Below are 57,671 nucleotides of genomic sequence, written 5' to 3' on the forward strand. Positions count from 1 at the left end.
GCTCTGAAACACAGCCCGCAGTCGAAGTGACCTCTACGACGGAACAGTCGGTCGACGTTCCGCGAACTGGACGGCACGCGGCGCCGACCCCGGTCGTGCAGCCCTCAGTGGTAGCCCAGCCCTCAGCATCGCCTCAGCTTCAAACACCGCCTCACCCACTGACTGCTGCTCCTTCGGGAAAGGCCGACCGGGACGATGACGGGCTGGCTTCGGTTCCGCCGGTTGACCAAGGGCCGGCGCCTGAGCCATCGATCGACCCTGACCAGCGCCCGGCTCAGCGCTCCGACACTGTGGTAGATCTGCGCGATGCAGTGGTCGGCCTGCGTGACGACGACATTCCGCCCGCTCCGGTAGATCGCTTCACCACCGGGGGAGGAGTGTTCGCCGTGGAGAGATACGATCGTGGCGATGCACCTTTGAGGATTCCGGGCCGGCCGATCGCGACGCCTGACATTGAAGAGATCGTCGCGGCGTACGCGAGCCGGGCGGCTCTTGGCGAGAATGGCACTTTGATCGACATGGACCGGGCCGAGCGACACGGAAGCGCTCCGGCCAATGATCACCAGCACGTCGGCGCCGACAACGGTGCCAGCCGGACCGGGGCACGAGCCCTGAGTTCCCCCACATCATCTCCAGAGGTTCGGATGTCATCGAGCAACGAGCCCAGCAATGCGGACACTGAGGCCGGATACTCGGTTTCTGTCACCCGTCCCTGGCTGGGAGTGGAGCTGGGAACTGAACCGACTCCGGGATTCCGGCAGCCGGTCCAGCGTCCTGCGGAAGCCCGAGAGACTGGCGCAATGACCGCACCGCCGGCGACAGGAAGTCAGCCGCTGGTCGAATCGATCTCGCTGATCGACGACACCCCGCTCGCGCTGGAGGTCGCTGAAGACACACGCCGCCGCATCGCGCTGGCCGGGCGTCGTTTCCCGCGTCCGAAGGAGACACGGGTGCTGACCGTGTCGAATCAGAAGGGCGGCGTCGGTAAGACGACGACGACGGTCAACCTGGCGGCGGCTCTCGCCCAGGCCGGCCTGCGGGTGCTGGTGCTCGACAACGACCCGCAGGGCAACGCGTCCACAGCGCTGGGCATCGACCATCACGCCGAGGTGCCGAGCATCTACGACGTGCTGGTCGAGGGCCTGCCGCTGAAAGATGTCGTGCAAAAGTGCCCGGACGTCGAGAACCTCTGGTGCGCACCGGCGACCATCGACCTGGCCGGTGCCGAGATCGAGCTGGTCTCGCTGGTGGCTCGTGAATCGCGGCTTCAGCGGGCGGTGGCCACCTACCTTGAGGAGCAGGAGGCCGGCCCGGGGCGTCTCGACTACATCCTCATCGACTGCCCACCGAGCCTGGGGCTGCTGACGGTCAACGCGTTCGTCGCGGCGCAGGAGGTGCTGATCCCGATCCAGTGCGAGTACTACGCGCTGGAGGGCTTGTCCCAGCTGCTGAAGAACGTGGACCTGATCAAGGGGCACCTCAACCCCCGGCTTCACGTCTCCACGATTCTTCTGACCATGTACGACGGGCGTACCCGCCTGTCGTCGCAGGTTGCCGACGAGGTTCGGGCACACTTCACCACCGAGGTGCTGAAGACAACGGTTCCGCGGTCGGTCCGGATCTCCGAGGCCCCGAGCCACGGGCAGACGGTCATGACCTACGACCCAGCCTCGAGCGGCGCGCTCTCCTACCTGGAGGCCGCCCGTGAACTGGCAGAGCAGGTCCTTGACGACAATGAGCGCGAGCAGCGACAGGCCCACGCAAACCGCACGTGAAACGAACAGCACGACAAGAGACCAAGACCGACCAGTCGTGACAACGGCCTTGGTTGCGACTGGGGCGTTCGGACGAGAACGGCCAGTAGCCACCCGACTCGACGGGCGGAAGGGTTCAGCCTTGAGGCATATTCGTCGAGTCGGGATGTACGAGCTGCGCCACATGGGTGAATCTCACCCGATGGGCGCACAGGCAAGGCCGTTGACGGGGACTCGACAGCCAACCGGCGCAAGCACGTGACAGAGCGGAAAGACCCATGCGTAATGACGAGGAGCAGGCGTGAGCGATAAGCGTAGAGGCTTGGGGCGAGGCCTCGGAGCGCTGATCCCGCCGCCTCCGGCCGCCCGTCCTGCTGGCGACAGCCCGGTGGACAGTGCTTTCTTCAGTGAGCGTCAGGACGGCGAGAGCCCGGCTGACTCGGCGAAGGTGAAGACCCCGGCCCCGGTCAAGGAGCCGGCGGCCAAGGCCACGCCGGAGACGACGGACACCAAGGTCGACCTGGAGACGAAGAAGCCGGCCGAGCCCGAAGCGCCGAAGGGCCCCGAGCTGGTCCAGGTGCCGGGTGCCTACTTCACCGAACTTCCGGTCGGCACCATCGGGCCGAACCCCCGCCAGCCGCGGACGGTGTTCGACGAAGAGGCGATGGACGAACTGGTGCACTCGATCAAAGAGATCGGTGTTCTCCAGCCCATCGTCGTGCGAGCGGTGCCCGGCACCGACGCCGACGGCAAAGAGATCTCGTACCAGCTCATCATGGGCGAGCGCCGGTGGCGGGCGAGTCAGAAGGCCGGGCTCGAAACGGTTCCGGCCATCGTCCGCGACACCAACGACGACGACCTGCTGCGCGACGCCCTGCTCGAGAACCTGCACCGCAGTGAACTGAACCCGCTGGAAGAGGCCGCGGCCTACCAGCAGTTGCTCGACGACTTCGGTTGCACGCACGAGGTTCTGGCCACGCGGATCGGCCGGTCCCGGCCGCAGATCAGCAACACGATCCGGCTTCTTCGTCTGCCGTCCAAGGTGCAGAAGCGAGTCGCGGCCGGCGTGCTCTCGGCCGGGCACGCTCGTGCGCTGCTGGGTCTCGAAGACTCCGAAGCCATGGACAAACTCGCGACGCGCATCGTTGAAGAAGGGCTCTCCGTCCGATCCACGGAAGAGGTCGTCAAGCTCACCGATCCGAGCGAGACCAAGTCCAAGCCGCGCAACAAGCCGAAGGCCGGAGGCAAGAACGTCGAACTCGACGATCTGGCGAGCCGCCTGGCCGACCTGCTCGACACTCGTGTCAACATCGCGCTCGGGCTGACCAAGGGCAAGCTGAGCGTCGATTTCGCCAGCGTCGAAGACCTCAACCGGATCCTCGACATCCTCACTCCGGAGCTGCGTAAGGCGTTCCAGAACGGGCAGTAGAACCGAACACAGATTGAGGACGCCTACCAGCACGCGTGCTGGTAGGCGTCCTCAATCTGTGTTCGGGAAGAACCGTCAGACGAGAGCCCGTTCGACCAACTGCCGGTAGACCGACGCCGGTGACAGCCCGGCGGCCTCGATCGACATCGGCAGCAACGACGTCTCGGTCATGCCCGGCGCCACGTTGACCTCGAGGAACCACGGTTGCCCGGTCTTGTCCACGATGAGATCGGTACGGGAAACGTGGCGCAGCCCGAACGCCTCGTGCGCAGACAGCGCGGCAGCTTTCACCGCGGCTTCGGCCTCGTCGGAAAGCCTGGCCGGGCAGAAGAACTCGGTGGCCCCGGCGACGTAACGCGCGTCGAAGTCGTAGAACCCGGAGTCCGGCACGATCTCGACCGGCGGCAGGGCGACCGGACCGTCGCCCGTGTCCAGCACCGTCACGGCGACCTCGACCCCGGAGATCTGCTGCTCGACCAGCGCCACATCGCCGTACGCGAAGCAGTCGACCATCGCCCGCGGCAGCGACTCCTCCCGGCGTACGGCACTCGCGCCCAGCGCCGATCCACCCCGCGCCGGCTTCACCACCAGCGGCAGACCGAGCCGTTCCACGATCGAGGTCAGCACCCGGTTCGCTCCGAGCTCGCGGAAGATGCCGTGGGGCAATGCGACGAATCGTGGTGCGGTCAGCCCGGCTTCCGCGGCGACACTCTTGGCCACGGACTTGTCCCAGGAGAGCCGGCACGCGGCCGGATCCGACCCGATGTAGGGCACCCCGACGAGTTCGAGAACGTCTCGTACCGCGCCGTCCTCACCATTGACCCCGTGCAGCAGCGGCCACACCACATCGATCTGACCCGACCGCAGAGTGTCGAGCAGCCGGTCGTCGACATCAGTGACGGTGACCTCACATCCAGCCTCACGCAGGACCTCGGCGACCCGGCGGCCCGACCGAAGGGATACCTCGCGCTCGTGCGAGAGGCCACCCGCCAGGATCAGAACCCGCGGTGACAACATGACTTCCGTACCTCCAGCAGACATTTGTTTGTGACGTGAACTAGGAGAGGTCAGGTCCCGGCGACTCGAAAGACGAGCCGATCCGGTTCGACCGCGGTGCGGGGCCGAAAGTGGCCTGTACTTCCAGCTCTTCATCAATTACCCCGGCCAGCCGGCGGACGCCTTCGCGAATCCGTTCCGGGGTCGGATAGCAGTACGACAGCCGCATGTAGTCGCGGCCCTGGCCGTCGGTGTAGAAACCGGTTCCGGGCGCATAGGCCACGCGGGCCGTGACCGCGCGGGGCAGCATGGCTTTCGTGTCCAGACCGTCGGGCACCTGGACCCAGACGTAGAAACCGCCCTGCGGGTTGGTCCAGTTCGAGGTGGGCAGCATGTCGTGCAGGGCCTGCAGCATGGCGTCGCGGCGTTCTCGGTAGAGCTCGCGGAACAGGCCGATCTGATGCTTCCAGTCGTGCTCGGCCAGGTAGGTGGACACTGCCATCTGGCTGAACGAGCTGGGACACAGGATCGCGGATTCGCTGGCCAGCACCAGTTTCTCGCGGACGGCGTGCGGGGCGACGGCCCAGCCCACGCGGAAGCCCGGGGCGAAGGTCTTGGAGAAGGAACCCAGATAGATCACGCCGTCGTCGTCGAGGGAACGCATCGCCGGCAGGGGGTCACCGTCAAAACCGAGCAGACCGTAGGGGTCGTCTTCCATCACGAGAACGCCGAAGCGGCGGGTGATTTCCAGGATCTGAGGACGCCGGTGGGCGGCCATGGTGACGCCCGCCGGGTTGTGATAGTTGGGAACCGTGTAGAGCAGTTTCACTCGCCGGCCGGCACGTCGCAGAGCGATCAAGGTCTCTGAAAGGGCTTCCGGGATCAGGCCTTCCTCGTCCATCGGGACATGAACGACGTCAGCCTGGTACGACCGGAAGACTCCCAGCGCACCCACGTAACTGGGAGCCTCGGCGAGAACGACGTCCCCAGGATCGACAAAAATGCGGGTCACCAGGTCGAGGGCCTGCTGGGAACCGGTGGTCACGACGATGTCGTCGGGATGAGCGGTGACCTGGTTGGGCGCCATCACGTCGAGGATGCGCCGGCGTAGCTCCGGATCGCCCTGGCCGGAGCCGTACTGCAGGGCCACCGAGCCCTTCCGGTCGACCAGCCCGGCCACCGACCGGCTGACCACATCCATGGGAAGGGCCGACAGGTTGGGCATACCCCCGGCGAGCGATACCACCTCGGGTCGGCTGGCCACGGCGAAGAGGGCCCGGATCTCGGATGCCGTCATCCCGTGGGTGCGTGCTGCGTACGAGCCCAGCCAACGATCCAACCGTGAACCCTTGTCGCTCCTGAACCCATCACCGGTCTGCATGGTGCTGATCCCACCTTCACCGCTCGCGAGGCCTGAATGGAGCAGACCATCAGTAAGACAGGGCCTTGTCCACGGCATTACGTTCAGTAACTGGAAAGTAGCTACATGACGTATTCACGTGTCCGGCGCGACAGGCTTACGATCTATTTCGTTCGCCACCCTCGTCAGTATTCTTCTGTCTGCCGAGGATCTGATCGACTCAAAATCGCACCGACCGCCGCAGGAGCTGCTGGATGAGCCGCAGGCTCGCACCGCTCACGCTGGACAACCTCTCGGATCTTCCGAGTACGTGCCGGCGTTGTGTCACCTGGGAACTCGACCCACTGGCAGCGAAACAGGCCATGAAGGCCGGGGACACCGGGTTCGAGAAAGAAGCCTGGATCTCCGGGACGTTGCTGGAATGGGGGTCGTGCGGCCGGATCGCCTACGTCGACGAGCAGCCCGCCGGCTTCGTCACCTACGCGCCGCCCACCCTGGTGCCGCGCGCCCTGGAGTTCCCGACGTCACCCGTCAGCGGCGATGCCGTGTTGCTAATGACTTCCCGGGTGCTGCCGCAGTTCGCCGGGGCCGGCCTGGCCCGGATGCTGCTGCAGGCCACGGCGAAAGACCTGAGCAGGCGCGGAGTGCGCGCGCTGGAGGCTTTCGGGCTGACCGCCGGTGGCGGAATGGCCGCGGATCCCGCCGATGACGACAAGGAGAAGGCGTCCTGTCTCGTGCCGGCCGACCTGCTCACCGCCGTCGGGTTCAAGACCGTGCGTCAGCACCATCGTTTTCCGCGGCTGCGGCTCGAACTCAAGACCGCCACGTCGTGGCGTGAAGATGTCGAACTCGCCCTTGAGCAGATCCTGGGCACCGTGCGTCTCCCCGCGCTCACCGGCACCGGCGTCGCCCCGTAGCTCACATCGTCCTCCAAGCAACCAATGAGGGACGCAGGTCAGCCCCACGCGAAAGGCCCCCACCGAATCGGTGGGGGCCTTTCGCATCGCTCAAGAGATCAGCGTTGGCGCGCGAAAGCCTGCACGTCGCTGAGCGATAGCGTGCCGGTCTCGGCGTCGTTCTCGGCCAGGTAGAGCCTCTGCACGGCGAACAGCATCGACTCGGCGATCAGGGACCGGAAGTCCGCGTCGCCCAGGCGCTCGGCGTCGCCGGGATTGGTGAGGTACCCCAGGGCCAGGATGACCGCGGGCATCCGGGTCAGCCGCACCGGATCATACGAGCACGGGTGACTGCGGTCGTCCAGCATCCCGGTGCGGGCCACGATCTCGCGCTGCAACAGCACTGCCAGACGCTGCCCGACCTCGGAGTGCTGCCCGACCCGGCCACCACCCCAGTAGAACGTGGCCACGCCCGAGGCCACCGGATTCGCGAGCCTCTCGGTGACCAGGGAGATCACCAGATCGGCGCCCTCCGACTCGGCCAGGGCGACGCGGTCTTCGGTGCTGATGTCCTCGTCGGGCTGACGGGTCAGCCGGACTCGGGCACCGACGGCGGAGAGCCGGTCGGCCAGCCGCAGAGCGACGTCGTAAGCCACGGCCGCCTCGTTGACCCCACCGGCGCCCGGCGTGCGGTCGGAGCCGGGGTCGAGCACCACGGTCTTGCCGGTCAGGCTGACTCCGGCCATGGCCACAGAACCCCGTGAGCGCAGCGCCCAGGCGTCCCCGCCCGAGACGGACCGCCCGAGAGCGCCGATGGCCGTGAATGTGGGACGGCCGCAGATGCCGTCGGCGGGCAGGCCGAGACCACGCTGCAATTCGCGCAGCGACGCCTCGGTGGCCGGCCCGAAGATGCCGTCGACCGGACCGGCGTGCAGACCCAGCACGACCATCCGCTCCTGGAGCGCCGACACGTCGTCGCCACGCATCCAGTGGCCGGCGGTGAGCAGCAGGGTGCGGTCGCCCAGACGCCAGCGGGCGCCGTCCAGGGCGAAGGCCGTCTGCGGCCCGACCAGACCGTCGGCGACCAGGCCCCGGTCTTGCTGGAAACCGCGCACGGCCCCGTCGAGCTGGTGGTCGAAGAGGGACTGCTCAGCAGAAGGCGCACCCGGCAGCAGGACACCCGCCCGGATCAGCAGGGCCCGCAGAACCGGCACGAGATCGTCGGTGTCACCCAGGCGGAGCGGGCGCCCGGCCGCAGCGAGCAGGCTGGTGGGCACATCCACGGCGGCCGGCGCTCCGTTCTGATGGCGGGGGGAAGAACTCACCATCGTCGGTGTGATCAGTTCAGGAAGTCGGCCAGCTCACGGAGCAGGATCGGCTTCGGCTTCGCACCGATGAGCGACTTCACCAGCTCCCCGTTCTGGTAAACGTTCAGCGTCGGGATCGAGGTGATGCCAGCGGAGGCCGCGACCTTCGGGTTCTCGTCGGTGTTGATCTTCACCACGGTGATCTCCGGGTGCTGTGCGGCGATCTCGGCCAGAACCGGCGCCACCTGCAGGCACGGGCCGCACCACGGGGCCCAGAAGTCGACCAGCACCGGCTTGTCGGACTTCAGCACCTCGGCGTCGAACGTCTCGTCCGTGACGGCCTTGGGCGCGCTGGTCGTGTCAGCCATGGTTTCTCCTCGAAAGTGGCAAGCGGTGAAGCGATTTCAATTCAGCGAGACCAGGCCCGAAACGGGTCTGGATGATGATGCCGGACCCGGTGGGCCGCGGCGGGGAGGTCGGGCCCGCGAGTTCCCGGCGGGCCCGGAACCACCTCAGTGAGTGACAGCGCTCCAGTTGGCGACCGTCTCGGTGCGCTCCTTGGCCGCGCTCGCCACCGCACCCTCGTCGAGACCGTTGGTGACGTCTTCCACCGCGGCCAGGAAGCGCTCGGCGTCGATCGCGGCCGTGGTGCCGGACGCAGCGGCGGTGATGGCCTGCTGGTACTCGTGGTCGACCACGTCGCCACAGGCGAACACGCCGGGCACGCTGGTGCGGGAGGAGCGGCCCTCGGTCTTGATGTAGCCGGCGTCGTCGAGCTCCAGCACACCCTTGATCAGCTCGGTGCGCGGGTCGTGACCGATCGCCACGAACAGGCCGGTGATGTCCAGATCGCGCTCTTCACCGGTGACGGTGTCGCGCAGCCGGATGCCGGAGACCTTCGCGTCGCCGTGAATGTCCACGACCTCGCTGTTCCAGGCCCAGCGAATCTTCGGGTTGGCCTGCGCGCGGTCTTGCATGATCTTCGAGGCGCGCAGCGAGTCGCGGCGGTGCACCACCGTGACCGAGCGGGCGAAGCGGGTGAGGAAGGTGGCCTCTTCCAGCGCGGAGTCGCCACCGCCGATCACGGCGATGTCCTGCTCGCGGAAGAAGAAACCGTCACAGGTCGCGCACCAGCTCACGCCGTGCCCGGAGAGAACCTTCTCCTTGGGCAGGCCGAGCTCGCGGTAGGCCGAACCGGTGGCCAGGATCACGGACCGGGCGCGGTAGGTCGTGCCGTCGTGCAGCTTGACCTCTTTGATGTCACCCGTGGCGTGCAGCTCCGTGACATCGTCCGGGATCAGCTCGGCCCCGAACTTCTCGGCCTGGCTGCGGATCTTGTCCATCAGCTCCGGGCCCTGGATGCCGTCGGGGAAGCCGGGGAAGTTCTCCACCTCGGTGGTGTTCATCAGAGCGCCACCGGAAGTCACCGAACCCTCGAAGACCAGGGGGTTCAGGTTGGCGCGCGCCGCGTACAGAGCCGCGGTGTAGCCCGCCGGGCCCGAACCGATGATGATGACGTTCCTGACGTCGCTCACGTCTTCTCCAAGTCCACGGAATTGCCTGCTCGCTGTAGAACCGTTCGGGTGCTCGTCGTGTTCCCGACGCCACCGCCTGCGCAGGCTCAGTAGATGCCCCCGTTCAGAGGCGCCTCACGACTGCACCTCGACCACATCGATGGTGCCGTCGTCACCAGGTTGACAGGTTCGGGCGACGATCCACACGTCGTATCCACCACTTGCACCAGGCAGGACGATCAGCGCGGCCTCGCGACCGTTGTAGGTGGCGAGGTCGACCGCGACCGGATGCGCGTCTTGCTGGTCGATCGCCTGAAGACACTTCTCCAGTGCCTTGGGGTCTTTCAGCAGCTCACCGTTGTCGGTCCCGGTCTCCGTCCCGGACGCACCCGGCATCTCGCCGGTCTCGGGCTCGCCCTGGCTCTGGGCGGACATCGTGGTGTCGCCGCTCTCGCCCGCAGTCGCGGAAGGAGCCGTCACCGGGGTCGTCACCAGGCCGTCGATCTGCTTCTTCAGCCCGGCCCGCTGGTACTGGGTGCCGGTTTCCTGCACCGTGGCCAGAAGGGGACCGCTCGCCGCCGTGCTCGCGCCGCTGGACTCGCTCTCCGAGCCCCGGCCCTTGAGCATCCAGGTGGCGCCACCGCCGGCCAGGGCCAGCACGATCACCACCGCGGCGACCAGGCCCGCCGGGATCCGGGGCCAGCGTGAGGGCTCTTCGGCCTTCTGCTCCTCCAGTGCCTGGCGGCGCACGCGCACGGCCTGGGTGGAGTTCTCCATCCGGGTGAGCTTGCCGGGCGCCCGGTCGCGCACCGGGCGCATCGTGCGGGTCATCGAACCGGTGTCGGGCCCCGGCGCCGCCCGGGTGCCGCGGCGCTTGCGTACCGGCTGGGTCAGCTCCGGATCGGGGCCGTTGTCACGGACCGCCGGCTGAAGGATGGTCGCGTCACCCGCCGGGAACACCGGGGCCTCGTTGCTCGTGGGCAGGTTGAGCGGCCGCACGGTGAAGGACGAGGTGTTCGGGGCGGGCTGTGAACGGTCCCGTCGCGCCGGTTGCGGGCCGGTGTGGTGCGGGGGCTGCTGTGGTGAGGGTTGCTGTGGCTGGGGGGTCGCCGGGCGCTGTCGCTGCGGGCCGGTGGAGTGTTGCTGCTGTTGCGGGCCGGTATTGCCGCTGTTGCCGCTGTGGGCATCACGGCGTACCGGGCCGGTGGCGCCCCGACGGGGGTGCTGCGGTTGTGCCTGTGGCAGCGGCTGCGACACCTGGCCACCCCGGGCCAGGGTGAGCGCCTGCTCCAGCCGGGCCATCACCTGCGGGGGCATCGTCTCGGGCGGCGCCTGACGGATCAGGCCCCGGATGCCCTCGGCGCTGGAGAGCACCGCGGAGCACCGGGCGCAGCCCATCACGTGCCCCTCGACCTGCCGGGCCACATCGATGGGGAGTACGTCGGCGGCGAGGTCGGCGAGGAGGTCATCTTCCGGGTGTGCGGGCATGCTCACCACCCCTCTCCTGCTCGGCTGCGTCCTCGTGGTGGTTCGTCAGCTCTGACGCGGCCGGTGCCTCTCGGGTTCCCGGGATTTCCCGGACGGCCACCCTGGTCATCGTCATAGGGGTCGTTGCGGTACGGGCTCGGGCGGGCGTCACCGATGAAACCGGGTGTCGCGGTGCTGGTCTGCCCGGGCCGGCGATCATGTTTCTGAGCAGGGGAAACAGGCTGGGACCCGGGGGTCTCGCCGCGCAGCAGCTGGGCCAGGGCGACACGGCCGCGCGAGCACCGCGACTTCACCGTGCCTTCCGCCACACCCAGCATCTGAGCCACCTCGGCGACCGGGACGTCGTCGAGGTCGACCAGCACCAGGGCAACGCGCTGCGCCTCGGGGAGCTTGTTCAGGGCGGACCGGACGTCGAGCCGGGCCACCGTGGCGCCGTGCTCGTCGATCCCCGTGATCACGTCGCGCTCGCCCAGGGGCACGCTCGGCCGGGCGGCGCGCCGGCGCATGCGGTCGAGCGCGGCGTTCACCACGATCCGGTGCAGCCACGTACTGACCGCTGCGTCACCCCGATAGTGGTCGGCATAGCGCAGTGCCGAGACCATCGCGTCCTGCACGGCGTCGGCGGCTTCCTCAGGATCCCCGGTGGTGCGCAGAGCGACCGCCCAGAGGCGGTCGGCGTGCCGGCGGACGATCGTGGAGAAGGCGTCCGGATCGCCGGTGAGGTGGGCTGCGATCAGACGGCGGTCGTCCACCTCGCCGTCGTCACTCACGTCAGTCGCACCTCGGAGACATTCAGCCGGTACTCACCCTCGATCGAGGGCAGTTCGGTGAACCACACAATGACGTACTTCGCCTCATCGACATCGTCATCGGGGTCGACCGTGATCTTGCCGTCGCCCAACTTCCCGGAGCCGATCAGCTTCGAGCCGTCGTAGTCCGGCCCGTCGGCAGAGCGCAGCTGCACCCGGCCACCCGTTCCGGCGACATCGATCTCAGCGGAGCTTACCGCCGCCGCACGCCTCAACTCGATCGCCAGCCCCAGGCCTTTCTTCAGGCCCCCAAATTTGGCATTTCCGTACCAGTTGGACTCCCATTCGGTGCCCTTCTTGCCGTCCACCGCCCGGGGTGCATCGGCGGAGTTCTCGTCGCCATCGCCCTGAGGGTCGATTGCCGTGGCGGTACGGATTTTCACCGGTTCGACGATCTTCTCGACGGGTTCGGCCGTCACCGAGGCCTTTGCCTCGGCACTGGCTCCCGGGCTCGGGGGCGGCTCGACCGTGTTCGCCGGCTGCGTGGTGATGAGGGGGCCCGTCTCCCGGACGGCGACCGAGTCGTCGTCGGAATCGAGCACCACCCCGCGCAGTTGCCAGGCGGCCACCAGGAGCAGCACCAGGAACACCCCGACGATGCCGAACAGCACCTTGCGGGACTGCCCCTTGGACGGCGCCTCCGGTGGGATCACGATCGGGAACGGCCCGCTCGACTCCAGGGGTGAGGGCGGCTCGTTCGAGTGCGGGTTGTGCGACCAGCCCTGTTCCCAGGGCAGGCGGGAGGCGGCGGCCGCCGACGCACGCCCGTCGGCGGGGCCGCGGTGACGTCCTGGACCGGCCGACGGCTGCGAACCCATTGCGGAATGCTCGCCCCAGGTGTCGCCGGGCGCCACTTCACTGTCGGGTGTGTCACTGCCCGGCCGGCCGGCGCCGGGCCGACCGGCGGTACTCGCCGAGGCGAAGAACGACGGTGAAGCCCCTGGTCCGGGGTCCGGGGTGATCGGTCGGGCCATCAGGTTGGGGCTGCCGGAGCCCGGTACATCGGCAAGGGGACGCGAGGTCGGACGGCCCGCCCGGAGTCCGGCGGCGGTGCGGGCTGCCGCGGCGGTCGGGATCGGGCCGCTGTCGAGCAGATTCGGCCTCGGCTGGTCGGGGCTGCCCGCCGATCTGGGGGGCTGGGCGAACTGGGCGGCCCGTACGGTCGGGGGCTGCGGCGGCCTTGGGGGCTGCTGAGTTTGCTGTGGCTGCTGTGGCTGTCGAGGTTGGCGGACCGGTTCCGGGGCAGACGCGTTCTGCTGCGCCCGCCGGGCCTCGCGCAGAGGGGCCGGGGTGAGGTCGGTGTTCGCGGCCGGCTCGATGCCGAAGAGGGCATCGGTGCGGTCGCCGCCCTTCGGTCGCGGCGGCAGCGGCATCGAACCGGTCATCGCGACACTGGGCGTCGGGAAGATCGACGCGGTACGCCGCACGGGCGGGCTCATCGGCCTGGCCGGTTCCGCGCCCTGCGGGCGGTTCTGGGGGCGCTGCGGAGCCTGCGGGCGGGGCTGGTTCTGTGGAGATCGAGGACGTTGTGGAGACCCCGGTCCCTGGGGCACCTGGGGAGCGGCGGTGACTTTTCGGGGTGCCGGACGCGCACCGTCGGTGCGGTTGCCACCAACCGGCTGAACGGGCTGAACCGGCTGAATCGGCTGGGAGTTCCGGGCGGTCTCCGGCGCGGCTTCTTCCCCGGCCGGGGGGTTGCCGAACATCGCGTCGGTGCGGTCACCACCCTGGGCCCGCGGCGGCAACGGCATCGAGCCGGTGATCGCCACGCTCGGGGTCGGGAACAGCGACGCGGTGCGTCGTTCGGGCCGGGCTGCGGGCGCGGCGTTCTCCGGGGGTGCGGCGGACGGACGCTCCGGGGGCGACCCGCTCGGCCAGGCCTGCGGGCGCGAGCCCCGGTTGACAGGCGGTTGCCCGGAGGGGTTGCCGGCCGACCGGACCTGGGAGAACAGCTCGGGGGGAACCGCGCTCGGCGGAAGCGTCGCGTCCGGATCCACTTCCCGGTCGCGCCGTCGCGGGTCGAACAGGCTCTCGCCACCGGCCGGGGCCCAGGCCGACGCATCCCGGGCGGAGGCACCTGAACCGACCGGTCCGGAAGCGCCCTGGCCGGCGGAAGATCCGATGGGGGAGACCGGGCCACCCGGCCGGAAGCCCGAGGCGGGGGTCTGACCCCGGGGCGGACGCCCGCGCATGACCAGCGCCGGGTTCGGCGTGGCCGGGGCGACGGGCCGGCGCGGGCGGGAGGCCGACCGCAGCGGCGCTTCGTCGGCACTCGGCCACGGGGAGAGCGCACCGACGACCTCGGCCGGGGTGTGCGGACCGCTGTCCAGCGGCCCGAGCGTGAGCAGGCACAGCCGGTTCAGGTCGCCGGGGATGTCGGGGATCAGTTCGGAGGGCGCGATCGGTCCACCGTCGTTCGCCCGCGGGGCCGGGGCGAAACCGGTGTCGTCGAGTGGCCAGCGCCCGGTGAGCCCGGCGTAGAGCAGGCCGATGAGGCTCAGCGCGTCCATCCGGCTGGCCGTGGCCGCGACCTTGGGGTCGATCCCGGCGGAGGCGGCCTCGACGGCCACTCCGGAGATCTTGATGGTGTTGTCGTAGGTGATGATCACCGAGCGCGGGGTCAGCCGCAGATGGTGCAGTCCGCGGGCAGCGGCGCCGCGCAGGCCCTGGGCCACCTCACCGACGATGCGGCGCACCACCGGTGGGTCGAGCGGAGCCCGCTCGATCAGGGTGGCCAGGCTGTCGCCGTCGACGTCGGCGCTGACCATGAACGTGATGTCCTCGTGCGTGCCCACGTCGAGCACCCGCACGAGGCGCGGATCATCGATCAGGGCGGCGCGGCGCGCGGCATCGGCCACGTCGGCCGAATAGGGGTGTCCGGGTCTCATGACCCGAACCGTCACCGGCCGGTCGAGCGTGAGGTCCGCCGCCCGCCAGACCGACGAGTCGGTGTTGGCGTGATAGCGGTCTTCAAGTCGGTAGCGGCCGGCCAGAACGGTGCCGCGGGTGGCGTTGGACAAGCCCGTGCACTCCTTCCAGCCCGATGGCAGCGCAGTCCGTCTTGTCGGCAGTCGGCACGGATGCCGGCCACTGACGGGATCGTCGGTACGGATCCGTATTCCATCGTAGTTCTCCCGGTCGCCCGGAACGAGATGTCATGCACATCACGCACCCAAGAGCGCCGTACGCCCCATTGAAGTGACATGCGGGAACCTGTGAGCACACAGAGTGAGGACGACGCGCTGCCTCGCCTGCTCGCGTGGTTCTCAGTGGGTCGAGTGCCGGGCGACTGTCTCCGGAGACGACGGCAACCGGCGCAACAGAGGCCCGAAAACGTCCTCAATCTCCTGGACCCCGAGCTGACGCAGGCCGGCCACGTAGACGAACAGCAGCATGAGCCCTCCGACGATGGAGGCGATGATGCACGCCACCCAGCCGTCGCCGAGGAAGATGTGGGTGGACCGCGCCATCAGCCAGGCCACACCACCACCGATGCCGCCCACCGCGAACAGTTCGATGTGGGAGCGCACCACCGCACGCCCGTCCAGGTCACCGAAGCGCATCCGCAGGATCCAGTAGGACAGCAGGGCGCTGACGAAGTTGGACGCGGCCATCGAGAGGCCGACGCCGATGACGATGTACTGCGGGGTCTCACGCAGCAGGTAGAGCGAGATGAGGTTGCCCACCGCCCAGGTGCCGCTCGTGCCGATCTGGATGAAGAACGGCGTCTTGGCGTCCTCGAAGGCGAAGAACACGCGCTGGAACAGGTACTGCGCGCTGAACGGCACCAGGCCCAGCGCCATCGCCATCACCACGTAGGCGATGCCGTTGGTCGTGGAACGGTGCGCGCTCGGGAACATCGAGGCGGCGATGTCGGGCCCGAGGGCGAGGATCGCCGCGGTCGAGACCACGGTGGCCAGACCGGTGAGGCGCAGACCGAGTGAGAGGTCGGCCCGGACATCCCTGAGCCGGTTCTCCGCCGCGGCGTTCGACATCCGCGTGAACAGCGCGGTGACCAGCGAGACCGCGACCAGTGAGTGCGGCAGCATGAACAGCAGCAGGGCGTTGTCGTAGATCGCCTTACCGGTGTCGATCGCCGCTTCTGGATGGTCTTTCATCAAGTTGCTGGCGGTGGTGGTGACCCTCGAGATGACCACGAAGGCCAGCTGCTGCACGACCACCGCGGCGAAGGTCCAGCCGGCCACCCGGCTCGCCGAGGCCAGGCCCACTCCGCGCAGACCGAACTTCGGCCGGTAGCGGATACCGGCGCGGCTCAGCAGGGGGATGAGTACCAGGGCCTGGGCCGCCACGCCCAGGGTCTGGCTGCCGGCCAGCAGCATGACCTTGCTGTCGGTCCATTCAGTGCCTGACTGGGTACCGCCGCCGTAGACCGCGATGAAGGCGGCCAGACCGGCGATGGAGACCACGTTGTTGAGCACCGGTGACCACATGAACGCGCCGAACTTGCCGCGGGCGTTCAGCACCTGGCCGAGCAGGGTGTAGACGCCGTAGAAGAACACCTGGGGCAGACACCACAGCGAGAACGCCGCGGTGAGGGTGATGAGGTCGGGGCTCCAGTCGTCGGACGCGTAGACCTTGACCAGTAGCGGCGAGCCCAGGAGCACCAGCACGGTGACCGCGGCCAGCAGGCCGAGCGCCGCCGTCAGCAGGCGGTTGATGTAGTCCTCGCCGCCGTCTTTCTGCTTAGCGGCCCGGGCGATCTGCGGAACCAGGACCGCATTCAGCACACCGCCGGCGAGGAGGATGTAGAGCGCGTTGGGCATGATGTTGGCGACCGAGAAGGCGTCCGCCGCACCTGCGTCACCACCCGGCGTCACCGCCGCGACCAGCACCGAGGCCCGCACGAAACCGAGCAGTCGGGAGACCATCGTCCCCGCCGCCATCAGCGCGCTGCTGCCCAGCAGCGAGGAGGCGCGCGAGGCGGACTGCGCCCGGTTGTTCTCCTCCTGCTCCGGCTCCTCGAACTCCGGTTCGGCCTGACCACGGTCGCCGTAGTCCCAGTCGTCGTAACCGTGCTCGTCGTAGTCATGGCCGCGGTCGTCGTACCCGCGGTCGTCGCGCGGCCGCGGCGCCACCGGCGGCAGCGGCCGGCGCGGGGCCCGGGCGATCGGCGCCCGGATCGGCTCGATCGGCCGGGTGACGTCCGAGGGCATGGCAGTGCCCTCGACGAGACCCAGCAGGTTCAGTGAACCGGTCAGCTCGGCCGGGTCGAGACCGGACAGGTCGTAGGGGCTGTCGGGGGTCGGGGGCGGCGGCTGCGCCGCCCGCCGGCCTCGTCGGCTGTTGCCGGCCTCCGGGGTCTCCGGGTCGAGCGGGTGGAAGTACTGCTGCTGCTCCCCGCTCCCGGAGTCCCAGTCGTCGTAACCCTGCTCGTAGCCCTGCTGATACCCCTGGCCGGAGTCGCCGTGGCCGGCCTGCTCGTCGCGCGACTGGTCGTAGGGCTCGTCGTACTGCCCATACCCGCCACCCTGACCCGACTGACCACCCTGTCCGTACTCGTCCTGCGCGTACCGGGCTTGCTCGGGCCGGTACGGTCGCACCTGCACCGTCGGGTCTTCGGGGGCCACCGGCAGCGGCACGGCGTGCTGGTTCTGCGGGTCCTGGTTGCGGGGGCGCCGGAATTCCTGCGGCACCGGCCGCGTGGGATCGGCCGGCGCCACCGGCTGATCACCCTGATCGCCGCGGGGCGGTGCCGGGCGCGGCCGACGCCGGCGCGGCTCGGCCGGCGGCTGGTTCCACCAGGCATCGGCGGGTTGCTGCGGGGCCGGTGGCGGTTGCTGCTGCGCCTGCCGCTGGGCCTGACGCTGAGCCGACCGCGATCGGCGGGTGGGACCTTCGTGCTGGGACACGTACTCGGACTCTCTCTGGGCCGCGTACGGGTCTCCCTCGTACTGGTCTTGCGGGTACTGCTCCTGCGGGTACTGACCGTCAGCCCGCCGAGGCCGCATCGGGTGGTCCGGGTCGTCGGGGGGCACAGGTGTGCCGTCGTCCGACGACCACCCGCTCACCTGTTCTCCTTCGGCATCGTCGGACTTCGACGCTCCGCCCCTTTCGTTGCGGCCATCGTCGGTACCGAGCTGGACTTCTGTTCATGCATACCCCGCGGGGTGCCCGGAGTCCCGGAGGCTGATCCGGTGCCGGACGCGCGGAGTTTGTCTTCCCCAGTACCTGAGCCTTGTGGAGATCGTTCTGTTGCGCCAGCCGAGCGCTGGATCGGTGCGCTGTCCGTCACATCGGCCGGGGCGGAAGGGGTGTCAGGGGCATTCGCGGCCGGGAACTCGTCGGTGGCGACGCGCGGCGCGGCTTCCTTCGTCGCCTTGCGGGCGGCGCGGGTGGCCTCGTCATCGATGTCCGGAATCGTGCTGAGCGGTACCTTCGGCCGGGTCTTGTTGCGCCGGAAGCTGCGCAGCAGACCGACGAGCAGCAGCAGACCCAGCAGGACCGCCATGCCGATCATGCCCCAGCTCTCCCATTTCGGGCGCACCTTGACCTCGAAGGTCTGCGGGCTGCCGAGCACCCGCTGTTTCGTGCCCTCACCGGTCAGCAGCTTGGTCTGGACCAGCACGTTGCCGGTCGCGATGGCCGTGGCCTCGACCCGGAACGACTGCCGGTGCCCCGCCAGGATGGTGACGGGGTCGGGCTGCCGATCGATCTTCAGCTGGCCGGAGCCGGCACTGAAACTCACCGAGACGCGCAGGTCGAAGTCGGTCTTGTTGTCCACGGTGACGGGGATCAGGGCGGAGCGGGCCGTGAAGACCTTGCTCTCCGTGCCGATGAGCAACTGCACCTTGCCGGTGAGATCGCCCACGTCGTCCATCACCGCCCGCCGGGCCTGCGCCTGACCATCGAGGTCGGACCGCCAGGCGTAGGACAGCAGCGAGGTGATGCGCTGCTCCAGGCGCTGCACGACATCCTGGTTGTTGATCAGCGCCGGGGCGATATTGCCCAGCTCACGGTCCATGGCCAGGGCGTTGCTCAGGTTGCCCTTGGGTAGCTCGCTGCGGAGCGCCTTCCGCCCGTACCGATGGCTCTCACGGTCCACGGCGCTGGACTGGCCCAGCTTCTTCAGGCTGCTGAGCGACACCCACGAGGCCTCGCGCAGGGCACTGGTCAGCCGCTGCACGTCGCCCGGCCGGGGATCCCAGTTGCGCGGTGCCACGGCCAGAACCTGCCGGGACTGTGAGTCCGAGGTGGTCACGGCCGATTCGGTGCTGATGGCGGCCAGGACGGCGAGCATCGTCTGCGTGGTCTCGGCGCCCGGGTCGCGGCCGGAGTCGGTGAACAGGCCGGAAAGTTCGTCGTCGTAGAGCAGCCCGGTGAGCGTGTTGTCCTTGCTGCGCACCGTGCTCTTGCCGTTCGGGGTGTAGCTGATCTCCGGGTCGGCCGGTTGCTGGCCCTCGGAGAGGATCACCGACTGGTGCCCGGTGTCGACGAGGCCGTCGATCGCCTGCCGCGAGATCTGCCCGTCGGCCGGCCAGGCGATGCGCGAGTACAGCGACGAGCCCAGCGCTTCCTTCTCGATCGATTCGCCGAGCTTGTCCGACTGGCGCAGCAGACCGGAGCTCTTACCGCCCTTGAGGAGGGAGTTCAGATCGGTGTCGGCGTACGGCAGGCCGAGTACCGTGCGCTTCTTACGACCCGAGGTGATGCGGCTGAGCCAGGCCGTTCCGGCCGTTTTCGCGGTCTCGTTGCTGATGCCGAGTTCGGTCGCCGCCTCGTTGTCGGGGGGCTGACTGGGAGAGGCCGAGGACGAGCTGGTCGGCTCGTCGCCGTCGGCCTCCTCGTCGTCCTTGGTGGCGGCATCACTGATCCCGCCCTCCTTCAGGGACTGCGCGGCGGCCAGCAGCGCGGGGTCAACCGCCCAGCCGATCGCCGGGTCGTCGGTGGCCGTGAGGATGCGGGAGAGCCGGGAGTCGGGCAGCAGCTCCGCTGCGGCCTCCTCGGTCGCCAGGCCCGCCGTGGTGGAGGGGACGACCGAGGTCAGCGGCGCGAGCAGGGTCAGCCCGAGCTTCGAGTCGCTCCCCTGCGGGGCCCAGACCAGGGTCGACCGGATCGCGTCGAGTTGCCGGCCGGCCGCCGAGGAGGCGACCAGCGAGAACGGGCGCGGGCCGAAGGAACTGCTCCAGCTGGAGAGCCCCAGTCCACCGGCCGGGACGGTCAGCGTGAACGGCACCGACTGCTTCGCCCGGATGCTGCCCAGATCCTGGCTCTTGAGCAGGGTGCCCGTGGTGGCCACGTCCCCCTTCTCGACCCAGTCGACGACCGCGTCCCGCCCGTCCAGCGCGGTGTAGCTGAACCGCAGCGACACCGTGACGTTCTTCAGGGCCCGGGCGCTGAAGTTCCGCGCGACCCCGGTGACCACCAGATCGTCCTGGGCCGTCACCGAGGTCGGCGAGACGCGCGACAGGGTGAGTTGCAGGTTCCGGGAGGCGGCGGCGGTACCCAGAGTTTTTGAGGACGCCGATGGGCCCCCGGTGGTGGTGGTCACCTGCTCGGGGGTGGTGTTCGAGGGCTGGGCCTGTCTGCTCGAGGCAGCCAGGGCAGGCGCAGTGGACGGGCCCAGCACCCCCAGGGTGATGGCCATGGTCAACATTCCGGTGGTGAGCCCCCGGCGCACGTTCGCCAGGTACCTCACGCGGAATCCAGGAGTCGCACACTCGCCTCGCGCGCTATCCGGCGTTCGTTGGGGAACGCCAGTTTCTGGTCAAGTTCAGGAAGAGGCACCCAGGCCACGTCGATCGCCTCGTGGTCCGGATCGCCCTCGGTACTGAGCTGGCCGCCGGTGGCCAGCAACAAGTAATGATGCACGTGCTTGTGTACTCGTTTGCCCTCGACCGAGAACCAATAGTCGATCGTTCCCAGACCGTGAAGTATCCGGCCGCGGATGCCGGTCTCCTCCTCGATCTCCCGGACGGCCGCCTGTTCGGGCGTCTCGTCCAGCTCCAGATGCCCCTTGGGCAGGCACCACTCGACCCGTCCGGCCCGGTTCAGCCGGGCGATCACGGCCCCTCGCGGAGCCTCGCCCGAGCGGTCGACGACCAGGCCACCGGCCGAGGTCTCCTCCACGGTCGGCAGCGACCTGCGCGGCCCGTTCGGGGGCCGTGAGGGTCGGGGCATGCCGTCACTGTACTTACCCCGGCGCACCCATCTGGCACGCTTGGGGCTCGTGCCACAGACCCCCTCCGACGACCTGACCGATGCCCGCCGGGCCGCGGCAGCGCGTCTGGTCCCGCTGCAGCCCCTGCTCACCGAGCTCGGATCCGTCTTTTCCGCCGCAGGCCACCGGCTCGCGCTGGTCGGCGGTCCGGTGCGCGACGCCCTGCTCGGCAGGCAGAGTCCGGATCTCGACTTCACCACCGACGCGCGCCCGGAAGAGACCATCCGGCTGCTGCGCGGGTGGGGTGACTCGCACTGGGACATCGGCAAGGCCTTCGGCACCATCGGCGCTCGCAAGGGTGACCACGTGGTGGAGGTCACCACCTACCGCGCCGACGTGTACCGCGAGGACTCCCGCAAACCCCAGGTGGCCTACGGCGACACGCTCGAGGCTGATCTGCTGCGTCGTGACTTCACCGTCAACGCCATGGCCCTGGAACTGCCGGAGCTGACGTTCGTCGATCCCTACGGCGGTCTGGCCGACCTGACGGCCGGGGTACTGCGCACGCCCGGTGCCCCCGAGGTCTCGTTCGGTGACGACCCGCTGCGGATGATGCGCGGGGCCCGGTTCGCCGCCCAGCTCGGGTTCCGCGTGGCCCCGGAGGCCCTGACGGCGATGACGGCGATGGCCGACCGCATCTCCATCGTGTCGGCCGAGCGGGTCCGGGTGGAGCTGGAGAAGCTGCTGCTGGCTCCCGACCCGCGTCCCGGCCTGGAGTTGCTGGTCTCCACCGGTCTGGCCGCACGGGTACTGCCCGAGCTGCCGGCCCTGAAGCTGGAGATCGACGAGCACCACCGGCACAAAGACGTCTACGAGCACTCGCTGATCGTGCTGGAGCAGGCGATCGCGCTGGAGGACGGCCCGGACGGCCCGGTTCCGGGTCCTGACCTGGTGCTGCGCCTGGCCGCGATCCTGCACGACATCGGCAAGCCGGCCACCCGCCGGTTCGAGGAGGGTGGCGGCGTCTCCTTCCACCACCACGAGATGGAGGGCGCCAAGCTCACCACCCGGCGGATGAAGGCGCTGCGGTTCGACAAGGACACGATCCAGCAGGTCTCCCGCCTGGTGCAGCTGCACCTGCGCTTCCACGGCTACGGCGACGGCGCCTGGACCGATTCGGCCGTGCGCCGCTACGTCACCGACGCCGGCCCGCTGCTGGACCGCCTGCACAAGCTCACCCGTTCCGACTGCACCACGCGCAACCGGCGGAAGGCGGCCCGGCTCGCCTCTGCCTACGACGACCTGGAGCTGCGCATCGCCGAACTGCGGGAACGGGAAGAACTCGACGCCGTTCGACCTGACCTGGACGGCAACCAGATCATGGAGATCCTCGGCATCCCGGCCGGGCGCGACGTGGGCCGGGCCTGGAAGTTCCTGAAAGACCTGCGCCTGGACCGGGGACAGATCGGTTACGACGAGGCGCGGGAGGCACTGATCGCCTGGTGGGCGGGGGAACAGGCGTCGGCCACCCCGACTTCTGGTGACCAGGTGGGTGTGACGCGTGACGGCGATGACCCGTCCGGGGCAACACCCGCCGGTCCGGGCGGGGAAACCACCGCATCGGCCTAATCGTTAGCTATGAAGTGCCCGGACACCCGGCGCGAGCGCCGCTCGTCGGGGAACATGGAGACGAGGCAATCCGGGGATTGTCCGGAATATGGACGCCTGAGGGGGTGGGCTTGATCGCAGAGACCGTGCGCTGATCACTCTTGGTCACCGTCGGGATTTGTGGCGAGAGCGGCTTTCCTTCGCAACAATTGGGCTGTGTCGCGGCGCGTCAAAGGGCTACGGCTACGCCTGATGGGGTAAGCCTGGTCGTTTTTCTTTGGCATCGCCGTTGGTCTCCGGGCCCGCTGGACTCTAGAGTGGCGGAGCCTCGGACACTTGAGGTGAGATCAGGCGCAACCCGTTGTACAAGGCAATCTGCAACGCGGAGCGACCGAGTCGTTACTAGTACTAGTAAGGGGAGGAGTCATCGTGCAAAGCGGGATCGCCTATGCCGCAGGGCAACTCCTTGCCGTGGTCGCGCCGAGAACTGTGCTCGTCGTGGACGCGCCGACGGACTGGTCTCTGGCCGGCCCGTTGTGGGAGCTGGCCCTCGACGACGCACCCGTCGACGAGATCCTCGACGTGCTGGTCCGGCGCGGTATTCGCACCGCGCCCAGCTTCGCGATCGTCCGGGTCGAGGTGGACGCCGTTCGCGCCCTCGTCCGGGGCAGCGTGCCGGTGTGCTTCGAACGGGCCGGTGAGCCGGTCCGGCTGGACGCCACCGGTGCCACCACCTGGCTGGAGGGCCTGATCTCAGGCGCCCGCCGGGTTCTCGTCGGCGATGTGGAGACCAACTCCGAACTGCCGTTCACCGTCTCCACCGGGGTCGTGCTGGTTTCCGGCCTGGCCCTGAACTGCACGCCGACCACGTCCGACAGCGACGCTGACGCGCCGGCTGCCATCTCCGAAGCGCCGGCCGCCGCACTTCCGGCCGCCGCCGCGCTCGAGGCGCCGGCCGACTCGCCGTCGTCCGAAGACTCCTCCTCGCTGAGCCTGGCCGGTGCCTCCGACCGGGTCGTCGACCTGACCGAGGGCGAACCGCGCACCCCCGCGTACTCCGGTGCCCCCGGGATCGATGCCCGTGAGGGCTGGCAGCCGCTGCCGACCCGTACCGGTGGTTTCCAGCGCGAGGTCAACGGCCACGTGCCGTCGGTGCTCGACTCCCCGTCCGCGGGCTCTTCCTCCACCGGCTCCCTGCAGTCGTCCTCCGGTTCGACCCCCACGCCCGCGTCGTTCTTCGACTCGCGCAGCGGCAGCGACGACCCGGGCGAACTGCTCGACGTCGACGACCTTGCCGGCGGCTCGTCCGACGAGAACGAGAACCAGGGCGAGAGTGCCCGTTCGTTCGACTTCGACGACCTGCTCACCGACGATGCGCCTGACAGCTCCTCGTCGGCCGACCGGTCGAGCCCCGACTCCGGTAGCCACGACGTCTCCGGCCTGAACGGTCACGGCCCGGGCGTCCCGCCCAAACCGCGTCCGGGTGGTGCTCCCGCCGGCTGGCCGCCGGTCGCCGACGAGCCCGATCCGTTCTCCCAGTTCCGGTCCGAGCCGGAAGCACCCGCCTCGTCACCGTGGGGTGCCCCGGAGCCGACGCCCAGTGCGTTCACCCCGGAACCGGCCCCCGGTGCGTTCTCCTCGGAGCCCGCGCCGAGCGCCTTCTCCTCGGAGCCGGCCCCGAGCGCGTTCTCCCCGGAGCCCACGTCGCAGCCGGAGCAGCCCCCGCTGGGTGAGCTGCCGCTGAGGGTACGTGGCCGGTCACTGCGACCCGAGCACCAGATGCCGCCGTCGGCCCCGAACTCCCCGGTCAACGGTTCCCGCATGCTCGGCAACCCGGCCGACCGTTCGCCCCTGGGCACCGGGTCGATCTTCGAGGCCCCGGTCGCTCCTGCGGCCCCGGCCGAGGAGAACGACTCCGAGGTCTCCCGGGTCGACCTGCCCCCGGCCTTCTTCCGCGGTTCCCGGAACCGTCCGGAGGATGAGCTCGAGGACGAGGCCCCGCAGGCCGAGTCCAGCTGGCAGAGCAGTCCGGAGAGCGACTCCTGGACCCCGCCGAGCCGTGGGTTCAACGGTTCCGGCTTCAACGGCCAGCCCCCGGCCTTCGGTGGCCCGCCGGCGATGCCCGACACCTTCCGTCCGGACACCGAGGCCGACGACCAGCAGGACTTCGAAGAAGAAGAGGTCGCGGTCACCGACGAGCCGACCTCCGACGAAGACCAGCAGGACTCGGCGGAAGACGTCGAGGGCCGCGAGCCCCCGCGTCTGCTGGGTGTCTGGTGCGACGCCGGGCACGTCACCTCGCCCGACCGTTCCGAGTGCCGGGTCTGTGGCCTGACGGTTCCGCCGCAGGCGCCGATCCTGGTCGCCCGTCCGCCCCTGGGCGTGCTGGTGTTCGACAACGGTGACCGCATCGAGGTCGACCGCCCGGTCGTGCTCGGTCGTGACCCCAAGCCGCGCACCGACTCGGCCGACCCCGAGGCGCCGTACCTGCACGCCGTGGCCAGCTCCACCGGCCAGGTGTCCCGCACACACGCCGAGATCCGGCCCTCCGGCTGGGATGTCCTGCTCACCGACCTGGGCGCGATGAACGGCACGGCGCTGACCCTGCCGGGTGAGTCGCCGCAGGCCATCGACCCGGGTGTGCCCACCGTGATCAGCCCGGGCTGCCGGGTCGACCTCGGTGGCGAGACCGGCTTCGTGTTCGAGGTCGAGGGCTAGTCAGTCCAGGTTCCGCTGACGAGCGGGGGTCCGGTTCACTGGGCCCCCGCTCGTGCTTTGTGCCTGGGCCCGCTGACGGTGCTCGCGGAAGGTGTAGCCCACGCCGGCGAGGGTGAACAGCAGGGCGACGTCCATGAAAACCATCTGCGAATAACCGTTCTGGGGCAGCAGCACGATGGACAGGCCGGCCGCGGAAACCAGCGCGACGTTGAAAACTACGTCGTACAAGCCGAAGACACGTCCGCGGAAAGCATCGTCGACGTCTCCCTGCAGGATCGAGTCCACACAGATCTTGATGCTCTGGCCAGTGACGCCGAACACGAAAGAGCCGAAGTAGAGCAGCCAGATCGCCGCGTCGGCCACGAAGAACGCCTGCACCACGGCCGAGATGGCGAGGCAGGCGCCGATCCAGCGCCAGGCCCCGATCCGGGCGGCCACCATCGGGGTGACGAAGGCGGCGGTGGCCACGCCGAGGCCGAGCGCAGCCACGACCTGGGCCAGCAGCCGAACCCCTGCATCCGGATTGTTCGGGTCGCTGAAGTAGTTGCGGCACAACAACATCACCGTGATCGTCATGATCCCGTAGCCGATCCGGTGTACCCCGATCACGCCCAGGGCGTTGGCCACCGTGCGGCGACTGCGGATGTGTTGCCCACCGGCCCGCAGGTCACGCAGCACGTCGCCGGCCAGGCTGCCGATCGAGCGCAGGTTCAGGGGTGCGCTCTGATCCGGACCGAGCAGGGTGCGGGGCATGCGCAGGGCGAGGAGCGATGCGGTGGCGTAGCCGAGGGCGGCGATCGTGACCACGGTGGCGTCGGTGGAGTCGCCCGCACCCAGCAGCGTCCGCACGCCGTACCCGAGGGCCCCGCCGGTCATCGTGGCCACGGTGCCGCAGGTGGGGGAGACCGCGTTGGCCATCACCAGCTCGTGCCGGGGCACCACGTGCGGCAGGGACGCGCCCAGGCCGGCCAGGAAGAACCGGTTCATCGACAGACAGGCCAGGGCGCTCGCGTAGACCGGTGGGCCGACCCCGATGGTGAAGATCATCGTGGCCACCGCGAGCACCATCACCGACCGGATCGCGTTGGCCAGCAGCAGCACCTGCCGCCGTTGCCAGACGTCGAGCAGGACACCGGCGAACGGGCCGATGAGGGTGTACGGCACGACCGTCACCACGGCTGCGATCGCCACGGCGGTGGGAGTGGTGGCGCGGCCGGCGGAGAAGAAGACCAGGCTGGCCAGGCCGACCTGGAAGGCTCCGTCGCTGGCCTGAGACACCAGCCGTACGGAGAACAGCTTGCGGAAGTTCGCGCCCCGCAGCACGACCATCAGGTCGGCGAGGAATGACGTTCGGTCTCCCGGCACGCGACCAACAGTAGGCGCGTCATCGCTTCAGGCAATGGATGAGCTGTGGAAATCGTCCATTTCCCGGAAGCCGTCAGACCGTCGATGGCATCCCTTTCGACAGACGGCCGACCGCACGCAGAACCTCGGGGATCCGGTTCGGGCCGGCGAGGTTCCGCACCGACCCGGCCGCCTCGTCCACTGCTGTGCCGACAGCGGTGACGAGCCACGGGCGCTGCGACGAACCCGTCCGCCAGCAGCAGGTCGGGCAGCTCGTCCTATCGGGAAAGGCCCGCGAACCCGACCTAGCCCCGCTGGTGAGGTGCCCCTTCGGGCATTTTGCCGGACCTGGGCGTCCTCAGTTTTACGTTGTCACTGGAGGGGATTCCGATGGACGTTGTGTGGTTGTTTCTGATGAGTGCGCCACTGACGGTGCTTCTCGCGATCTGTGGCGGCCTGCTGCGCGCGTTCCGCGGGCAGCTACCGGGGTGGTACTTCCCGGTCGGGCTGGTGGTGTGTCTGGTGATCCTGATCTGGGCGGAGATCTGGGTCCGGGAGAACACGGACGGGGGTCTGGACGCGATTCCGGCCCTGATCGTCGAGGTCAACGTCGTGCTTGCGGCGGCTGCCCTGATCCTGGCCTGGGTGGTGTGGAAGGTCCGGGCGGTGCGCAAAACCCAGGAGCCGGACAGCGCGAACGCTGCCCGGCTCCGGTAGGACGGTGGTGCTGTGAGGATCAGGCCTCGCCGCGGATGAACTTCTCCACGTCTTCCTTGGCCTGGTTGTCCTCGACCTGGACCGGCGGGGACTTCATGAAGTAAGCCGAGGCGGAGACGACGGGGCCACCCACGCCGCGGTCCTTGGCGATCTTCGCGGCGCGCAGGGCGTCGATGATCACACCGGCCGAGTTCGGGGAGTCCCAGACCTCGAGCTTGTACTCCAGGTTCAGGGGCACGTTGCCGAACGCACGGCCCTCGAGGCGCACGTACGCCCACTTGCGGTCGTCCAGCCACTGCACGTAGTCGCTCGGGCCGATGTGCACGTTGCGGGCGCCGAGGTCGTGCTCGATGTTGCTGGTGACGGCCTGCGTCTTGGAGATCTTCTTGGACTCGAGACGGTCGCGCTCGAGCATGTTCTTGAAGTCCATGTTGCCGCCGACGTTCAGCTGGTACGTGCGGTCGAGTACGACACCACGGTCTTCGAACAGCTTCGCCATCACGCGGTGGGTGATGGTGGCGCCGACCTGGCTCTTGATGTCGTCACCGACGATCGGCACACCGGCGTCGATGAACTTCTGCGCCCACTCGGGGTCGGAGGCGATGAACACCGGCAGGGCGTTGACGAACGCGACGTTCGCGTCGATCGAGGCCTGCGCGTAGAACTTGTCGGCCTCTTCCGAACCCACCGGCAGGTAGCTGACCAGGACGTCGACCTTGCGCTCCTTGAGCACCTCGACGATGTCGACCGGGGTCTCGTCGGACTCCTCGATGGTCTCGCGGTAGTACTTGCCCAGACCGTCGAGCGTGTGGCCACGCTGCACGGTGACGCCGGTCGGCGCCACGTCGGCGATCTTGATGGTGTTGTTCTCGCTCGAGTTGATCGCATCCGCGAGGTCGAAACCGACCTTCTTGGCGTCCACGTCGAACGCGGCGACGAACTCGATGTCGCTGACGTGGTAGTCGCCGAACTGGACGTGCATCAGGCCGGGGACGGTGCCCTGCGGGTCAGCATCGGCGTAGAAGTTGACGCCCTGCACGAGTGAGGACGCGCAGTTACCTACACCGACGATGGCAACGCGGATGGAGCCCATGCGTTTCTCCTTCTGGGTTCTAACGGGATTCGTGATCGGGACCGGGCGCCGGGGCGGGGAGTGGCGGACGGTCACCGTCGTGTGGGGGGTGGGTCATGTTGCTCGCCCGCTCGGTGTCGATGAGCTCCGAGAGCCATCGCACCTCGCGGTCCACGGACTCCAGGCCGTGCCGCTGCAGTTCGAGCGTGTACTGCTCGGCGCGTTCCCGGCTGCGGTGCATCGACTGCCGGTAGCCCTCGCGCCGCTCTTCCAGACGGCTTCGCCTGCCCTCCAGGATCTGCAGCCGGGTGCCGGCGTCGGTCCTGGCGAAGAAGGCGAAGTGGACGTCGAAGCGCTCGTCTTCCCAGGCTGCGGGGCCGGGGTGGCTGACGAGCGACTGGAAGCGCTCTTTGCCCTCTGCGGTGAGCTCGTAGACGATCTTGGCCCGCCGGCCGGCCAGAGGGGAGGCCGGGGTGGCAGTGCCGGCTTCGTTGCCGGCTCCTGCTTCGTGGATCCACCCGGCGGCCAGAAGCGACTTCAGGCACGGGTACAACGTGCCGTAGGACAGCGCCCGGAACGGGCCGAGGAGGGCGTTGAGCCGCTTGCGCAGCTCGTAGCCGTGGAGCCCGGACTCCTGGAGCAGGCCGAGGACGGCCAGCTCCAGAACGTCGCTACGACGACCCATGCCCGGCACCTCCTCTTCCTGTCTCTGGTCGATCTCATCGGGCTTCGAGGGGACCCGGATATACGGACTGCAGTTGCTGCGTTACATCGAAGCAATGTATCGGAGCGATATATCCAAGGTTCGACTTGAAGATACGACGCCGTGAACGCGAGGACAAGGCCGGGTAGCTCACAGTTGGCGCGTTACTCGTCTCAATCCCGTCTCTTTGGTAACTCGGCGTTAAACCTGGCCCAGCGCGACGTCACTCATAGCCGGACCCCTTACGCTCACTACCGGCGGATTTGGGAACATGTGGGGAGTCGCCGCACACTGGACCGAGCCGTCAAACGGACGAATGCCTCAGGGCGCACGGAAACAGGAGGGCATCGGCCATCGTGGAACGTCCTTCTGGTCCATCCCGTCGTCGCCCAGGTGGGCCCGACGGAGACCCGAACGCTCGCGACGGCCTGGGTGGCCGCCGCCTGGACGCGCAGCAGCCGGGCCAGCCCGGCGTCGGTGGCGGGCAGCGTCCCGCCGCACAGCCCGGTCTGGGGGGACGCCGGCTGAACGCCCAGCAGGGGCAGTCTCGACCCGGACTCGGCGGGCACCGCAACAGCGGTGGTCAGGGTCCGGCTACTTCCGGTGACCAGGGTCGCCAGCAGCCGCCGCCGTCACGCGCGGAACTGCGGCGCGCGCAGCAGGCTCAGGCCCAGCAACAAGCCCCTCAGTCTCCGCAGGCTCCTCAGCAGCCGTCGAGGCCCGCGCAGCCTTCCCGCGAACGTCCCCGCCAGAACCGGCCCGACCCGGGATACGCGCAGGATTCGGGATATGCGCAGGATTCGGGATATGCCGAGAACCGCAGTGCTCCGGTCGCTCCTGGTTCTTACCAGCGTGACCCCTACCAGCGTGACGAGCCGATGCGGCCGACCGCTGATCCGCGCGAACGTCCGCGGAGTTCGCGGTCGGCCGAACGGCCCACGGCCCGCCCGGCTACTCCCGGTTCCGACCCGTATTCCGCTCCCTCCTCCTTCGACCACCAGGATGCTCACACCGTCGCCTACGGCGCGTCGCCGTACGACGAGCTGGGTGGTCCGGCACAGTCGCCCGACGGAATGTCACGAGGCCGACGGACGCAGAACCGTCTGCGGGACAGTCGCGCCGGTCAGCTGTTGGCCAACACTGGTGCGCTGAGCCTTTTCGGCAGCCAGGAGGATGAGCAGCTGGACAGGACCGGTGCGCCCTCGCGTGGCTCCCGCACGTCCCGTTCACGTGCCGGTGGGGGTGGCGCCGGTCTGCCCCCGCAGGGTTACCACCGCTATCTCAACTACCCGCGCTGGGGTAAGCGAGGCGTCAAGCGCTGGCTGCCGTCCTGGAAGCTGGTCACCGGTACCTTCGCGTTCTTCACGCTGCTGCTGGTCGGCGTCGTGTTCTATTTCTACAACTCGGTCTCCATCCCGCCCGAAGACCCGAGCACCCTGGCACAGACCACCACGGTCTACTACGCCAACGGCAAGGACGAGATCGGCCGGCTCTCGGCGACGAACCGCCAGAGTGTGAGCATCAAAAAGGTTCCCGACTCGCTGATCCACGCCGTGCTCGCTGCGGAAGATCACTCGTTCTACGAGAACAGCGGCGTCAATTACACCTCGATCTTGCGTGCCGCCATCGCCACCGTGACCGGCGGGAACCAGCAGGGTGGTTCCACGATCAGCCAGCAGTACGTGAAGAACGTGTACAACGAGCGCGAAGTGTCGTACAAGCGGAAGATGAACGAGGCCGTGCTGGCGGTCAAGATCAACCGCAAACTCGACAAAGACGTCATCCTCGAGCGCTACCTCAACACCATTTACTGGGGTCGTGGCGCCTGGGGTGTGCAGGCCGCCTCGAAGACCTACTTCAACAAAGACGTCTCCAAGCTCGACGAGTCCGAGAGCGCCTTCCTCGCCGGCATCATCAACGCCCCGCGTCTCGCCGACCCGACGGACGGCGACCCGCTGCACAAGGAACGCGCCAACCGCCGCTGGGGTGTCGTGCTCGACGCGATGGTCACCCAGAACTGGCTCGACGCCACCAAGCGCGCGGAGCTGAAGTTCCCGAAGGTCGTCAAGCAGAAGACGACCACCTCTGGCACCGGTCAGGCCGCCTACCTCATGGAAATGGTGAGGAACGAGGCCCAGGACGCCGGTATTGACGAGCAGGACCTCAGCACCGGCGGATACCAGATCACCACCACGTTCAACAAGCGCCTGGTCAATGCCGGCGACAAGGCCGTGAAGAGGTGGACCAAGGACGCGCCCAAGGGCCTACGCGTCGGCATGGCCTCGATCAACCCGAAAACCGGTGGCGTGCTTGCCATCTACGGCGGCACGGGGATCGACAAGCAGCTGAACCAGGCCACCAAGGACCGCGCCCAGGCCGCCTCCACCTTCAAGCCGTTCACTTTGATCTCGGCGCTGGAAGACGGCGTCAGCCTGGAATCGACGTACAACGGCAACAGCCCCCGCGTCATTCGGGTCGGCACCAAGGAGATCAAGAACGACAGCGGCGTCAGCTACGGCTGGATCAACCTGATCAAGGCGACGGCCAGCTCGGTCAACACCGTCTACGTCGACCTGAACAACCAGATCGGCCCGGAGAAGACCAAGAACGCGGCGATCGCCGCCGGCATCCCGAAAGACACGCCTGACCTCGGCTCCAACCTGGTCAACGTGCTCGGTACCGCCAGCGTGCACCCCATCGACCTGGCCAACGCCTACGCCACCTTCGCGGCACAGGGTGTGCACCGGCAGTGGCACACGATCAGCAAGATCACCAGGACCCAGTACCCCGATTACAAGTACGTAGTGCCCTCGGACGTCGTCAAGGGCGACAAGGTCTTCGAAGAGGACAAGGTCGCCGACCTGACCTACGCGATGGAGCAGGTCGTCCAGCAGGGTTCGGGCGTCTACGCCAAGGCCCTCAACCGTCCTGTAGCCGGCAAGACAGGTACATCGACCGGTAGCAAGTCGGCCTGGTTCGCCGGGTTCACCCCCCAGGTGGCTACGGTCGTCGGTCTGCACCAGGTCAAGAAAGACGGAAAGAGCCTGGGCGAGCTCCAGGGCTTCGGCGGGTTCTCCACCATCTACGGTGGTTCCATCCCGGTACGGATCTGGACCGACTACATGACCGCCGCGCTCGCCGGTAAAGAGGTCGTCGACTTCGCGAAGCCGCCGCACGGTGGTGAAATTGTCAGCTCCTCGCCGACGCCGACGGTCACCGTGCCCCCGACCCCGACCGAGACCCCGACGGAAACACCGACCGAGCAGCCGACCGAGCAGCCCACCCGGCCGTCTCAGCCGACGTTCACTCAGGGTCCGACGGCCCAGCCGACAGAGACAACCACCCCGCCCGTCACCTCGACCACGGACACGCTTCCGACGTTCCCGGGCCAGGGCGACGACGATGACGACGACGGGAACAACGGGTTCGGATGAGCGGCAGACGGGTCCGGCAGCCCAGTGTGAGACCGGGCTCGCCCCGCTGGTCACAGACACCGGCAGACATCGATGACGGTGAGGGCGTCTACGCGCCCTCCCGTCTCGACCCCCTGGTGCGCTCGGCCAGTCCCGTCATCGGCGGGCCGGCCGGGCGCCGCCTCGCCTCGGCCGGTGGGTTCTGGCGCGCCGGCACCGTACTCGTGGTGCTCTCGGCCGTGGTGTTCGGGCTCGGCATCGTGCAGAAACAGCACTGCCGCGCCAACGGCTGGAGCTCACCCGACCAGTTCTGGCACGCCTGCTACAGCGACATCCCGGTCGTCTACGCCAGCTCCGGCCTCGGCGGCGCCGACCGTCTCGGCCTGAGCGCATCCCTCGGACCCGCCGGTGGTCTCGGCCAGTCACCGCTCGCCGGGCTGATGATGTGGGTCACCTCCGGCCTCATCGACGGCGACGCCGCGGGCGCCAACCGCAGCTTCTTCGACCTCACCGCGCTCCTGCTCGCCGCCTTCCTGGCGGTCGCGGTGGCAGCCACCGCCTTCACCCTGGGCCGCCGCGGCTGGGACGCATCCCACCTAGCCCTCAGCCCGGTCATCGTCACCGCCGGCCTGATCTCTTACCAGCTCCTGGCCGTCGCCCTGGTCGCGATCGCCCTCTTCGCCCTGTCCCGCAGCCGGGCCCTGGCCGGAGGAATCCTGCTCGGCCTGGGCATCGCCGCGGCCCCCCAGGTCGCGGTCATCGGCCTGGTCGTCGCCGTACTCGCACTCTGGCGATCGCACTCCTACGACCCCGAGTCCGAACTCGACTCCGACGAGGCGGTCATCGAGGCCGGCCGCGACCCCCGCGCACTGGCGGGCGTGTCCTTCGCCGGCAGCGCCGTGATCACCTGGCTCGTGGTGCGGGTACTGCTGCTGCCCGGTGCCACCGGCGAACTCGGAACGGCCTGGGACTCCTGGCGCCACGGTTCGCCCGGGTACGGCTCGCTCTGGCTGGTGCCGCAACTGCTGGGCGCGTCCGAGCCGGACCCGGCCTCGTCGTGGGGCGGCCGTGCCGCGCAGCTGTTCTTCGGCTGGCTCTTCAGCGCCGATGCGCTCAGTGGCACCGCGACCTCGGCACTCGTCGCGATCGCGATGATCGCCGCGGCCGCGCTGCTGCTGCGCCTCACCGTGGCCCGGGTGGCACCGCTGGCCCCGATCCGAACGGCGCGAACCGAGGACGACGACCAGACCGCCACCGGCCCGCGCTCGTCCACCCCCTCGTCCACCATGGCCGACTGGGTGGTCCGGCGCGTCGCGCCGACCTCGCTCGCGGCCCTCGCGTTCTTGCTGGTGATCTCGAAATCCCTGCCGGCCCAGGCATCCCTGCTTCTGTTGCCGTTGATCGCCCTGACCGGCCTGCGCTGGCGCGACCACCTGATCTGGGCCGGCACCGAGGCCGTCTACTTCGTCGGGATCTGGCTCTACATCGCCGCCGAGACCACGTCCAACCGCGGGTTGCCGGCGCAGTTCTACCTGATCATGCTGCTGGCCCGGCTGGCCGGCATCACCTGGGTGGGCATCCAGGGCATCCTCGTCTACCGCGGATCGCAGGCCGTGGACGAGACATTCCGCGACCAGGCGGTGCCCACCGGCAGCATCGGTATCGAGGAGATTTCATCTCCAGGCCTTGACGAAGGTACGCTTCGAGGCGATCGAGAAGCTGGGACTCCCCACTCCCTGGGGTGAAGCAGTTTCCGACGACGCGCAAGACCCCTCCTGTCACGGAGAGACCGTGACCGCTTAGACCGAAGGAGGTGGGTGTTCGCATGCGTCAGTACGAACTGATGATCATTCTCGACCCTGAGCTGGAAGAGCGGACCGTCGCGCCCTCGCTCGACAAGTTCCTCGGCGTCATCCGTAAGGGTGGCGGCACCGTCGAGAAGGTCGACATCTGGGGCCGTCGCCGGCTCGCGTACGAGATTCAGAAGAAGGCCGAAGGCATCTACGCGCTGGTCGACATGACCACGACGCCTGCCGACGCCAAGGAGCTCGACCGCCAGCTCAACCTCAACGAGTCGGTGCTGCGGACGAAGCTGATCCGCCCCGGCGCTCGCTGATCTCCTCACCGCTGTCCGGCCGTAGCGCCGTCGGCATCCCCACCAGTAACCAGCAGGACCGGAGAGAAACCGTATGGCCGGCGACACGACGCTCACGCTGATCGGCAACCTCACCAACGACCCCGAACTGCGTTTCACCCCGTCCGGGGCGGCGGTGGCCAACTTCACCGTGGCCTCGACCCCCCGCGCGTTCGACCGTCAGTCGAACGAGTGGAAAGACGGCGAGACGCTGTTCATGCGCTGCTCGGTGTGGCGAGAGGCGGCGGAGAACGTCGCTGAATCGCTGACCCGGGGTTCTCGCGTGATCGTCACCGGGCGGCTGAAGAGCCGCACGTACGACACCCGCGAGGGCGAGAAGCGCACGGTCGTCGAGCTCGAGGTCGAAGAACTCGGCCCGTCGCTGCGATACGCCACTGCCAAGGTCGCCAAGACTCAGCGCAGTGGTGGCGGTGGTGGTGGCGGCTTCGGCGGTAACGGTGGTGGTGGCGGCTACTCCGGTGGCAACAGCGGCGGTGGCGGTGGTGGCTACTCCGGTGGTGGCGGCGGAAACTCCTCCGCTCCGGCCGACGACCCGTGGGCCACGGGTCCGGCGTCCGGTGGCGGCGGCGGTTTCGGCGGCAGCCAGGAAGAGCCCCCCTTCTGATCATTCCGCCGGCCGGGCTCAGGCCCGACCGGCGCACCCACTCGTGCAGTAAGGAGTAACCACGATGGCAAAGCCTCCCGTGCGCAAGCCGAAGAAGAAGCAGAACCCCCTGAAGGCCGCCAAGATCACGGTGGTCGACTACAAGGACACCGCTCTGCTGCGGAAGTTCATCTCCGACCGGGGCAAGATCCGTGCCCGTCGGGTCACCGGTGTCACGGTGCAGCAGCAGCGTGAGATCGCCAAGGCCGTCAAGAACGCGCGGGAGATGGCCCTGCTGCCGTACTCCAGCTCGGCTCGCTGAGTAGAGGAGAAGCGACGATGAAGCTCATCCTCACGCAGGAAGTCTCCGGCCTGGGTACCCCGGGCGACGTGGTCGAGGTCAAGGACGGCTACGGCCGTAACTTCCTCGTACCCCGTGGCCTGGCCACGTCCTGGAGCAAGGGTGGCGAGAAGCAGGTTTCCGCCATCCGTAAGGCCCGCAAGACCCGTGAGATCGCCACTCTCGAAGAGGCGAACTCGGTCAAGGCCAAGCTCGAGTCGAAGCCGGTCCGCCTCGCGGTCCGCGCCGGTGCCTCGGGTCGTCTGTTCGGTGCGATCACCCCGTCCGACGTCGCCGCGGCGATCGTCGAGGCGCAGGGTCCGCAGGTCGACCGCCGCAAGGTGGAGATCCCGTCGGCCATCAAGACCACGGGTGAGCACATCGCCCGGGTCCGGCTGCACCCCGACGTTCAGGCCAAGGTGACGCTGAAGGTTGTCGCCGAGGGCTGAGCAGTACCTCGTTCACGAAACCCGGTTCCCGCTCTGCGGGAGCCGGGTTTCGCGCATTGGCACTTTGGTCGTCCGCCGTCACCGGCGAGAATGTTTCCTATGAGTAACGCAGTACGACCCTCGTTCGGGCGCCGCATGTACATGGCTCTGTTCCAGATCATGGGCCCCGCCGACGTGAAGCCGGTGGGCAGCCCCGCGGCGCACAACCCGCACGACCCGACCATCCCGGCCGGCTACCACCTGGAGACCTTCACCCAGCCCGACGGGGTGAAGAAGCGGATCATGGTGCCGGACTCCGAGTAAGTCGGAGTTATCGATAAGCGCCGGTGACCAGCCACTGGTCACCTCGCTCGCGCCGCCGCAGCACCACCGCGCGCACCACCATCCAGCCGCCGGCGAAGGCCACCCAGAGCCACACCAGGCCGGCCTTGCCGTCCGGGCCCCAGAGTCCGATCGCGATCGCCGCCGGTGCGTACAGAGCGGTCTGGAGCACGGCCGCGTAGGCCAGGAATCGTCCGTCCCCGGCCCCGATCAGCACGCCGTCGAGCACGAACACGTATCCGGCGACCGGCTGGGTGAGGGCCGCCACGATCAGGGCCCCGGTGAGGGCACGGCGGACCTCGGGATCGTCGCTGAACAGCGGTCCGAGCACCCCGGCGCAGAGCAGCAGCACGCCCGCGAACACCACTCCCGCGCCGATGCCCCAGCGCACCATCCGCTGGGTCGCCTCCCGCACGCCGGCCACGTCGCCCCGGCCCAGTGCGGTCCCGGTCAGCGCCTGACCGGCGATGGCCAGCGCGTCCAGGCCCAGCGCGAGCAGGTTCCAGACATTCAGCGCCACCTGGTGAGCGGCCAGTGAGGGAGCCCCGAAACCGGCGGCCACAGCGGTGGTCAGGAGCAGCAGCAGGCGCATGGCCATGGTGCGGATGAGCAGAGGGACGCCGGTGCGGCCGGCCAGCCTCACACCGGCCAGGTGGGGCTTCAGGGAGACACCCGCGCGGCGGGCGTCGCCCACCACGTAACCGGTCGCGGCGATGGCCATGCCGCACTGGCTGATGGTCGTGCCGATCGCGGAGCCGGCGATGCCCCAGCCCACCCCGTGCACCAGCAGCAGGTTGAGCACGGCGTTCAGCAGGGCGCCGCTGACCGCTATCCACAGGGTCACCCGGGTGTTCTGCAGGCCCCGCAGCACGCCGACCAGGGCCAGCACGATGAGCATGGCCGGTACCCCGGGCAGGGCCCAGCGCAGGTAGGTGATGGCGGCCTCGCGCACGCCGGGCTCGGCTCCGGCCGCCCCGACCAGGTCCACCGCGTAGGGCGCCACGGCGTAGCCCAGGAGCGCCACACAGACGCCGATCCCCGCCGCCAGCCAGGCCGCATCCATCCCGATGGCAATGGCCCTGGTGCGGTCACCCGCGCCCATCAGCCGGGCGACGCTGCTGGTGGTGCCGTAGGCGAGGAAGACGAAGATGTAGACGGCCGTGGTCAGGATGCCGCCGGCGATGCCCAGACCCGCCAGCTCCGTGGTGCCCAGGCGGCCGACGATGGCCGAGTCGACGAGCAGGAACAGCGGTTCGGCGATCAGTGCGCCCAGCGCGGGCAGCGCCAGGGCCAGGATCTGCCGGTCGGTGTTGCTCCGGCCGGGGTTACTACTCAGCCGGATCACCTCGTTGTCTCGCTCTTGTCTCGTCGTGGACGACTCTCACGTCACAGTGTGCCCGACCCGGTGCCGCTGTTCCGGAATGTACCGATTTTCGTTCGGTTTCGGCTGCGAGGGGCAGTTGTGAGGTTTTTGGTGACGGTGAGGTGACGATGCACTGAATAGGCCAGAGCTTTTTGGCATCCACAGCCCGTGGACAGATCCTTGGCCGGTCAGAGGCCTGTGAGACCTATCTCGCCCACCGGTTTTCCCCACTGTTATCCACAACCTGTGCACAAACCCCGGGCTTTGTTAACCACTTATCCACAGGCAGAGCCGAGTTGTGCACCGATCCGGGCACCCCCTGTGGAGAGTGGCGTTGAACGCCTGCCCGGCGACCCGTATTTTTCAGGGGCCTGCTCACCCGTCGAGTCGGTCGCAGAGCAACAGCTGGGAAGAGGTTCGATGTCACTCGCCGATCTGTCCGTGTCGCCGTCCGATTCGGGCGGTGGGTCGGACCTGGGTCGCACGCCACCGCAAGACGTGGCGGCCGAGCAGAGCGTGCTCGGCGGCATGATGCTGTCGAAAGACGCGATCGCCGACGTCGTCGAGGAGCTGCAGGGCACCGACTTCTACCGCCCGGCCAACGAGCTGGTGTACGACGCGATCCTCGACCTCTACGGCCGCGGTGAGCCCGCCGACGCCGTCACGGTCGCGGCCGAGCTGACCAAGCGCGGCGAGCTGGCCAAGATCGGCGGCCCGGCCTACATCCACACCCTGATCTCGTCGGTGCCCACGGCCGCGAACGCCGGGTACTACGCCCGCATCGTGCGTGAGCGGGCCGTGCTGCGCCGCCTGGTCGACGCCGGCACCCGCATCGTCCAGCTCGGCTACAACGGTGCCGACGGCCGCGGAGGCGGTGACGTCGAGGAGATCGTGAACTCGGCGCAGGCCGAGATCTACAAGGTCAGCGAGCAGCGCACCAGCGAGGACTACCACGCCCTCTCCGAGGTGATCGAGGGCGCGATCGACGAGATCGAGGCCTCCAGCCACCGCGGCGACGGCCTGACCGGCGTCCCCACCGGCTTCGTCGACCTCGATGCTCTCACCAACGGCCTGCACCCGGGCCAGATGATCATCATCGCCGCCCGCCCGGCCATGGGTAAGGCCCTGGCCCTCGACACCCCTCTGCCCACGCCCGACGGCTGGACCACGATGGGCTCGGTCCGGGTCGGCGACGTGCTGATGGGTGCCGACGGCCGCCCCACCCGGGTCGTCAACGCCACCGACATCATGGTCGGCCGGCCCTGTTACGAGGTCGAGTTCTCCGACGGCACCGTGATCGTGGCCGACGCTGAGCACCAGTGGCTCACCGACACCCGGGCCTCCCGCCGCGCCGCCCAGCCACAGGCCGAGGTCCGCACCACCGAGCAGATCGCGGCCACTCTGCGCTGCGCCACGGCAGATGCTCGCCTGAACCACAGCGTCCGCAATGCACAGGCGCTGGCCCTGCCCGAAAAAGACCTCCTGGTGCCGCCGTACACGCTGGGCGCCTGGCTCGGCGACGGTACGAGTGCCACGTCCCAGATCACCTCGGCCGACCCGGGCATCGTGATCCGGCTGGAAGACGACGGTCTGGAGGTCGTCCCCAGCAACAGCGCTGAGCTGCGTTACTCGCTGAAGCTCCCGATCCCGGCGGTTCCCGACCGTGAGTGCGTGGTCTGCGGCGTCACGTTCACGCCCAAGGCAGCGGTCGTGCGCACCTGCGGCCAGTCGTGCGGCGGTCGGGCGAAAGCAGTCACCGCCCCGGTGCCGCCGGCTGCGTGCCTGGACTGCGGTCGCGAGATCACCGGCTTCGGGCGCTGCCAGTCCTGCCACGACATCTACGGCACGGTCACGGGCCGTCTGCGCACCATCGGCGTGCTGGGGAACAAGCACATTCCGCGCAGCTACCTGCGGGCGTCCGAGGCCCAGCGGCGTGATCTGCTGGCCGGGCTGCTCGACACCGACGGCACCGTGCACTCCACGGGCGCCATCCAGTTCGCGGTGACCAACGAACGCCTCGCGCTCGATGTGCAGGAGCTCGTGCTCAGCCTCGGCTACCGCTGCACGATCATGCGGAAGGCGGTGAAGGGCCGCAGCGAGGCGAGTTCCGTCGCCTACACGCTGAACTTCACCACCGACGACCGGGTGTTCAACCTCGAGCGCAAGCACCTGCTGCACAAAGACCGGCTGAACCGCCGCTTCCAGCGCCGTGACTCGCGATTCATCACGGCGGTGCGGCCGATCCGGAGCGTTCCGGTGCGCTGCGTCGAGGTGGACAACGACAGCCACCTGTACCTGGCCGGGCGCACCATGATCCCGACCCACAACTCCACCTTCGGCCTGGACATCCTCCGCTCGGCCGCCATCCATCACCGCATGACCTCGGTCATGTTCAGCCTCGAAATGGGGCGCAACGAGATCACCATGCGCCTGCTCTCCGCCGAGGCGCGCATCCCGCTGCAGAACATGCGTAAGGGCACCATGCGGGAGGAAGACTGGACCCGCCTGGCCAAGACGATGGGCGATATCAGCGACGCGCCCCTGTTCATCGACGACAGCCCGAACATGTCGCTGATGGAGATCCGGGCCAAGTGCCGCCGGCTGAAGCAGCGGCACGACCTCAAGCTCGTCGTGATCGACTATCTCCAGCTGATGACGAGCGGTAAGCGCGTCGAGAGCCGCCAGCAGGAAGTCTCCGAGTTCTCCCGGGCCATCAAGCTCCTCGCCAAGGAGCTGCAGCTGCCGGTGATCGCGCTGAGCCAGCTGAACCGTGGTCCCGAACAGCGCACCGACAAGAAGCCGGCCATGTCCGACCTTCGCGAATCCGGTTCTATCGAACAGGACGCGGATATGGTCATCCTTCTCCATCGAGAAGACGCGTACGAGAAGGAATCTCCGCGCGCCGGCGAGGCCGACTTCATCGTGGCCAAGCACCGTAACGGCCCCACCGACACGATCACGGTGGCTTTCCAGGGTCACTACTCGCGTTTTGTGGACATGGCTCAGTGATGCCCTATTGCTATGGCCCTAATAAAACAAAACCACACAAACAGTTGGCTGCGGTAAGATTTGCTCGTGCCTACGGTCTCGGCTGATGCAGACGAACTCGCTGTTCTTTTGAACTGGAAGAAGCGTGATGATTCGTTCATTCTGATCGACTGGAGGCTGAAGCTGTTGTGTATGCCTCATTGGGTGTCGATGCTGAGATGATCGCGGTATCGGTGGAGCGGCCGTCGCTGACGGTTTCTGGGTAGCTGAGGGATTGGGAGAATCTCGGCTACATTCGGTGGTGACGGGTCACGCCAAGAATGAGAATGCGGCGAAGCTGACGGAGGACCAGAAGTCCGAAGTGACTCAGGTACTGGCGTCACCGCCGGCCGAGAGCGGGGTGCGGGCGGCTTTCTGGGATGTCCCAGCATTGCAGAATGTTGTGAAGATTCTTTTTGATGTCGAGTACGAGTCCCGGTCGTCCTATCGGTTGCTCATGAAGTTCCTCGGGATGAGTTTCAAGCTGCCGGACCTGTTCGACAAGCGTCGTGATGAGGACCCCATCGTGACGCGCATGGTTGAGGTGAAGTCGCAGGTCGCGGGGCCGATAGCGTACGAATACGAGGGTTACACCCTGGACGAGGTCTGGGTGCAGCACGAGGCCGAGACCCGGCGGATGCGGCTTCCCCGGGGTGAGCGGACGAAGCCGTACGTCTATCGGGAACGGTCCGCGAGATCGTTCTTTAGCGCATTGAGCCTAACCACGAAGAAGATGGAGATCTATCTTATCGACGGTATGCAAAACGCTGAGCAGATCATTCATATGATGAATCGCCTAGTTGCCTGAGGCATCGGCCGAGAAGATCGCTGTCGTGCTCGACAACGCGAGTTTTCATCGTGCGAAGAAATTCACCAAACTGTGCGTCCGGGAGATATTCGAACGAGTCACTCTGATCTCTTCCCGCCGTACGCTCCCAATCACAACCCGACCGAGCGCGGCTGAAACGCCGCGAAGGGGCAAATCGCGAACCTGCAGCAAAGCGCCCCGGAAGAGGGCTTCGTTGAGTTCATGAACTTTGTTCCCGGGCCTGAATTCGATTATGACTTCGAGAATATATCGATCGTGAAGAGTCCCGCCGACTGAATAATGTCAGCCATACGACGGCGAGTCCACGGTCGATCTTGCGATATTGGCCAGAATCAGCAGCGGCTGATCGGGCCTAAGGGACCGCCGGAGGCGAGGCATGCACAACCTCGGTTGATCATGAATTTTGCCTAAGCACGTGTTTTAGGTTGCCCTGGACGCCTGCGAGCAGGCTGGCTTCACGTCCGTAGAGATACTTGGCGTGAGCGGTCTGGGTGTGGCATTACGTTGACGGAGATCAGGACACCGGTTAGGTCGGGGATCTGCCCCAATAGCCACTCCCCGTAACCACTCCAAGGAACGGGTATAGACATATAAAATCAGACCCGACCACTCAGTGGGAAACAATGATTGTAATACAAGCCAGGTCAAGCATGCAGCGCCAGCACACCGTCGCGAGCCAACCAGGGCTCGACTACTTAACCTTAACCCTAGCCGATATCAGGCAAGGACCCACAAGCAAACGCGCCTGTGACTTTGAACACGAACATAAGGCATAAATAATGTAGCTACCGTCTGGTAGGTTCCAAAACGCTCGATTGTGCGGGAAACCGCCTGATGAATTGGTGGCACTTAATGAAGAGAAGTCATGTCGTTCGCGGGTCAGCAGCCTTTGCTGTCGCCGCGGCCATTGTCACCATTTCGGCCTCTGCCTCCCAGGCAGTGACTGAAACGGCCATCACTGTGGGTTCACAGACTCAGGGGACCTGGACCTGGAAGAGTACCTCCAGCTTCGGCAATGCTTCCCTCAAAGTCTGGGACACCAAATGCGATGCCCACTCCGCGCGTGGCCGCTTCCAGTTCCAGGACCAGAACGGCGATCTTCAGAGTTTCCAGATCCGGGAAAATGAGAAGGGCTGCGGTGAATCGCAGGAGTGGACGGGCCTCAGCGGCTCCAGCGGTTCGGCCATCACGAAGCTTCGGGTGAGGACTTACACCGCGGGTACCGACTATACTGAGCCGTCGGACTACGTCTCGAACCCCTACTGGTAAAGACTGATGAGTCGGCGGTGGGCAGGTAAAACGGGATCGGGAGTTCTATCGATGCGCCGTATTCTTTCAATGGGTAGCACTGTGGCTGTGCTGACACTGGCCGTCTCAGGGTGCAGCCAGGCTCCAGAGGCTGATATGTCCACGGGCGCAGTGGCTCAGGTGGATGCGGTGAGCGGAACGATTGCACTTCCGTTGGATGAATATCTGCCTACCGCGACGCAGGCCACCGTCTTTACACACGCGGTAGACATTAAGGCTCGCGAGTGCGCCAAAGCTCAGGGCATCGATTTCCGGGTGATCATGCCGGATCCACAACCAGTGAACAATAACTACGGTGTCTGGCGAAAATCCCAGGCCGAGAAGTATGGCTATGGACAGCCGATTCCGCAAACAGTCCCTGTTGATTCCCAGCACAATGCAAACCTCTCCGAAGCGGAGGGCAAAGTAGTTTACGACTGCATGGTCAAACCCGAGGTTAGCCAGGTGAAATATCCGGGCAAGCTAATCAAGGGCGATCTACCGTTTCTGCGCACTCTGACGAGAGTGCGTTCGATAGATACCAAACAAGGCCAAGAAATTCTCAAGGAATGGCATAACTGCCTCAAGGAGAACGATATCGCGGCGCCCTCGATGCCCGAGGAAATGACGGTGTACGACTGGACGCCACCTAATGTTGGTTCCATGACTCCGGAGGAACGCTTTCAGGCCGCGCTGATTGATGTCGCCTGCAAGGACAAAGTAGACTTGGTGCAGCGACTCGCCGATATCGAAGCTGGCCAGCAGAAGGCGGTCATTGATGGGCATACCGCAGAACTTGCTGCCTTTCGGGATACCTGGCAGCGGAATCTGACCGCAGCTCAGAAAGTGGTTGACGAGTTCTCCGGTGCCTGATGCGTCGCAACAGCGGTCGGTCGCGCTGCCCTGGATCCAACGACCGAGACTCCTGGCTAGTCTGGCTCTGGGTTGGATCGCTTCTTTGGTCCTCGCCTTTCTGATCGGTAGCCAGATCCATGCGAGTGAACCGGCGACCAATCAGAGCGTCTCCGTGGCGCCGACTTATGCGGTGGCTACGGAACGTTCCGTGCAACAAGTACAGACACGTGAAGGCGTCGTGGCGGGCCGTAGTGTGGTTTCAGTCCCGCCGCCAAGCAATGCCGACTCGGACGCTTCGCGCAATGTGGTCTCGGATCAGGCTGTCAAGGTAGGGGACACCGTACGGTCAGGTGACATCCTAGCTGTGGTATCCGATCGACCCGTCTTTCTATTGAAATTGGAAGTCCCCCTGTATCGGTCGCTGCATTCCGGTGATCAGGGTGAGGATGTCGCCCAACTGCAGCGAGAGCTGTCTCGGCTCGGTCTTTTCAATGGCGGGGTAACCAAAATTTTTGACGTCTCGACCATGTCCGCAGTTTCGTCGCTTTATATTCGCGCGGGATTGTCCGCACAGACCGAACCTGCGGCAACGCAGAAGGCTGATCAAAACGGCAAGGACGGTGGTAGCACCAAGGAAGCGCCTAAGCAGTTAGTGTGGCTGCCATTGGGAGAGATTTACTCGATCGAGCAGAACCAGGCCCAGGTGGACACCGCTGTACGGCGGGGACGGGTCCTCGAGGGCTCTGCGCCGGTGGTCAAGCTCCGGATCGGCGGACTGCGAGTCAGTGTGCGGATCGGGGTGGACGAGAAGAGTCATTATAAGGCTGGAACCGCCGTTGTACTTTCGGCGCCGGAACTGTCCGACCAGACCTGGAGGGGAGAAGTCACCTCAGTAGGTCCTTTCGATCAGGGATCCGGAGGTGACGGGTCAGAACTCGGCCAGGTAGAGGAGGATTCTGATAGCGATTCCTCAAACTCCGGTGTCCAGGCCGAACTTCCCGGCTATGACGTCACGATCCGGCTCTCGAGTCGTCCACAGGTTCTGACGAACGGCAGGAAGGTACAGGTCCGACCTAAGGTTGCAACCAAGACCAAAAACCTGGCGGTCCCGCTGATCGCGATCCGGCAAGACTCCCGTGGCACCTACGTCCGACTGGCACCGGCTGGCGATGGCCAAGCTGCCACTGAGCTTCCGGTGACGGTGACAAGTGACGCTGATGGTTGGGCAGCGCTCGAACCGACCAAGGATCTTCAACCGGGAGACAGCGTCCAGGTGACCCCGTGAGCCGTCCGCTGCTGGAACTGCGCGGAGTGAGCCGGGTGTATGGGCCACCCGAAGTCTTGGCACTCCAAGAGATCAACCTCGTGGTGCCGCGGTCAGAGTTTTTGGCCGTCACGGGGGCCTCAGGCTCGGGAAAAAGCACCATGCTGAACGTGCTCGGATTACTGGACCCACCCAGCAGCGGCGAGTACCAGGTCAATGGCCAAGACATCACAATGTTGCGGGCTCGTGAAGTGGATCAGCTGCGATCACGTCTGTTCGGGTTCGTATTCCAGGCTTCGCACATGCTGCCTGAACGCACGGTGGCTGCCAATGTGGCGTTGCCGCTACGGATCGCGGGCGTCCCAAGAAGTACTCGCCCTGGACGCGTCTGGAAGTCGTTGGAACGAGTTGGGCTAGTGCAGCGGGCGCAGGCTCGAGCGTCGTCTTTATCCGGTGGCGAGCGGCAGCGCGCCGCTATAGCCAGGGCCCTGGTGAACGAGCCGGAGGTGCTGCTCGCCGACGAGCCCACCGGCAATCTGGATGCCGAGAATGCCGAGCGGGTTATGACAATCTTCGATGAGCTTCGGCAGGCCGGCCTGACCTTGGTGATGATTACGCACAACCAGGAACTGGCTGAGAGAGCCGACCGTCAAGTGGTCCTTTCCGATGGGCGTTTGCTCGCATGATCCGTTCAGCCTGGACCCAGTTCAGCGATCTTTTGGGTGATGTCCTTGACGGACTGCTCACCCGTCCTGGCAGGTTCTTTCTATTGATTGCTATGTTCGCCATTGGTTCGGGCGGATTCGTTGCGGCTGCGGGGATCAGCAGAAGCGCCGCAGACCAGATCACCAGCCGACTCACTCCCTCGGACTTGGACCAGGTGATGATTCGGGAGGCTGACCCGGGAGATCTGCCCGAGCAGGCAGAAAGCCGCGTGCAAGCAGTGAACGTTGTACGTGCAGCTGGAACGGCCTGGCCGGTGGAACCGGGAACAGTTTCGCTAAGTGGGCTGCCCGAGCGTGCATCGACAGAAACTACGACGATGGCTGCGCCAGTTTATGGGGCTGGCCCTTCCTGGCTCAAGGTTCAGGAAGCCGTGGTTATACCGGCCGGGGCTGTCGATCATTTGGCTGGAGATTCCGCGGACCATGTGGCAGTCGTCGGGGCACAATTGAGTCGCCGGATGAATCTGGCCTCCGCAGGTCCAGGCGCCAAGATTTGGGTAAATGGCCGATCATTTGACCTCGTCGGAGTGCTGGAATCCAGCGGCCGCGACGCCACACTCGGGCAAGCCCTCATCATCTCTCCTGGCGCGATCCGAGAGCTAGTGCCGACGGCGACGGGGGTGGTCACCGTGCGCACGATGGTCGGGGCAGCTTCCGCAGTTTCGAAGATGATCGCGACGACGGTCCGTCCGGATGCGCCGGGCCTGCTGCAGGTGGACCCAGTTGTCGACCTTGCCAACCTACGTCGTGGGGTAGCCACCGATCTGGACCGCAGCGTTGCGACTCTGTCTTTCCTTGTACTTGCCTTCGCAGCTCTGACTTGTGGCAACGCCATGGTTGTAACGGTCATAGCTAGAACCGGCGAGATCGGGCTGAGGCGCGCGATGGGTGCATCGCGAACCGGTGTGGCGGCATTGTTCCTAACCGAGGGGGTGGTGACTGGCGTGGCAGGTGGACTGCTGGGCAGCGTGCTGGGGCTAGCCGCAGTTCTCGGCGTGGCCGAGGCTCGCGGGTGGGCACCAGTGGCCAGTCTCCTCACCGTTCCAATGGGCCCGTTACTGGGGCTTCTTGTCGGTGTAGTCGCGGCTCTCTATCCCGCGATGCGGGCCGCCGCGATTCCCCCGGCACAAGCTGTCCGGCACACCGCCTAAGCCCCTAAGTAGCTGGCGACCCAGGATCGGAGCGTGTGGGGCATGTGAGGTTCCCCGAAAGGGTGGACAGATGGTTAAGTAGCGTTAGCTGTGCCTGTCAGGGGCTGTTCGTAGCGGATGGGGCTGAGCCCTCCTGCTCCTGAGTGAAGACGTTCATGTTTGAACCGTTGGATTCATGTGTCAACTCCAGCAACGAGTTCCGTCTTGGCGGTTACGAGGCTAGGCCGCGTATTTCCGTAACGGCAACTCTGCGCGGAAGTTCTTCACGATCGACAGTTGCGTCCATGAGCGTCTTGCGATCTTCGACAATCGCAAGTGCGATATACCGGGCCGTCGGTGGGGCGAGCGCTATGACGGCGCCTGGTTGCCACACCCGGGGTGTTCCGCCAATCTGGAAACGTCCGCAGGGTGGCAGCGCATGCCAGTCATTGAACGATTGCGGTAGGCCGTGTGCGCGAGAAGCGCGTGCACGGCTTGACGGGCGGGGGCTGGAAACGGAGCCCATGGGCCACCGCGCCAGTCCCCGACCCTACTGAGGACGTGGTGGGGAAGGAGGCGGTCGGCGATGACTTCAACCCCTCCCACCTGGGGTAAGGCTGAAAGACTCGATGCCGGGCAGATGGCCGATGAGCTCCACACCCGGACCGGGACGCGGCTCGTGGTGGAGGGGCCATGCGCCGGTGGGGAAGTGGGCGCGGCCTTCGTGCGCTGGGAAGACGGCCACCGGTCAGTGCTCAAGTGGCGTCCGCACAGCAGGAAGGCCGATCTGCTGCGGGGTCCGCTCGCGGTCTGCGAAGCGGCCCGGACAGCGGGTATCCCGGCTCCGGGAACAGAACTCGTGGAACAGGTCGGGCACGCCGTGGTCATGGTGCAGGAGCTCAGGCCCGGCACCCAGCTCGACCATCTCGACGAGAGCCTTCTTCGCCAGGTACTGGACATCAATGACCGGCAGAAAGACCTGCTCGTCGACCGTCCAGACATCCCCCAGATCCAGCTGTTCCTGCAGGATGACGGGCCCGGATACTGCCTGCACGAACCACTCAGGCAATACAGCAAACGCACTGCGGCCCTGGAGCGCCGCATCCGCGAGGTCGCCCCGGACGCCGCCAGGCACCACGACGCCGTTCACCTGGACTTTCACCCGGGCAATCTGCTGGCCGAAGACGGCTCGATCACCGGTCTCGTCGACTGGGACGGCGCCGGCCGTGGAGACCACCGCCTCGACCTGGTCACTCTCTACTTCGGCGCGCACCACCAGAACCAGCCCCTGGAAACCTCGATGCTCGACGGCGTCCTCAAGCGCATCCCCGACGACGAACTCAAACCCCTCTGGGCCCACATGAGCCTGCGCCTGACTGACTGGGCCATCCGGCACCACACCGACGATGACGTGAATCATTGGCTCGACCTCGCCGAGCAATGCCTTTGAAGTGAGAGTTACCGCAAACAACGAGAGGACGCCGACCGCACCAGGTGCGGTCGGCGTCCTCAGTTGTGGTTGTCAGGCCCTGGTGACCGAGACGGTGACGTCCACCTCGCCCGCGACCCCGGCGAAACCGCCGGTCAGCGGCTCGGAGCTGAGCTCCACAGCATCGGCCAGCACCTCACCGGCCACGAACTCCTGGTGGGTGCGCACCGCGTCGAGAACCTCCGACGGGCCGCTGACCACCAGGTTGATGCGGTCGGAGATGTCCAGGTCGGCGTCGCGCCGGGCCTGCTGCACGACCCGGACCACGTCGCGGGCCAGGCCCTCGACCTCGAGCTCGGGCGTGACCTCGGTGTCCAGGGCGATCGTGACGCCGCGCTGGGTCTCGACGACCCAGCCCGAGCGGGGGAGCTCGGTCACGACGACCTCGTCGTTGGTCACGTCGACCAGCGCGCCCTCGAACTCGACCTTCACCACGCCGTCGGTGCGCAGGGCGGCGACCACGTCGTCCGCCGGCAGCGCCGCCAGCGACTTGGCCACGCCCTGCGTCTGCTTGCCGAAACGCTTGCCCAGAGCCCGGAAGTTGGGCTTGATCTCGACGTCGACGACCGCGCCGGCGGCAGCCAGCGTGTCGAGGTTCTTGACGTTGAGCTCCTCGGCGATGTCGTCGAGCAGAGCCTGCGACAGCGTCACGCCGCCCGGCAATCCGACATAGGCCGTGGCCAGGGGCTGACGCACGCGCACCTTCGACGCCTTACGCGCCGCCCGGCCGGCTTCGACGGCGTTACGGGCGGTGCGCACCTCCTCCGACAGCGCCGCACTCATCAGCGACACGTCGGCGGTCGGCCAGTCGGCCAGGTGCACCGATTCGGCGGCCGAGGCGTTGCCCGGCCGCACGACCAGCTGCCAGACCTCCTCGGTGATGAACGGGACGATCGGCGCGAGCAGCCGGGTCAGCACATCGAGGCACTCGTACAGCGTGACGAGCGCGTCCATGTCGCCGTCCCAGAACCGCTGACGCGAGCGCCGCACGTACCAGTTCGACAGGTCGTCGACGAAATCGCCCAGGACGCGGCCGGTTCCGGCGGTGTCGTAGTTCTCCAGCTTCTGGTCGACGTCGCGCGCCAGCGCGTGCAGCTCACCCAGCACCCAGCGGTCGAGGGTGTTGCGCTCGCGGACCGGCTTGGCCTCGGAGGGCTTCCAGTCCACGTGGCTGGCGTACAGCGAGAAGAACGACGCCGTGCTCCAGTAGGTGGCCAGCAGCTTGCGGGTGATCTCGTCGAGCGGGCCCGGACCCACGCGGCGCGGCGACCAGGGTGAGCCGGAGCAGGCCATGAACCAGCGCAGGGCGTCGGCACCGTGGTCGTCCATCAGCGGGATGGGGGCCAGGATGTTGCCCAGGTGCTTGCTCATCTTGCGGCCGTCCTCGGCCATGATGTGGCCCAGGCAGACCACGTTCTCGTACGGAGAACGGTCGAACACCAGCGTGCCGACGGCCATCAGCGAGTAGAACCAGCCCCGGGTCTGGTCGATCGCCTCGGCGATGTACTGCGCCGGGTAACGACTTTCGAGGGCCTTCTCACTGCCGGGCACGTGCGGGTAGCCGATCGCGGCGAAGGGCATGGCGCCGGAGTCGTACCAGGCGTCGATGACCTCGGGAACCCGGGTGGCCGTCTCGCCGCAGGACGGGCAGTCGAAGGTGATCTCGTCGATGAACGGACGGTGCGGGTCCAGTTCCGAGAGGTCGCGGCCCGTCAGCTCGCCGAGCTCCTTGCGCGACCCGATCGCCGTGACGTGCTCGTCCGGGCCGGAGCAGCGCCACAGGGGGAGTGGGGTGCCCCAGTAACGGCTGCGCGAGAGCGCCCAGTCGATGTTGTTCTCCAGCCAGTCGCCGAAGCGGCCGTGCTTGATGTGCTCCGGGAACCAGTTGGTCTGCTCGTTCTCCCGCAGCAGCTGGTCGCGCACCGTGGTGGTGCGGATGTACCAGGCGGGCTGCGCGTAGTACATCAGCGGCGTGTGGCATCGCCAGCAGTGCGGGTACGAGTGCTCGAAGCGCTGCGATCGGAACAGCACGCCGCGCTTCTTCATGTCCATGATCAGCGGTTCGTCGGCGTCCTTGAAGAACAGGCCGCCCACCATCGGCACGTCGTCCTTGAAGTGGCCGTTGCCCGCGACCGGGTTCACCACGGGCAGCTCGTTGGCCCGGGCGACGATGAGGTCGTCGGCGCCGAAGGCCGGGGCCTGGTGCACGAGACCCGTACCGTCGGCGGTGGTGACGTATTCAGCGAGGACGACGCGGTGCGCGTCGGGGATGTCGATGAGATCGAACGGACGCTGGTAGTGCAGGCCTTCCAGCTCCCGGCCGGGCAGCTCAGCGAGCACCTCGGAGTCTTCACCCAGCACGGCGACCCGCAGCGGCTCGGCGACGACGAACGTCCCCTTGTCGTTCCTCGCGAGCTGGTAGGCGACGTCGGGGTGCACCGCGACGGCGGTGTTCGACACCAGCGTCCACGGGGTGGTCGTCCAGATCAGCAGCTCGGCGTCGGTATGGCCGGCCAGCGGCTCGACCAGCGGGAACCGCACGTAGACCGAGGGGTCCTTGACGTTCTCGTAGCCCTGCGCGACCTCGTGGTCGGACAGCGCCGTGCCGCAACGCGGGCAGTACGGCGTGACCCGGAAGTCTTCGTTCAGGCGGCCGTCGGTGTGGATCTTCTTCAGCGACCACCAGACGCTGTCCACGTACTCCGGGGACATCGTCTCGTACGGGTTGTCGAGGTCGATCCAGTAGCCCATGCGCTCGGTGAGCTGGGCGAACTCGCCCACGTGCCGGGTCACCGAGGTGCGGCAGCGCTCGTTGAAGAACGCGATGCCGACCTTCTCGATATCGGGCTTGCCGGAGAGGTTGAGCTCCTTCTCCACGGCCAGCTCGACGGGCAGGCCGTGACAGTCCCAGCCGGCCTGGCGGGGTACGGAGTACCCCTTCATCGTGCGGTAGCGCGGGAAGAGGTCCTTGAACACGCGCGCCTCGACGTGGTGCGTGCCCGGGGAACCGTTCGCGGTCGGCGGGCCCTCGTAGAAGACCCAGCTCGCGCCGTCCTTCGTCCGCTCCAGGGTGCGCTCGAAGATCCGGTTCTGCTTCCACCAGTCGATGATCTTGTGATCGGTGGCGGGCAGGTCGATCCGCGTGGGAAGGCTGGCGAAGGGGGTGGCGAACGTCTGTTCGGCCATCGGGCGCACTCCTGGTTCGTCGGCTCGCATGAGGCATGGGACTCATGCGGGGACGAAGCTGTGCGGCTCCGCGGTACCACCCCGCTTGCACCCACCACCTGCGTGGATGCCGCTCGAAAGCCGCGATGACGTGCGGCGATTCCGTCCGGTTCTACTGGGAGGCCTGCGGCCCCTGTTCTTCCGGAGGCTCCCCGGTGATGGCCGGATCGGTGCCTTTACGTCAACTATACGCGCGGCGGCAAGTCGAAATGAGGGACGAGGTGGCTGGCGCGGCGCGCACCATCCCCTTCGTTCGTGATCATGCAAAACCTTCCCGGGAGGTTTTGCATGATCACGAACAGGGACGAGGGAGTCGCAGGGCCAGGGCGACTACCATCGTGGACGTGTCCGCAACCGGTTGTGGACACGTCCACCGGTAGACGCTCTCAAGGACTGGACCCCAATGCTCGACCGCCAGGTCATCGACTCGCTGTTCCCGGCCGACCTCCCCGAACCGGCGGAGCTGGAGCAGAAGTACCCGCCCCGGCAGCTGCCCGAGGGTGCGATGGTGACCCGGCTCGGTCCGTCCCCGACGGGGTTCGTGCACATCGGCGGTCTCTACGTCGGCATGATCAACAAGGATTTGGCCGCGAGCACCGGGGGCACGTACCTGCTCCGGATCGAAGACACCGACCAGGCTCGTGAGGTCGAGGGCGCCGCCGAGCAGTTCGGGCGGGCGTTCGGCTACTTCGGTCTGGAAGCCGATGAGCCCGAGGGTGAGTACGGCCCGTACTACCAGTCGCAGCGCGAGACCCTGTACCTGACCTTCGCGCGCGAGCTGCTGCGTGAGGGCAAGGCCTACCTGTGCTTCGCCACGCCCGAAGAGCTGACCGACATCCGGGCCCGGCAGGAAGCGTCCAAGGCCCCGACCGGCTACTACGGTCGCTGGGCGATCTGGCGCAACGCCACCGACGAGCAGCTACAGACCGCCCTGGACGAGGGCCGGCCCTACGTGGTCCGGTTCCGCACCCCGGAAGACGGTGACCGCCGGGTCTCGTTCGACGACGCGATCCGCGGCAAGCTGCAGCACGAGGCCAACCGCAACGACGTCGTCATCCTGAAGAGCTCGGCCGCGGCTCTGCGTCTGCCCACCTATCACTTCGCCCACGCGGTGGACGATCACCTGATGCGGGTCACGCACGTGATCCGGGGTGAGGAGTGGATCAGCTCGGTGCCGCTGCACCTGCAGCTCTTCGACGCACTGGGCTTCGAGCGGGTCACCTACGCCCACATCGCCCCGCTGATGAAGACGATCTCCGGCGGAAAGCGCAAGCTTTCCAAGCGGAAAGACCCCGAGGCGGGCGTCGACTTCTATATCGAGCAGGGTTTCCCGGCCCCCGCGGTGCAGTACTACCTGCGCGGCCTGGCCAACGGCCGGCTGGCCGAGGTACCGCTTGAGCAGGCGCTTTCCACGCCGCTGGAGCTGGGCGAGTTCGGTGTCGCCGGTCCGCTGGTCGACCTGGTCAAGCTCGAGGGCATGAGCGCCGACTACATCGCCTCGCTCACCAGTCCGCAGGTCTACGACCAGGTGCTGATCTGGGCGGAGCGCTTCGACCCCGAGCTGGCCACGGTGCTGAAGGCCGAGAAGGACCTGGCTGTCAAAGCGATCGGCGTGGAGCGCGAGGGCGTCGAGAACCCGCGCAAGGACCTGCGCAAGTGGTCGGACTTCGGCCCGCAGTACGGGTTCTTCCTCCCGACGGTGTTCCCCCTGATCGCGGGCCCCACGGACGAGCGGGTCACCGCCCTGAACGTGGCCCCCGAGGTGGTCACCGCGTTCGTGAACACCTTCATCGAGGGCTACCAGCACCTCGAGGACCAGCCCGAGTGGTTCAACCAGATCCGTGAGGCCGCGGCCAAGAACAACTTTGCGCCCAGCCCGAAGGAGTTCAAGAAGAATCCGGACGCCTACCCGGGCTCGATCCGCGAGGCCTCGCAGCTGATCCGCGTCGCGCTGACCGGCTCGACCCGCAGCCCCGACCTGCACGCCATCGCCGTGGTGCTGGGCCAGGACGAGGTGCTGCGGCGCCTGCGGTCGCTGGCGGGCTGACCAAATCTGATTGAGGACGCGGGTGAGCTCGCCTTTCCGGCGAGCTCACCCGCGTCCCAAATTGGCGCAGTTGATACACGTGGTCGCGAGAGGCCTTGCCTGAAGCCGCTCTACGGCGATCGGCAGGCCGCACGACGCGCAGACGCCATACCGCCCGGCCGCCAGCTCGGCCATCGCCTCGACGATCCGCTCGCGGGCAGCGCGGGTGCGATGCAGGGCCGCGGTGAGCTGCTCCCGCTCGAACGCGATGGTGGCGCCCTCCGGGTCGTGCTCGTCGTCGGCATTGGAGTCGAGCGAGGCCTCGATCATCCGGGCATGATCCTTTTCGAGCGCGGCCAGGGCCTCGGTGCTCTCTCGCAGCGCCGCCGTCAGGATCTCGAGTGGCTCCGTCAATGCGGTGGGGGCCGGGATCCGTCGGCCTTCGAGCGTGGCCGATCGCGTCCCGGGTGGGCGTTGGCAGGTCTGCGTTGTGTACACCTGGTACATCCGGTACCGGATGTACCAGGTGTACACAACGCTGGAGCGGTCAGGCCACAAATGCACGACGTGGCACCGCACGACGTGGCACGCTTGCGGTCCAGGTTCCGGGTGGGCCGGCGGTGGGTCCCACCCGGGTGACGTCCGTTCGTAGTCATCACCTCAGCTCGGTGGTTCGCCCCAGGCCACGGCCACGCTGTCGCGCACGAGCCGGGCCTGTGACCGGCCGGCCTTGGCGGCGTCGGAGCGGAACGCCGGGTCGAGGGGGTTGGAACCCATGGCCCGCTTGGTGTTGGCGTCGGGCATGACCACGGCACTGTGCACGTGCGGGCCGAGCTTCTCCAGCTGGTTGCCGACCCGACCGCTGCGCCGCACCGAGGCGGCGAACGGGGCCAGCACCACGACGCGTCCGTACCCCTGGGCCAGGTCGGCGTTGGCCGACGAGCGCACACCGCCGTCGATGTAGCGCCGCCCCTGGATCGTCACCGGCGGCCAGACCGTCGGCACCGCGCAGCTCGCGCCCACGGCATCGACCAGCGGCACCCCGGACTCCCGGTCGAAGACCACGAACTCACCGGTGGACGCGTCCACCGCGGTCACCTTGAGAGGCTCGGTGGGCCAGCGCTGCTCGGGCAGCCGGCTCTGGATCACCGAGCGCCGATCGCTCTCCGGCACGGTTCGCGAGGCCAGGGCGGCCTTGCCGATGCGCCTGCGAGCCCGCTCTTCCCGGCCCGGCGCCAGACCCAGCAGGGCCCAGTGCAGCATCGTGCGTTTCCCCAGCTCGGACGACAGTTCGCCGCGGGCCTCCGCGAGCTGCTCTTCGTAGAGCTGCTCGATCGGCCGCCCCGAACGTAGTTGCGCCCCGGCGACCGAGCCCGCCGACGTGCCAATGACCAGATCGGCCCGGGACAGGTCGACACCCAGCTCGGCGAGACCCGCGATCATGCCGAGCTCCCAGGCGATGCCCGTGATGCCGCCACCGGCCAGGACGAGCGCGCGTCGATCGTCCTTCACAGCTGAAGACCCCCACGAGTGGCCCGAATGGAACCTTGATTCTAGATCGGGGGTCCGCGTCTTCCTATGCCCGAGCCCGGGCCCGAGCCGGGCATCGGCCGGTGGTCAGGCGGGGAGAACCGATCGTGGGCCCCCCGAAATCGCCACGGTGGCAATCCTGCTCGGCGGCGACGAGTCGTGTGTCGGCCCGGTCGATGATCACAACTGGCGGGATCCGGGCGGGTCAGTATGGTGATCAACATCGAGCGAAAGTCCGGAAGGCCGGATTCCATCCGGATTTCACGGACTGCAAGGTCGTGCAAGCAATGGCACCCAACGGAACGTGACGGCACTCGGAGGAAAAGATGCGAATCCTGTCAGTGGTTCTCGTGGTCTGGCTCCTCATCGGTGTTCTGGCGTCCGCCCAGCGCGGATACTTCGACAGCGACAAGGACCCGGACGTGAGCTGCTCCGACGCGGGCACGATCGCGGTCAGCATCGTCGCCGGCCCGCTGAACTACCTGGGCGCCAACCCCAAGGTCGACTGCAAGGTGCCCCAGCCGAGCAAGTGACCGATAGGTTGCTCAGAGTGAAGGGCAAAGCCAAGACGGTAACGAAACTGGCGAAGGTCGTTCTATTCGGGCAAGGTCGGCTGGTATGACGACCGAACCGAACTCTGTCGGCGGGACGAATGATGTGGCGGCCGAGGATCAGCTGCCCACCTACACGCGACGCAGCGACCAGACCCGGTACGACGCCCAGGCCATCAATTCGGCCCTGGACGAGGCATTTCTGTGTCACGTCGCCTATATCGACAGCGGCGACCCGATCGTCGTCCCGATCATTCATGCCCGGGTCGGCGAGGAACTGATTCTGCGTGTCGGGCCGGAGTCGCGGCTGGCCGAGCTGGCCGCCTCCGGTGACATCGCGCTCTGCGTCACCCTCACGCTGCTCGACGGCCTGGTGCTGGCCCGCGCGGAGGTCGACAACACGGTCAACTACCGCAGCATCGTGATCCGGGGCACCGGCACGCTCGTGAAAGACGCCGAGGGCCAGCAGGCCGGGCTGGACGCGGTGGTCGAGCACCTGGTCGCCGGGCGCTCCAACCACTCCCGCCCGCCGACGCCGGAAGAGTTCGCCGAGGTCGTCCTCATCCGCCTGCCGCTCGCCGACGTGGCGCTGAAGACCCGCACCGGGCCGCCGCAGGACGCCGAGGAAGACCTCCCGCTGCACCACTGGGCGGGCGTCATCAGCGTGCGCAACGCCTACGGCCCGCCCTTCCCCTCGCCCGACCTGCCCTACGACCGGCAGGTGCCGGCGCAGCTGGCGAACTACAACCGTTCGGCCCGGGCACAGGGTTACCGGTAGCCCTCCAGCGCCGGAACACCCGCCGTCGTCCCTCTCTCCACCGGCGGATCGCACGCTAAAGTCGCGCGCGGAGGATTGCGACATCCCGGACAGTGATCGTCCGGGTGCGCGCCGCATGCACCGCTCGGTACTGCCCGTCACCAGCTGACGGTCGCTAGGAGGGATGCCCGCAGTGGACCTGCTCGCCGACCTGCGCGAGATCGTCGGGGACACGCACGTCGTCACCGACCCGGAAGCGGCCCAGCCGTACGCGCAGGACTGGACCAGACGCTGGCACGGCAAACCCCTCGCGGTGGTGCGCCCGGCGACCGTGGCCCAGGTCTCGGCCGTGCTGAGAGCCTGCGCGGCCGCCGGGATCTCCCTGGTGCCGCAGGGTGGCAACACCGGACTGGTCGGTGGTGGGGTGCCGCACGACGGGGAGGTCGTGCTGAGCCTGGCCCGGCTCGACTCGGTGGGCCCGCTCGATCCGCTCGGCCGCACGCTGATGGCCGGCGCCGGGGTCACCCTGGCCCAGCTGCAGCGGGCCGCGCGGAGTGCGGGTCTGGACGTGGGTCTGGACTTCTCCGCGCGCGACACCGCCACGGTCGGCGGCATCGCGGCCACCAACGCCGGCGGTGAACGCGTGATGCGCCACGGTGCGGCCCGGTTCCGCATCCGCGGGCTGGAGGTTGTGCTCGCCGACGGCTCGGTGGTGCGGCGCATGTCCGGCGTGGCCAAGGACAACACCGGCTACGACTTGGTGCAGCTGATGATCGGCAGCGAGGGCACACTCGGAGTGATCACCGCGGTGCAGGTCGACCTGATCCGCCCGCACAAGATCGTCGGCACCGCCCTGGTCGCGGTGAGCACGGTGGACGACGCCCTGACCGTGCTGCGGGCCGTGCAGCGCGACTTCACCGGGCTCGAGGCCGCCGAGTTCTTCCATCACGACGGGCTTCAGCTGGTGCTCAAGCACGAGCGCCTGGCCCAGCCCTTCGAGCGGCCGCACCCGCTCTACCTGCTCTTCGACCTGGCCGACGACGACAACCGGCCCGACTCCTTCGACGAGCTCACCGCACTGCTCACCGATCTCGACTGCGTGCGCGACGTGGTGCTGGTCGCCACCGCGGCCGAGCGGCGCCGGCTCTGGGAACTGCGCGAGCTGCAGACCGAGGCCGTCAGCGCCGAGGGGGTGCCGGTCAAGCTCGACGTGGCCCTGCCGCTGAACCAGCTCTCCAATTTCGAGCGGCAGCTCGCCGAGGTGGTGCGCCCGGTGGCCCGGCACGCCGTGTCGATCATCTTCGGGCACATCGCCGAGGGGAACGTGCACGTCAACCTGCTGAACGCGCTGGACGAAGACGCCGGCGGCGCGGTCACCGAGGCCGTGCTCGATCTGGTGGCAGCGCTCGGCGGCAGCATCAGCGCGGAGCACGGCATCGGTCAGGCCAACCGCCGGTGGCTACCCCTCACCCGGGGCTCGGCCGACCTCGCGGCCATGCGCGCGATCAAGCAGGCCCTC

The 57,671-nt window shown here is 67.5% G+C and carries 43 protein-coding genes (1 of these 43 cut by a window edge); 25 read left to right on the forward strand and 18 right to left on the reverse strand.

Going from position 1 to position 57,671, the window contains the following annotated elements:
* Nucleotides 1-800 precede the first annotated feature (800 nt).
* Together LR393_RS10720 and LR393_RS10725 are read left to right on the forward strand one after the other, a co-directional pair.
* A complete protein-coding gene (locus tag LR393_RS10720) occupies nt 801-1,775 on the forward strand; it encodes a ParA family protein (protein ID WP_231483650.1) in 975 nt (324 codons plus the stop codon).
* 280 nt (nt 1,776-2,055) lie between these two features.
* Nucleotides 2,056-3,183, forward strand: a complete 1,128-nt coding sequence (locus LR393_RS10725; RefSeq protein ID WP_231483652.1) for a ParB/RepB/Spo0J family partition protein — start codon at nt 2,056-2,058, stop codon at nt 3,181-3,183.
* A 75-nt stretch (nt 3,184-3,258) separates the two neighbouring features.
* Here the strand turns inward: LR393_RS10725 and LR393_RS10730 are convergent, their stop codons facing one another.
* Together LR393_RS10730 and LR393_RS10735 are read right to left on the reverse strand one after the other, a co-directional pair.
* Entirely contained in the window at nt 3,259-4,200 is a 942-nt protein-coding gene (locus tag LR393_RS10730; RefSeq protein WP_231483654.1) for a D-alanine--D-alanine ligase family protein, read from the reverse strand.
* 40 nt (nt 4,201-4,240) lie between these two features.
* Entirely contained in the window at nt 4,241-5,560 is a 1,320-nt protein-coding gene (locus LR393_RS10735) for an aminotransferase-like domain-containing protein (protein WP_407937305.1), read from the reverse strand.
* A 233-nt stretch (nt 5,561-5,793) separates the two neighbouring features.
* Here LR393_RS10735 and LR393_RS10740 point away from each other — a divergent pair, with 233 nt between their 5' ends.
* A complete protein-coding gene (locus LR393_RS10740; protein ID WP_231483658.1) occupies nt 5,794-6,456 on the forward strand; it encodes a GNAT family N-acetyltransferase in 663 nt (220 codons plus the stop codon).
* A gap of 98 nt (nt 6,457-6,554) precedes the next feature.
* Here LR393_RS10740 and LR393_RS10745 read toward each other — a convergent pair whose 3' ends face one another.
* The 9 genes from LR393_RS10745 to LR393_RS10785 all read right to left on the reverse strand — a co-directional run bounded on the left by LR393_RS10745 (nt 6,555) and on the right by LR393_RS10785 (nt 20,691).
* On the reverse strand, nt 6,555-7,718 hold the full coding sequence (locus LR393_RS10745; RefSeq protein ID WP_231483660.1) for an N-acetylmuramoyl-L-alanine amidase: 1,164 nt from the start codon (nt 7,716-7,718) through the stop codon (nt 6,555-6,557).
* 56 nt (nt 7,719-7,774) lie between these two features.
* On the reverse strand, nt 7,775-8,110 hold the full coding sequence (gene trxA / locus LR393_RS10750; RefSeq protein ID WP_231483662.1) for a thioredoxin: 336 nt from the start codon (nt 8,108-8,110) through the stop codon (nt 7,775-7,777).
* A 144-nt stretch (nt 8,111-8,254) separates the two neighbouring features.
* The gene (gene trxB / locus LR393_RS10755) at nt 8,255-9,277 is read right to left on the reverse strand and encodes a thioredoxin-disulfide reductase (protein WP_231483664.1); all 1,023 of its coding nucleotides are present in this window, start codon (nt 9,275-9,277) and stop codon (nt 8,255-8,257) included.
* 114 nt (nt 9,278-9,391) lie between these two features.
* Nucleotides 9,392-10,750, reverse strand: coding sequence for a hypothetical protein (locus LR393_RS10760; RefSeq protein ID WP_231483666.1), 1,359 nt, complete (start codon nt 10,748-10,750; stop codon nt 9,392-9,394).
* Nucleotides 10,747-11,514: an RNA polymerase sigma factor SigM gene (gene sigM / locus LR393_RS10765; protein WP_231483667.1), complete on the reverse strand. Its 768-nt coding sequence runs from the start codon at nt 11,512-11,514 to the stop codon at nt 10,747-10,749. Before sigM ends, LR393_RS10760 begins: the two co-directional genes overlap by 4 nt.
* Nucleotides 11,511-14,573 carry a protein kinase family protein gene (locus LR393_RS10770; protein ID WP_231483669.1) on the reverse strand — a complete coding sequence of 1,021 codons (3,063 nt, stop codon included), beginning with the start codon at nt 14,571-14,573 and terminating at the stop codon, nt 11,511-11,513. Before LR393_RS10770 ends, sigM begins: the two co-directional genes overlap by 4 nt.
* 246 nt (nt 14,574-14,819) lie before the next feature.
* Entirely contained in the window at nt 14,820-17,582 is a 2,763-nt protein-coding gene (murJ, locus tag LR393_RS10775) for a murein biosynthesis integral membrane protein MurJ (RefSeq protein WP_231483671.1), read from the reverse strand.
* On the reverse strand, nt 17,579-20,209 hold the full coding sequence (locus LR393_RS10780) for a DUF6049 family protein (RefSeq protein WP_231483673.1): 2,631 nt from the start codon (nt 20,207-20,209) through the stop codon (nt 17,579-17,581). The genes murJ and LR393_RS10780 overlap by 4 nt, the downstream gene beginning before the upstream one ends.
* Complete coding sequence (locus LR393_RS10785) at nt 20,206-20,691, reverse strand: NUDIX hydrolase (protein WP_231483675.1); 486 nt, start codon at nt 20,689-20,691, stop codon at nt 20,206-20,208. Before LR393_RS10785 ends, LR393_RS10780 begins: the two co-directional genes overlap by 4 nt.
* Before the next feature lie 49 nt (nt 20,692-20,740).
* Here LR393_RS10785 and LR393_RS10790 point away from each other — a divergent pair, with 49 nt between their 5' ends.
* Together LR393_RS10790 and LR393_RS36300 are read left to right on the forward strand one after the other, a co-directional pair.
* Complete coding sequence (locus LR393_RS10790; protein WP_231483678.1) at nt 20,741-22,300, forward strand: CCA tRNA nucleotidyltransferase; 1,560 nt, start codon at nt 20,741-20,743, stop codon at nt 22,298-22,300.
* Nucleotides 22,301-22,708: 408 nt separating this feature from the next.
* The gene (locus LR393_RS36300) at nt 22,709-24,997 is read left to right on the forward strand and encodes an FHA domain-containing protein (protein ID WP_231483679.1); all 2,289 of its coding nucleotides are present in this window, start codon (nt 22,709-22,711) and stop codon (nt 24,995-24,997) included.
* Here the strand turns inward: LR393_RS36300 and LR393_RS10800 are convergent, their stop codons facing one another.
* A complete protein-coding gene (locus LR393_RS10800) occupies nt 24,998-26,362 on the reverse strand; it encodes an MFS transporter (RefSeq protein WP_231483681.1) in 1,365 nt (454 codons plus the stop codon).
* Between the two features lie 393 nt (nt 26,363-26,755).
* Between LR393_RS10800 and LR393_RS10805 the strand changes: the two genes are divergently transcribed.
* Nucleotides 26,756-27,058, forward strand: coding sequence for a hypothetical protein (locus LR393_RS10805; RefSeq protein ID WP_231483683.1), 303 nt, complete (start codon nt 26,756-26,758; stop codon nt 27,056-27,058).
* 19 nt (nt 27,059-27,077) lie between these two features.
* Here the strand turns inward: LR393_RS10805 and LR393_RS10810 are convergent, their stop codons facing one another.
* Complete coding sequence (locus tag LR393_RS10810; RefSeq protein WP_231483685.1) at nt 27,078-28,151, reverse strand: inositol-3-phosphate synthase; 1,074 nt, start codon at nt 28,149-28,151, stop codon at nt 27,078-27,080.
* A gap of 19 nt (nt 28,152-28,170) precedes the next feature.
* A complete protein-coding gene (locus tag LR393_RS10815) occupies nt 28,171-28,815 on the reverse strand; it encodes a PadR family transcriptional regulator (RefSeq protein ID WP_231483687.1) in 645 nt (214 codons plus the stop codon).
* Between the two features lie 374 nt (nt 28,816-29,189).
* Between LR393_RS10815 and LR393_RS10820 the strand changes: the two genes are divergently transcribed.
* The 7 genes from LR393_RS10820 to LR393_RS10850 all read left to right on the forward strand — a co-directional run bounded on the left by LR393_RS10820 (nt 29,190) and on the right by LR393_RS10850 (nt 36,076).
* Nucleotides 29,190-32,267 carry a transglycosylase domain-containing protein gene (locus LR393_RS10820; RefSeq protein WP_231483689.1) on the forward strand — a complete coding sequence of 1,026 codons (3,078 nt, stop codon included), beginning with the start codon at nt 29,190-29,192 and terminating at the stop codon, nt 32,265-32,267.
* A complete protein-coding gene (locus tag LR393_RS10825; RefSeq protein WP_231483691.1) occupies nt 32,264-33,991 on the forward strand; it encodes a hypothetical protein in 1,728 nt (575 codons plus the stop codon). The genes LR393_RS10820 and LR393_RS10825 overlap by 4 nt, the downstream gene beginning before the upstream one ends.
* A gap of 80 nt (nt 33,992-34,071) precedes the next feature.
* The gene (gene rpsF, locus LR393_RS10830) at nt 34,072-34,362 is read left to right on the forward strand and encodes a 30S ribosomal protein S6 (RefSeq protein ID WP_231483693.1); all 291 of its coding nucleotides are present in this window, start codon (nt 34,072-34,074) and stop codon (nt 34,360-34,362) included.
* Between the two features lie 73 nt (nt 34,363-34,435).
* On the forward strand, nt 34,436-35,005 hold the full coding sequence (locus LR393_RS10835; protein ID WP_231483695.1) for a single-stranded DNA-binding protein: 570 nt from the start codon (nt 34,436-34,438) through the stop codon (nt 35,003-35,005).
* Between the two features lie 64 nt (nt 35,006-35,069).
* Nucleotides 35,070-35,306: a 30S ribosomal protein S18 gene (rpsR, locus tag LR393_RS10840; protein ID WP_052528300.1), complete on the forward strand. Its 237-nt coding sequence runs from the start codon at nt 35,070-35,072 to the stop codon at nt 35,304-35,306.
* Nucleotides 35,307-35,323: 17 nt separating this feature from the next.
* The gene (gene rplI, locus LR393_RS10845; protein ID WP_231483696.1) at nt 35,324-35,773 is read left to right on the forward strand and encodes a 50S ribosomal protein L9; all 450 of its coding nucleotides are present in this window, start codon (nt 35,324-35,326) and stop codon (nt 35,771-35,773) included.
* Between the two features lie 99 nt (nt 35,774-35,872).
* Nucleotides 35,873-36,076 carry a hypothetical protein gene (locus LR393_RS10850; protein ID WP_231483698.1) on the forward strand — a complete coding sequence of 68 codons (204 nt, stop codon included), beginning with the start codon at nt 35,873-35,875 and terminating at the stop codon, nt 36,074-36,076.
* A gap of 7 nt (nt 36,077-36,083) precedes the next feature.
* Here the strand turns inward: LR393_RS10850 and LR393_RS10855 are convergent, their stop codons facing one another.
* Nucleotides 36,084-37,439, reverse strand: a complete 1,356-nt coding sequence (locus LR393_RS10855; protein ID WP_231483700.1) for an MATE family efflux transporter — start codon at nt 37,437-37,439, stop codon at nt 36,084-36,086.
* 438 nt (nt 37,440-37,877) lie between these two features.
* On the opposite strand from LR393_RS10855, the gene dnaB reads away from it, so the two are divergent.
* From dnaB to LR393_RS10895, 8 genes are all read left to right on the forward strand, one after another.
* The gene (dnaB, locus tag LR393_RS10860) at nt 37,878-40,466 is read left to right on the forward strand and encodes a replicative DNA helicase (protein ID WP_231483702.1); all 2,589 of its coding nucleotides are present in this window, start codon (nt 37,878-37,880) and stop codon (nt 40,464-40,466) included.
* Between the two features lie 277 nt (nt 40,467-40,743).
* Nucleotides 40,744-41,292, forward strand: a complete 549-nt coding sequence (locus LR393_RS10865; RefSeq protein WP_231483704.1) for a hypothetical protein — start codon at nt 40,744-40,746, stop codon at nt 41,290-41,292.
* An 873-nt stretch (nt 41,293-42,165) separates the two neighbouring features.
* Nucleotides 42,166-42,582 carry a hypothetical protein gene (locus tag LR393_RS10870; protein ID WP_231483706.1) on the forward strand — a complete coding sequence of 139 codons (417 nt, stop codon included), beginning with the start codon at nt 42,166-42,168 and terminating at the stop codon, nt 42,580-42,582.
* Nucleotides 42,583-42,633: 51 nt separating this feature from the next.
* Entirely contained in the window at nt 42,634-43,473 is an 840-nt protein-coding gene (locus tag LR393_RS10875; protein ID WP_231483708.1) for a hypothetical protein, read from the forward strand.
* Nucleotides 43,466-44,740 (forward strand): peptidoglycan-binding domain-containing protein, encoded by a 1,275-nt coding sequence (locus LR393_RS10880; RefSeq protein ID WP_231483710.1) that lies wholly within the window; start codon nt 43,466-43,468, stop codon nt 44,738-44,740. The genes LR393_RS10875 and LR393_RS10880 overlap by 8 nt, the downstream gene beginning before the upstream one ends.
* The gene (locus LR393_RS10885) at nt 44,737-45,405 is read left to right on the forward strand and encodes an ABC transporter ATP-binding protein (protein WP_231483712.1); all 669 of its coding nucleotides are present in this window, start codon (nt 44,737-44,739) and stop codon (nt 45,403-45,405) included. The genes LR393_RS10880 and LR393_RS10885 overlap by 4 nt, the downstream gene beginning before the upstream one ends.
* Nucleotides 45,402-46,595, forward strand: a complete 1,194-nt coding sequence (locus tag LR393_RS10890) for an ABC transporter permease (protein WP_231483714.1) — start codon at nt 45,402-45,404, stop codon at nt 46,593-46,595. Before LR393_RS10885 ends, LR393_RS10890 begins: the two co-directional genes overlap by 4 nt.
* Nucleotides 46,596-47,160: 565 nt before the next feature.
* Nucleotides 47,161-48,024: a phosphotransferase gene (locus LR393_RS10895; RefSeq protein ID WP_231483716.1), complete on the forward strand. Its 864-nt coding sequence runs from the start codon at nt 47,161-47,163 to the stop codon at nt 48,022-48,024.
* Nucleotides 48,025-48,096: 72 nt separating this feature from the next.
* Here LR393_RS10895 and ileS read toward each other — a convergent pair whose 3' ends face one another.
* The gene (ileS, locus tag LR393_RS10900; protein WP_231483718.1) at nt 48,097-51,249 is read right to left on the reverse strand and encodes an isoleucine--tRNA ligase; all 3,153 of its coding nucleotides are present in this window, start codon (nt 51,247-51,249) and stop codon (nt 48,097-48,099) included.
* A gap of 442 nt (nt 51,250-51,691) precedes the next feature.
* On the opposite strand from ileS, the gene LR393_RS10905 reads away from it, so the two are divergent.
* Nucleotides 51,692-53,335: a glutamate--tRNA ligase gene (locus tag LR393_RS10905; protein WP_231483719.1), complete on the forward strand. Its 1,644-nt coding sequence runs from the start codon at nt 51,692-51,694 to the stop codon at nt 53,333-53,335.
* 45 nt (nt 53,336-53,380) lie between these two features.
* Here the strand turns inward: LR393_RS10905 and LR393_RS10910 are convergent, their stop codons facing one another.
* Both LR393_RS10910 and LR393_RS10915 read right to left on the reverse strand, forming a co-directional pair.
* The gene (locus LR393_RS10910; RefSeq protein ID WP_231483720.1) at nt 53,381-53,728 is read right to left on the reverse strand and encodes a TraR/DksA family transcriptional regulator; all 348 of its coding nucleotides are present in this window, start codon (nt 53,726-53,728) and stop codon (nt 53,381-53,383) included.
* A gap of 246 nt (nt 53,729-53,974) precedes the next feature.
* A complete protein-coding gene (locus LR393_RS10915) occupies nt 53,975-54,826 on the reverse strand; it encodes a patatin-like phospholipase family protein (RefSeq protein ID WP_231483721.1) in 852 nt (283 codons plus the stop codon).
* Nucleotides 54,827-55,170: 344 nt separating this feature from the next.
* Between LR393_RS10915 and LR393_RS10920 the strand changes: the two genes are divergently transcribed.
* The 3 genes from LR393_RS10920 to LR393_RS10930 form a co-directional block, all read left to right on the forward strand.
* On the forward strand, nt 55,171-55,377 hold the full coding sequence (locus tag LR393_RS10920) for a hypothetical protein (protein ID WP_231483722.1): 207 nt from the start codon (nt 55,171-55,173) through the stop codon (nt 55,375-55,377).
* Nucleotides 55,378-55,462: 85 nt separating this feature from the next.
* Nucleotides 55,463-56,173 (forward strand): pyridoxamine 5'-phosphate oxidase family protein, encoded by a 711-nt coding sequence (locus LR393_RS10925; protein ID WP_231483723.1) that lies wholly within the window; start codon nt 55,463-55,465, stop codon nt 56,171-56,173.
* A 163-nt stretch (nt 56,174-56,336) separates the two neighbouring features.
* A protein-coding gene (locus LR393_RS10930) for an FAD-binding oxidoreductase (protein ID WP_231483724.1) crosses the window boundary here: on the forward strand, nt 56,337-57,671 show its 5' portion. Its footprint extends 123 nt past the window's final position; 1,335 of the gene's 1,458 nt are visible here — the first part of the coding sequence; the start codon lies at nt 56,337-56,339; its stop codon lies beyond the right edge, outside the window.

Source organism: Kineosporia mesophila (assembly GCF_021129235.1).
Taxonomy (GTDB): Bacteria; Actinomycetota; Actinomycetes; order Actinomycetales; family Kineosporiaceae; genus Kineosporia; species Kineosporia mesophila.

Coding starts and splice junctions, on each gene's coding strand:
- LR393_RS10905 (WP_231483719.1), top strand. CDS start 51,692: ATGCTCGACCGCCAGGTCATCGACTCGCTGTTCCCGGCCGACCTCCCC.
- LR393_RS10875 (WP_231483708.1), top strand. CDS start 42,634: ATGCGCCGTATTCTTTCAATGGGTAGCACTGTGGCTGTGCTGACACTG.
- LR393_RS10805 (WP_231483683.1), top strand. CDS start 26,756: ATGAGTGCGCCACTGACGGTGCTTCTCGCGATCTGTGGCGGCCTGCTG.
- LR393_RS10890 (WP_231483714.1), top strand. CDS start 45,402: ATGATCCGTTCAGCCTGGACCCAGTTCAGCGATCTTTTGGGTGATGTC.
- LR393_RS10920 (WP_231483722.1), top strand. CDS start 55,171: ATGCGAATCCTGTCAGTGGTTCTCGTGGTCTGGCTCCTCATCGGTGTT.
- ileS (WP_231483718.1), bottom strand. CDS start 51,249: ATGGCCGAACAGACGTTCGCCACCCCCTTCGCCAGCCTTCCCACGCGG.
- LR393_RS10870 (WP_231483706.1), top strand. CDS start 42,166: ATGAAGAGAAGTCATGTCGTTCGCGGGTCAGCAGCCTTTGCTGTCGCC.
- LR393_RS10810 (WP_231483685.1), bottom strand. CDS start 28,151: ATGGGCTCCATCCGCGTTGCCATCGTCGGTGTAGGTAACTGCGCGTCC.
- LR393_RS10815 (WP_231483687.1), bottom strand. CDS start 28,815: ATGGGTCGTCGTAGCGACGTTCTGGAGCTGGCCGTCCTCGGCCTGCTC.
- LR393_RS10835 (WP_231483695.1), top strand. CDS start 34,436: ATGGCCGGCGACACGACGCTCACGCTGATCGGCAACCTCACCAACGAC.
- LR393_RS10925 (WP_231483723.1), top strand. CDS start 55,463: ATGACGACCGAACCGAACTCTGTCGGCGGGACGAATGATGTGGCGGCC.
- dnaB (WP_231483702.1), top strand. CDS start 37,878: ATGTCACTCGCCGATCTGTCCGTGTCGCCGTCCGATTCGGGCGGTGGG.
- LR393_RS10895 (WP_231483716.1), top strand. CDS start 47,161: ATGACTTCAACCCCTCCCACCTGGGGTAAGGCTGAAAGACTCGATGCC.
- LR393_RS10720 (WP_231483650.1), top strand. CDS start 801: ATGACCGCACCGCCGGCGACAGGAAGTCAGCCGCTGGTCGAATCGATC.
- LR393_RS10730 (WP_231483654.1), bottom strand. CDS start 4,200: ATGTTGTCACCGCGGGTTCTGATCCTGGCGGGTGGCCTCTCGCACGAG.
- trxA (WP_231483662.1), bottom strand. CDS start 8,110: ATGGCTGACACGACCAGCGCGCCCAAGGCCGTCACGGACGAGACGTTC.
- LR393_RS10850 (WP_231483698.1), top strand. CDS start 35,873: ATGAGTAACGCAGTACGACCCTCGTTCGGGCGCCGCATGTACATGGCT.
- rpsF (WP_231483693.1), top strand. CDS start 34,072: ATGCGTCAGTACGAACTGATGATCATTCTCGACCCTGAGCTGGAAGAG.
- LR393_RS10785 (WP_231483675.1), bottom strand. CDS start 20,691: ATGCCCCGACCCTCACGGCCCCCGAACGGGCCGCGCAGGTCGCTGCCG.
- rplI (WP_231483696.1), top strand. CDS start 35,324: ATGAAGCTCATCCTCACGCAGGAAGTCTCCGGCCTGGGTACCCCGGGC.
- LR393_RS10740 (WP_231483658.1), top strand. CDS start 5,794: ATGAGCCGCAGGCTCGCACCGCTCACGCTGGACAACCTCTCGGATCTT.
- rpsR (WP_052528300.1), top strand. CDS start 35,070: ATGGCAAAGCCTCCCGTGCGCAAGCCGAAGAAGAAGCAGAACCCCCTG.
- LR393_RS10735 (WP_407937305.1), bottom strand. CDS start 5,560: ATGCAGACCGGTGATGGGTTCAGGAGCGACAAGGGTTCACGGTTGGAT.
- LR393_RS10825 (WP_231483691.1), top strand. CDS start 32,264: ATGAGCGGCAGACGGGTCCGGCAGCCCAGTGTGAGACCGGGCTCGCCC.